Source organism: Streptomyces sp. NPDC005393 (assembly GCF_040606675.1).
Classification (GTDB): Bacteria; Actinomycetota; Actinomycetes; order Streptomycetales; family Streptomycetaceae; genus Streptomyces.
The window spans coordinates 57,006-106,488 of record NZ_JBEXFG010000025.1 but is presented as its reverse complement, the minus strand read 5'-3'; the positions used below and the strand labels follow the sequence as shown (position 1 = coordinate 106,488).

38 protein-coding genes and 3 pseudogenes are annotated in these 49,483 nt (G+C 70.8%); 17 read left to right on the top strand and 24 right to left on the bottom strand.

The window, feature by feature from the left end; genetic code table 11:
• Nucleotides 1-81: 81 nt before the first annotated feature.
• A pseudogene (locus ABZS71_RS21490) lies at nt 82-168 on the top strand (IS630 family transposase); the annotation flags it as partial.
• A 21-nt stretch (nt 169-189) separates the two neighbouring features.
• On the opposite strand, the pseudogene ABZS71_RS21485 reads toward ABZS71_RS21490, so the two are convergent.
• Nucleotides 190-1,008 (bottom strand): annotated as a pseudogene (locus ABZS71_RS21485) (IS4 family transposase); the annotation flags it as partial.
• A 323-nt stretch (nt 1,009-1,331) separates the two neighbouring features.
• On the opposite strand from ABZS71_RS21485, the gene ABZS71_RS21480 reads away from it, so the two are divergent.
• Together ABZS71_RS21480 and ABZS71_RS21475 are read left to right on the top strand one after the other, a co-directional pair.
• Nucleotides 1,332-2,060: a hypothetical protein gene (locus ABZS71_RS21480; protein WP_356212373.1), complete on the top strand. Its 729-nt coding sequence runs from the start codon at nt 1,332-1,334 to the stop codon at nt 2,058-2,060.
• Nucleotides 2,061-2,204: 144 nt separating this feature from the next.
• Nucleotides 2,205-3,626, top strand: coding sequence for a PE-PGRS family protein (locus ABZS71_RS21475; protein ID WP_356212370.1), 1,422 nt, complete (start codon nt 2,205-2,207; stop codon nt 3,624-3,626).
• A 685-nt stretch (nt 3,627-4,311) separates the two neighbouring features.
• Here ABZS71_RS21475 and ABZS71_RS21470 read toward each other — a convergent pair.
• Both ABZS71_RS21470 and ABZS71_RS21465 read right to left on the bottom strand, forming a co-directional pair.
• Nucleotides 4,312-5,139 (bottom strand): hypothetical protein, encoded by an 828-nt coding sequence (locus ABZS71_RS21470; protein ID WP_356212368.1) that lies wholly within the window; start codon nt 5,137-5,139, stop codon nt 4,312-4,314.
• 40 nt (nt 5,140-5,179) lie between these two features.
• Nucleotides 5,180-5,440 (bottom strand): hypothetical protein, encoded by a 261-nt coding sequence (locus ABZS71_RS21465; protein WP_356212365.1) that lies wholly within the window; start codon nt 5,438-5,440, stop codon nt 5,180-5,182.
• Between the two features lie 203 nt (nt 5,441-5,643).
• Between ABZS71_RS21465 and ABZS71_RS21460 the strand changes: the two genes are divergently transcribed.
• Entirely contained in the window at nt 5,644-5,916 is a 273-nt protein-coding gene (locus ABZS71_RS21460; protein WP_356212362.1) for a WXG100 family type VII secretion target, read from the top strand.
• 109 nt (nt 5,917-6,025) lie between these two features.
• Here ABZS71_RS21460 and ABZS71_RS21455 read toward each other — a convergent pair whose 3' ends face one another.
• Together ABZS71_RS21455 and ABZS71_RS21450 are read right to left on the bottom strand one after the other, a co-directional pair.
• Nucleotides 6,026-10,564, bottom strand: a complete 4,539-nt coding sequence (locus ABZS71_RS21455; RefSeq protein WP_356212359.1) for an FtsK/SpoIIIE domain-containing protein — start codon at nt 10,562-10,564, stop codon at nt 6,026-6,028.
• Nucleotides 10,565-10,715: 151 nt separating this feature from the next.
• Nucleotides 10,716-11,237 (bottom strand): DUF3093 family protein, encoded by a 522-nt coding sequence (locus tag ABZS71_RS21450; protein WP_356212356.1) that lies wholly within the window; start codon nt 11,235-11,237, stop codon nt 10,716-10,718.
• Between the two features lie 1,604 nt (nt 11,238-12,841).
• Here ABZS71_RS21450 and ABZS71_RS21445 point away from each other — a divergent pair.
• Together ABZS71_RS21445 and ABZS71_RS21440 are read left to right on the top strand one after the other, a co-directional pair.
• Complete coding sequence (locus ABZS71_RS21445; protein WP_356212353.1) at nt 12,842-13,504, top strand: hypothetical protein; 663 nt, start codon at nt 12,842-12,844, stop codon at nt 13,502-13,504.
• Nucleotides 13,505-13,587: 83 nt separating this feature from the next.
• On the top strand, nt 13,588-14,541 hold the full coding sequence (locus ABZS71_RS21440) for a hypothetical protein (RefSeq protein WP_356212350.1): 954 nt from the start codon (nt 13,588-13,590) through the stop codon (nt 14,539-14,541).
• A gap of 63 nt (nt 14,542-14,604) precedes the next feature.
• Here ABZS71_RS21440 and ABZS71_RS21435 read toward each other — a convergent pair whose 3' ends face one another.
• Both ABZS71_RS21435 and ABZS71_RS21430 read right to left on the bottom strand, forming a co-directional pair.
• Nucleotides 14,605-15,474 carry an alpha/beta hydrolase gene (locus ABZS71_RS21435; protein WP_356212347.1) on the bottom strand — a complete coding sequence of 290 codons (870 nt, stop codon included), beginning with the start codon at nt 15,472-15,474 and terminating at the stop codon, nt 14,605-14,607.
• Between the two features lie 697 nt (nt 15,475-16,171).
• The gene (locus tag ABZS71_RS21430) at nt 16,172-16,864 is read right to left on the bottom strand and encodes a metal-dependent transcriptional regulator (RefSeq protein ID WP_355857216.1); all 693 of its coding nucleotides are present in this window, start codon (nt 16,862-16,864) and stop codon (nt 16,172-16,174) included.
• A 152-nt stretch (nt 16,865-17,016) separates the two neighbouring features.
• Here ABZS71_RS21430 and ABZS71_RS21425 point away from each other — a divergent pair, with 152 nt between their 5' ends.
• Nucleotides 17,017-17,772 carry an SIS domain-containing protein gene (locus tag ABZS71_RS21425; protein ID WP_356212344.1) on the top strand — a complete coding sequence of 252 codons (756 nt, stop codon included), beginning with the start codon at nt 17,017-17,019 and terminating at the stop codon, nt 17,770-17,772.
• Nucleotides 17,773-17,917: 145 nt separating this feature from the next.
• The gene (locus tag ABZS71_RS21420) at nt 17,918-18,199 is read left to right on the top strand and encodes a hypothetical protein (RefSeq protein WP_356212341.1); all 282 of its coding nucleotides are present in this window, start codon (nt 17,918-17,920) and stop codon (nt 18,197-18,199) included.
• A gap of 463 nt (nt 18,200-18,662) precedes the next feature.
• Here the strand turns inward: ABZS71_RS21420 and ABZS71_RS21415 are convergent, their stop codons facing one another.
• Entirely contained in the window at nt 18,663-20,198 is a 1,536-nt protein-coding gene (locus ABZS71_RS21415) for a PAS domain-containing protein (RefSeq protein WP_356212338.1), read from the bottom strand.
• 500 nt (nt 20,199-20,698) lie between these two features.
• The gene (gene pdxH / locus ABZS71_RS21410) at nt 20,699-21,328 is read right to left on the bottom strand and encodes a pyridoxamine 5'-phosphate oxidase (protein WP_355857276.1); all 630 of its coding nucleotides are present in this window, start codon (nt 21,326-21,328) and stop codon (nt 20,699-20,701) included.
• A gap of 517 nt (nt 21,329-21,845) precedes the next feature.
• Here pdxH and ABZS71_RS21405 point away from each other — a divergent pair.
• Nucleotides 21,846-22,946 (top strand): citrate synthase 2, encoded by a 1,101-nt coding sequence (locus ABZS71_RS21405; protein ID WP_355857225.1) that lies wholly within the window; start codon nt 21,846-21,848, stop codon nt 22,944-22,946.
• Nucleotides 22,947-22,984: 38 nt separating this feature from the next.
• Here ABZS71_RS21405 and ABZS71_RS21400 read toward each other — a convergent pair whose 3' ends face one another.
• From ABZS71_RS21400 to ABZS71_RS21360, 9 genes are all read right to left on the bottom strand, one after another.
• Nucleotides 22,985-23,530 (bottom strand): TetR/AcrR family transcriptional regulator, encoded by a 546-nt coding sequence (locus ABZS71_RS21400; protein WP_356212386.1) that lies wholly within the window; start codon nt 23,528-23,530, stop codon nt 22,985-22,987.
• Nucleotides 23,531-23,643: 113 nt separating this feature from the next.
• Entirely contained in the window at nt 23,644-24,402 is a 759-nt protein-coding gene (locus ABZS71_RS21395) for an enoyl-CoA hydratase family protein (RefSeq protein WP_356212335.1), read from the bottom strand.
• Nucleotides 24,403-24,764: 362 nt separating this feature from the next.
• Nucleotides 24,765-26,348, bottom strand: coding sequence for a 4-coumarate--CoA ligase family protein (locus ABZS71_RS21390; protein WP_356212332.1), 1,584 nt, complete (start codon nt 26,346-26,348; stop codon nt 24,765-24,767).
• 77 nt (nt 26,349-26,425) lie between these two features.
• Nucleotides 26,426-27,568, bottom strand: a complete 1,143-nt coding sequence (locus ABZS71_RS21385) for an acyl-CoA dehydrogenase family protein (RefSeq protein ID WP_356212330.1) — start codon at nt 27,566-27,568, stop codon at nt 26,426-26,428.
• A 36-nt stretch (nt 27,569-27,604) separates the two neighbouring features.
• Nucleotides 27,605-29,524: a biotin carboxylase N-terminal domain-containing protein gene (locus ABZS71_RS21380; RefSeq protein WP_356212327.1), complete on the bottom strand. Its 1,920-nt coding sequence runs from the start codon at nt 29,522-29,524 to the stop codon at nt 27,605-27,607.
• A 7-nt stretch (nt 29,525-29,531) separates the two neighbouring features.
• Nucleotides 29,532-31,130 carry a carboxyl transferase domain-containing protein gene (locus ABZS71_RS21375; RefSeq protein WP_356212324.1) on the bottom strand — a complete coding sequence of 533 codons (1,599 nt, stop codon included), beginning with the start codon at nt 31,128-31,130 and terminating at the stop codon, nt 29,532-29,534.
• Nucleotides 31,127-32,977 carry an acyclic terpene utilization AtuA family protein gene (locus ABZS71_RS21370; RefSeq protein WP_356212322.1) on the bottom strand — a complete coding sequence of 617 codons (1,851 nt, stop codon included), beginning with the start codon at nt 32,975-32,977 and terminating at the stop codon, nt 31,127-31,129. Before ABZS71_RS21370 ends, ABZS71_RS21375 begins: the two co-directional genes overlap by 4 nt.
• A gap of 2 nt (nt 32,978-32,979) precedes the next feature.
• Nucleotides 32,980-33,774 carry a TIGR03084 family metal-binding protein gene (locus ABZS71_RS21365; RefSeq protein WP_356212321.1) on the bottom strand — a complete coding sequence of 265 codons (795 nt, stop codon included), beginning with the start codon at nt 33,772-33,774 and terminating at the stop codon, nt 32,980-32,982.
• 655 nt (nt 33,775-34,429) lie between these two features.
• A complete protein-coding gene (locus ABZS71_RS21360; protein ID WP_356212319.1) occupies nt 34,430-37,252 on the bottom strand; it encodes an FAD-binding and (Fe-S)-binding domain-containing protein in 2,823 nt (940 codons plus the stop codon).
• Between ABZS71_RS21360 and ABZS71_RS21355 the strand changes: the two genes are divergently transcribed.
• Complete coding sequence (locus ABZS71_RS21355) at nt 37,251-37,688, top strand: hypothetical protein (protein WP_356212317.1); 438 nt, start codon at nt 37,251-37,253, stop codon at nt 37,686-37,688. The two genes, ABZS71_RS21360 and ABZS71_RS21355, sit on opposite strands and share 2 nt — an antisense overlap.
• 10 nt (nt 37,689-37,698) lie before the next feature.
• On the top strand, nt 37,699-38,817 hold the full coding sequence (gene serC / locus ABZS71_RS21350) for a phosphoserine transaminase (RefSeq protein WP_356212315.1): 1,119 nt from the start codon (nt 37,699-37,701) through the stop codon (nt 38,815-38,817).
• 78 nt (nt 38,818-38,895) lie between these two features.
• On the opposite strand, the gene ABZS71_RS21345 is transcribed toward serC, so the two are convergent.
• The gene (locus ABZS71_RS21345) at nt 38,896-39,897 is read right to left on the bottom strand and encodes a hypothetical protein (protein ID WP_356212313.1); all 1,002 of its coding nucleotides are present in this window, start codon (nt 39,895-39,897) and stop codon (nt 38,896-38,898) included.
• 560 nt (nt 39,898-40,457) lie between these two features.
• Between ABZS71_RS21345 and ABZS71_RS21340 the strand changes: the two genes are divergently transcribed.
• Entirely contained in the window at nt 40,458-40,883 is a 426-nt protein-coding gene (locus ABZS71_RS21340; RefSeq protein ID WP_355857267.1) for a hypothetical protein, read from the top strand.
• Nucleotides 40,884-41,061: 178 nt separating this feature from the next.
• Nucleotides 41,062-42,057 (top strand): aldo/keto reductase, encoded by a 996-nt coding sequence (locus ABZS71_RS21335; RefSeq protein ID WP_356212311.1) that lies wholly within the window; start codon nt 41,062-41,064, stop codon nt 42,055-42,057.
• Nucleotides 42,058-42,196: 139 nt separating this feature from the next.
• Here ABZS71_RS21335 and thpR read toward each other — a convergent pair whose 3' ends face one another.
• From thpR to ABZS71_RS21320, 3 genes are all read right to left on the bottom strand, one after another.
• Nucleotides 42,197-42,760: an RNA 2',3'-cyclic phosphodiesterase gene (gene thpR, locus ABZS71_RS21330; RefSeq protein WP_356212308.1), complete on the bottom strand. Its 564-nt coding sequence runs from the start codon at nt 42,758-42,760 to the stop codon at nt 42,197-42,199.
• A gap of 56 nt (nt 42,761-42,816) precedes the next feature.
• Complete coding sequence (locus tag ABZS71_RS21325) at nt 42,817-44,148, bottom strand: MFS transporter (RefSeq protein ID WP_356212383.1); 1,332 nt, start codon at nt 44,146-44,148, stop codon at nt 42,817-42,819.
• Between the two features lie 207 nt (nt 44,149-44,355).
• Nucleotides 44,356-44,817 (bottom strand): MarR family transcriptional regulator, encoded by a 462-nt coding sequence (locus ABZS71_RS21320; protein ID WP_355858129.1) that lies wholly within the window; start codon nt 44,815-44,817, stop codon nt 44,356-44,358.
• Between the two features lie 129 nt (nt 44,818-44,946).
• Between ABZS71_RS21320 and ABZS71_RS21315 the strand changes: the two are divergent.
• Nucleotides 44,947-45,120: pseudogene (locus ABZS71_RS21315) on the top strand (ribbon-helix-helix protein, CopG family); the annotation flags it as partial.
• Between the two features lie 95 nt (nt 45,121-45,215).
• Here the strand turns inward: ABZS71_RS21315 and ABZS71_RS21310 are convergent.
• Nucleotides 45,216-46,682: an NCS2 family permease gene (locus ABZS71_RS21310; protein ID WP_355858126.1), complete on the bottom strand. Its 1,467-nt coding sequence runs from the start codon at nt 46,680-46,682 to the stop codon at nt 45,216-45,218.
• Between the two features lie 150 nt (nt 46,683-46,832).
• On the opposite strand from ABZS71_RS21310, the gene ABZS71_RS21305 reads away from it, so the two are divergent.
• Entirely contained in the window at nt 46,833-47,081 is a 249-nt protein-coding gene (locus ABZS71_RS21305) for a DUF2530 domain-containing protein (protein WP_355858123.1), read from the top strand.
• A 123-nt stretch (nt 47,082-47,204) separates the two neighbouring features.
• Nucleotides 47,205-47,345, top strand: a complete 141-nt coding sequence (locus tag ABZS71_RS21300; RefSeq protein ID WP_356212305.1) for a hypothetical protein — start codon at nt 47,205-47,207, stop codon at nt 47,343-47,345.
• Between the two features lie 68 nt (nt 47,346-47,413).
• On the opposite strand, the gene ABZS71_RS21295 is transcribed toward ABZS71_RS21300, so the two are convergent.
• Nucleotides 47,414-48,175, bottom strand: coding sequence for a calcium-binding protein (locus ABZS71_RS21295; RefSeq protein ID WP_356212303.1), 762 nt, complete (start codon nt 48,173-48,175; stop codon nt 47,414-47,416).
• A gap of 172 nt (nt 48,176-48,347) precedes the next feature.
• Between ABZS71_RS21295 and ABZS71_RS21290 the strand changes: the two genes are divergently transcribed.
• A complete protein-coding gene (locus ABZS71_RS21290; RefSeq protein ID WP_355858117.1) occupies nt 48,348-49,166 on the top strand; it encodes an SAM-dependent methyltransferase in 819 nt (272 codons plus the stop codon).
• Nucleotides 49,167-49,483: the final 317 nt, after the last annotated feature.

The window sequence follows — 49,483 nt, the reverse complement described above, 5'->3', positions numbered from 1 at the left end:
GGCGAGAGGTCCGGGGAAACGGACCGGGAGCAATCCCGGCACCGCGCCCCGGGCCTACTCAGCGACGAAGCCGGCTTCTCCATGACGCCGCCGCAGGCGAGGACCTGGTCACAGCGAGGCCGCACCCCAGTGGTGCGGGTGCGAGGCCGCTCCCGCAGACGGATATCGGGGACAGGTCCCGAGTACCTGACGGCGCGCGGTCTTGACCGACGGGTCGAAGAGCAGACCCAGGTAGGAACCGTCAGGCAGGGCGCGGACGACGGGCAGACTCACGCTGGCGCCGATCCTCCACATCAGGGCGGCGCCGGTGGCGGCGGCGTCGTGCCACAGCTGCCAGCTGTAGAACCCTGCATCGGCCAGCAGCAGCATGTCCGGCTCCAAAGCGTCCAGCAGGCCGGCCGCCAGCGTGCGCTCCCCGGTCCGGCAGCCGCCGACCTCCGCCGCGACCACGGCGTGAGTGCCGCACTCGGACAAGGTGACCAGGTGCACCTTGGGAAAAGCCGAGGCCTTCGGCCCGGTGCTCATCCGCCCGAACGCGGCCACGTTGGCTTCGGTGTCCGCCGCGTCCAAGCAGGTTCCGTCGACTGACATCAGCCGCAGACCGGCCAGCCACGCGCCCTTGGTGCCGTATCCGGCCGCCGGGACCGCCGCGCGCCGGAACAACTCCCGCAACGGCTCGGCCCCCAGCCGGGCCCGGGCCTGCGCGATCGCCGAAGTGCTGGGCACCTGCCAGTCATCACTCCACGAGCCCAGATGCCGCAGGGAACCTACCAGTTGGCGCATGACCTCCTCCGACCCGCTCCCGAAGAACAGACCCTGCGCGATCACGTAACGGGTCATCACATGCGTGGGAAGCCGCCGCACCCGCTTCTCCCGCCGCCCCGTGACATCCAGGACCTCTTCCAGCAGATCCCGGGGAAAGGTACGGGCGAGAACACCCAACTCGATGTGGTCCGTCAGCCGCCCGCCCGACGACTCATCCCCGCTGACCTGCCCCGCACGCACCATGGCCCGCACCATAGCGAGCCGACCCCACCCACCTCGCCAACAGGCGTACGTCAGGAGCAGTTAACTTAGCGGCATTGCGTCAAGAAGGCCCCCGGGAAGGCCGTAAAATGGGTCGGCGACAAGGCTAAGGAATACGGGTCCAGCGCGATCAACACAGCCAAGAACGCCGCCAAAAACCTCGACCCGAGAAGCTGGTGGTGACAGGCGGTACACCGATGGGGCGCCCAAGCCACCCTCCGGACAGCAGGGCAGCCCGCCACGCCGGTGGCCCAGAACGCTACGGTCAAGCTGTCGCGCTCGACCAGACCGGCAAGGAGATTGCAGTGGCGTTCGGCAAGGACAAGGCGAGGCAGGAGCCTCCGGTGGCCGCCGTTGATTGGGTGGGGGTACGGGAGTTCACCGTTGGAGGTGTGGAGCGCCCCGCCACGCCGAAGCGCAAGCGTGCCGTCCGCGGGGTTCGGGCCGTTCGTGTTCCGAAAGGGGGAGGCGGATCGCGGGTATATGCGCCGTGTGCGTACTGTGCACCCCCTTCCGTGCCGGCTCCTCCTGGTATTTCCGGTCCCCGCCTCTATGAGGACGAGGAAGCCCAGCGGCTGCTCTGCTACGTCGACACCGAGGGCGTCGAGGATGCGAAGGACGACGAGGGCGCTGGGCAAGACGCCGACAGAGACCGCCGTCACCATGTGCGGGACGGCAAGGGCGAAATCATCGGCACAATCCACCGCATTGCCCCATCGAAGCGGATGTTCAAGCACACCTGGCGCATCGATCAGCCAGGGCACCCGGAGATCGTGGGCCGCAATCAGTGGGCCAGCGGGGATGCCAAGGAGATCGCGGGGCGCGGGGCAGGCAAGTTCATCTCGGGGCTCATGGACTCCCTGGCCTCCTTGGATGCCGACAGCGGCGATCAGGCGGAGCGGAAGGCCCGGACACTCGAATGGAGAGCCGGCGGGGAGTTGGTTATGACTTCTCAGGGCAAGATGTGCACCATCACAGCAGATTGGCTGGACCGTCGTCTCGCCTTCGCCTTTGTCCTTCTCGGGGACCGCTGACCAGCCCCTGAAGGACGGCTGGATCCCGTCTTGCTACAGCTCAGCCACAGAAGATGGCTCGGGCGCGGATCCGCCCTATCATGACCCCGCTGACGACAGGTAACACGCACAGGGCGGTCACGGACGCCAGAAACGGGGGTCAGCGTGCGCAACGTCAACCCAGGCGATTTGGAGCAACTCGCCAAGCTCATCGACGGCAAGGGTGGAGTGGCGGACAAGCTCAGGGAGGCATTCACCCGGGCATCGTCCCTCGACGCGAGCGGAAAGCTGGCGACGCTCAAACCTTTGTCCTCGTGGGTGACCGATACGGCCCCAGACCTTCGGAAACGGGCCGCTATCGCCCGGCTTGAGGATGGCGACCCCGAAGCCGGTCTGAAGTGGGCCGGCTTCACCGCGGAAGACATCAAGAAATACAAGGGCGAAGGCCTCACACCCGACGCGCTGCTCCTTGCCAACTCCGTCGCCGCCAATGATTCCCCGCAGGCTGATGTCTTCCAGCGCAAGTCGAACGAGTCGCTGAGCGACTGGCTCGACCGTATGAAGGCCCACGCGATTGCCAAGATCCCCGGCCTCCAGCCCCATGAGCAGACCATCCAGACCATGATCGGGCTCTACGGCGACTGGACATCGGTGAATGGCACCAGCGCGACGGTCACCATTCAAGGCACCGTGCTGACCAAGGTGCTGCTCGGTAACTCGCTCAAGAACGGTGCGCTCAGGACCTGGAAGACCCGCCTGGGCGTGGCGCTGCGGGGTTCCCGCAGCGGCCTCATCCAGAAGGCCGGCAATGGCCTGATCAAGTGGACCCCCAAGCTCCGCTCGCTTGGCGCGCCCGGCAGCTGGTTCCCGTCGAAGCTGAGCCAGTGGGCCCAGGGCAGGGTCCCCGGCACCAGCGGCGTTGTCGGCGACTGGACGGGAACGGGCTTCAACGCCGCTCGCCGGCTCCCCTTCATGAACTCTCCCGTCTGGCGCGGCCTCACCGCCAACAAGGTCATCAACTTCGTCGTCGGTTCGGATACCCTCGCCGCGCGGTACGGAGGGCTCACACACTCGGGGCAAGCGGTGGCGCGCGCCGGCAACGCCAACCTGTTCAAGGTGGCGGGCAATATCTACACCCGTGGGCGAGCCGTCGGCTGGTCGCGAGGCGCGGCCCTGACCAAGGGACTGGCGGGGGCCGGCAAGGTATCGGGCGCTCTTCGCGGTCTCGGTGTTGCCGGCGGTGTCGCTTCCACGGCTTTCAGCGCAGCGAATGTGATCTCCCAGGGCAACCCGGTCGACGCGTTCAAGAGGAATGGCGCCGGGTATGTCGCGGATGTCGCCGAGGTGGGCTTCAACGCCTCCATGACCGCCGCGATGGTGGCCCCCAATCCCTTCACCATCGGCGCCGCCGTCGTCTTCGGCGGGGTCTACGTCGGCGCCAAGGTCGTCGAGCATTGGGACGACGTCAAGGCGGGAACGAAGAAGGCCGTCGAGTGGACCGGGGATGCCGCCAAGAAGGTCGGATCAGGCATAGCGAGCGGCGCCAAGGCCGTAGCCAAGGCGGCTAATCCCATGAATTGGTTTTGACCCTGGTCATCTCATCCGCTCACCCGAGCGACGCGGGGTCCTCGACAAGGAGCTGATGCCCATCTGGCAGAAGGTCCGTTACGCTCTGCCAGTCTCGCGGGCCGCGCCAGAGCGCACGAGCGAGCGTCAAACAGGAGGTGTCGACCTGCTTGAGCACGAGGGCGATCGCGAGGTCCGCTGCGTCCCCGTCTCCTTCGGCTCTGCCTACGCGCTCGATACCGGGCTTGCGTACAACGGGGCCGATCGTGACGGCTGCCCCGTCTCTGCGAAGTTCAGCGTCCTTGGATTCGCCGGTGGACGTATAGGTGAACCGTCGGTGCCGCGATGGTCGATGTCCAGCCGACGGGATCCCTTACATAGCCCCGTGACCCGGAAGTCGGTTCGCATGACGACATCGTCGATTCTGAGAAACCCACCGTCCAGGGACGGTACGCCACCGTATCCACCACCGCTGAAGATGGTCTCAGGAAATGCTTCACGCGGAGGACGGTCTCGTTGTGCGGGTTGTTCCCATCAGCCATCACGGAGCGAACCTCTACGTCGCCGAGCGAACCGATACGGCCTCGGTAGCCCTGCTGGGACCCGTCGGACACCGGGGCCAGGTCGAACTCGAATCCGGCGTCAAGATACTCTCAATCTGTCGGTAATGCCCGCCTCAGGGGCGAGTGCGCCCGCGATCCGCGCGTCACGCCTCGTCGATCAGGTCTTCCTTGTCCGGGAGGAGATCGGTGATCTTCTCCCAGATTTCGCGGGACGGGGTCCGTACCAGCACCAGCTCGCTGTCCGGGCCGACCTGGCCCTCCATGATGGGCTCTTCCGGCTTCTCCCGGACCCAGCAGCCGCGCGGGCCGCAGTCCCAGACCGCGAGGGCCCTGACCATCGCGGCCCGCTCGTCCTCGTGCTTGCCGTCCCAGGCCGTGGTGATGCGCCACATGGCGTTCATGGCAAGGACGAGTTCGCTGAGCTCGCTGAGCTGAGGTTCCTTGAGGCCGCCTACCTCGGCCAACGCCTTGCGGGTCAGTTCGGAGGCCGCGGTTTCGTCGCCGGCGGCCTCGTCGAGGGCCGCGAAGGCGGCGTCGAGGGCGCCCATGGTGGTCTCGATGCGGGAGACCTCGGACTCCGGGGGCTCGATGCTGTGGAGGTGGACCATGCGGGCCAGTTCCCACACGAGCATGTGCGGCTCGATGGGGACGTACTCGGACTCCTCCTCGCCGGGCCACCCGTCGTGGGCGATGACCGCCTCCTGGCCGACGATGATCCCGTGGTTCACGGTGCCGTGCTCGCCCGTGATCTCCACCGTGACCAGGACCATGGGGTTCGCCAGCGCGCCTAGCAGATCGCGGAGAAGAGGGGCGAGTTCGCCCTCTTCTCCGACCAGACCGATCCGCTGAAGCTCCACCAGGGAGTCCCAGAGCTGCTCCGGCGGCGTCTCGCCGTCCAGCAGATGGGCGAAGACGGCGATATGACGGTCGGCCAGGCGGAAACGGGACCGGGAGCTGTCGTACGAAGGCATGTCTCTCATTCTCTCCCGTAAGACCGGCGGTGAGCCGGGCTCACTTCTTCGAGCTTTTCGCGTCCTCGACGCTCTTGTCGCACCGACGTGCTTCTTCTCGCAAGGCTTTCGCCACTGATGCGCATTTTGTGGCCCATGACCTCAGATCGCCGCGCACCTTGTCGGCGTTCGGTCCCGCCCACTTTTTCATCGCGTTCGCGCTGTGGTTCTTGGGCTTATCAACGAGTGAATCAATGTCATCAGCAAGCGATCGCAACTGCGAGGCGCGCTTGGTGAGCTTGTCGATTTCCGGATCGGCCATGCCGTTGCACCCCCTTATCACACGGCTGCTTCAGCATAGCCCCAAGTGACGGGCGCGGTCCCGGGGATACGTCAGGCGCGTGCGATATGCATCAGGTCCGTTACAAGGCACCGTGCGAGTTACGGGATCGACGGCCGCTGCGGTAGCGTCCAAGGGTGCAGGCGGGACGTCCGTTTGCCTCTGACGACACGGGGAGGAGCGCCATGGCAGGCGACATGGATCGCGGCGCAAGCCTGGAGAAGCTGAAGAGCCTGTCCGACGACTTCGACAGGAAGGCCGGGGATCTCGCGGCTCTCGTTAAGCACCTGAACACCAAGACGACCACGAGCGACAGCTACTGGAAGGGCCCGAAGGCCAACAGCTTCCGGGACGAGTGGGCCAATGTGAAGCCCACGTTCGACAAGTTCGTGGAGACGCTGCACCAGGCCAGCAAGTCGGCCAAGCAGAGCCACGACAACATCGAGCGCGCGACCTGACGGAGTTACCGGAGCGCGTCGCTCGCGGCGTGGTCGCCGCGGAGGCCGAGGCGCACCCCTGAGGGGTGACGCCCCGGCCTCTTTCGTTTACCGTTTCGCTGATTTCGGACTATTCGTCCAATACTCCCTGGATCGGCATCATCTCGCCGCCGCGCACCAAGACGCCGCTACCCGGAGAACCGCTGCCGCTGTTCGCGGGCAGTCGAATGTTGAACAGTTCTCCGTCCGATGAACTCTGCGGCATCAGCAATACACCATTGCGCGTCTTACGGGCTTCCGTGACAAAGCCCCGGTACTGGGAGGACAAGGTGTCCGTCGTACCCGCGGCGATCACCGCGTGGTCCCCGTCCATTCCGCTGCGGAGCACGCCCTCCAGCGGATCGTCCAGCGCCTCGTCATAGAGCAGTTCCGCATCGTCGACCACGACCGCGTACGGCCCGTCGGCCTGCCGCAGCAGCGCCTCCAGATCGTCCTCTCCGCTGTCCGAGCCGAGCACGCCCAGCACCCCCGGCTCGCCAGCCAGGTCGCGCAGCGGCGAACGACGGGGGGTGATCAGCACCAGCGACGTACCGCAGCGCAGCAGGGAGCGGGCCGCGCCGACGAGCACGGTCGAACGTCCCGACTTCGGGGGGCCCGCGATCACCAGACCCGGACCCATCTCCTGCAAGTCCACGCCGACCCGTTGGAGTTCGTCGCCGCCCACGCCCAGCAGCGTCCACAGCGGTGAGGACGGTGCGAAGTCGGGGTCCAGGGCCATCGCCTCCGCGGCCGTGATGCGGCCGGGCAGCGCGTCCACGCGCATTGGGCGCAGGGGCTTCGGCAGGCGCGGGCTCCGCTGCTCCGCCTCGTGGCCGATCCGGCGCAACGCCTTGACCTGCGCCTGGCCGGACGGGTCGGCGGCCAGCAGCCCCAGTTGGGTCTCCTCCACACCGTGGTCGGCCAGCCGCAGCGCCCGGCCCGGAGGCATGTCCTTGGGGACGTCCCTGACCTGGAAGCCCGCGGTCGAGTAGTCGCTGGGGTCGGCGAGCCGCAGCACCAGCCGTTCGCCGAACACGGAGGACACCTGCCCGCTCAGACCGCTGCGGTCGGCGGTCATGACGACCCTCATGCCAACGGAGGCGCCTTCGCGGAAGAGCCGCTGCATGGACTCGATGAGCTGTCCGTAGTTGTAGCTCTCGAACGTGGAGGTGAAGCCCTCCCAGCCGTCCAGCAGGACCACCATCCACGGTAGCTGCTCCTCCGGCGGGGCCGACGCGCGCTGTTCGGCGGCGCTGGAGGCCCCCATCATGGCGAGCATCTGCTGGCGTCGTGAGACCTCTGCCAGCAGCCGGTCGATCAGCCGGCGCACGCGGTCCGGCTGGTCACGGGTGACGACCGCGCCGACGTGCGGAAGCCCTACGAGCGGCAGAAGGGCGTTGGAGGCGCAGTCGATGGCGTAGAGGTGCACATCGCCCGGCGAGGACCGCTGAGCGAGGGACCCCGCCAGCGTGCGCAGGGCGGTGGACCGGCCGGATCGAGGGCCACCGACCAGCATGGTGTGCTCGCCGCCGACCAGATCCAGCGCGAACGCCTTACGGTTCTGCTCGGCCGGCAGGTCGGTGAGTCCGAAGGGCGCCGGGTGTACATCCGCGGCGGCCGCCGGGGCGACCTCCGGCTCCGGCAGTTCGTCGAGGGCCACCTGTGTGGGCAGCGGCGGCAGCCAGGGGCTCCGGGGCGTCCCGAAGCCCATCTTCGCGGCCCCGTCGCGTACGGCGTCGACGAGAACGGCCAGGTCGGTGACCATCGTTCCGTCGTCCTCCGCCTCGGCCACGCGTGGCAGCGGGCGGCCGTACGCGGACCAGGGCAGCGCCGCCAAGGTCACCTTGGGGCCGGCCTGGCCGTCACTCGGGCGCCGGCCACCGATCCGCGCCGACTGCACACCGACCAGCGACTGGGCTCCGGAGCGTACGTAGGCTCGGCCCGGCGTCGACTTGGAGATGGCGCCCGCGTCCGGTGCGTCGATGACGTCGGACGACTCGGAGGCGTCCGTCACGCGCAGCGCGATCCGCAGGTTGGTGTTGGCCCGGATGTCGGCACTCACCACACCGGCGGGACGCTGGGTGGCCAGCACCAGGTGTACGCCCAGGGAGCGGCCGCGTCGGGCGATGTCGACGAGACCCGCGATGAAGTCCGGGAGCTCGGCGACGAGGGAGGCGAACTCGTCGATGACCAGGACGAGCCGGGGCATGGCCTCCAGCTCGGGACGGAGCTTGCGGGTGTCGTTGTAGTCCTCGATGTCCTTGGCGCCCGCCTCGAAGAGGATCTCCTCGCGGCGCTTGAGCTCGGCCGCGAGCGAGGCCAGCGCCCGTTCGGTCAGATGGGCATCGAGGTCGCTCACCATGCCGACGGTGTGCGGCAGCCGTGCGCAGTCCTGGAACGCGCTGCCGCCCTTGTAGTCGATGAGCACGTAATTCAGGGCGTCGGGGCGGTTCACCACGGCAAGCGAGGCGATGATCGTCTGCAGCAGCTCGGATTTACCCGCACCCGTGGTGCCGGCCACCAGCGCATGCGGTCCGTCGCGCCGGATGTCCAGGACGAAGGGGCCATCGGCCGCGATGCCGATCGGTGCCGCGGTCGTCGAGCCCCCGGCCCGCCATATCCGCTCGATGTCCACGCCGGTGGGGTCCGGCATCTCGAGCATCGACAGCAGCCGGGCGGCCGTGGGCAGGGCGCTGTCCGCGTCGTCGCGGCTGACGTCGCGTACGGGGGCGAGGGAGCGCGCCACCAGTTCACACCAGTCCAAGGCCACCTGGTCGACCAGCACTTCGCCGACCGACTCCAGACCGGAACCGCGCAGATGGACCCGGGTCGGGGACTGGGGGGACCAGCAGATCGCGGCGCGGCACTCCTCGGGGAGCAGTCGCTCGTCCTCGTCGATGCACAGCGCGAAGATGCCGTGGCGCGGGCCCTCTTGGAGGAGTTGGGGCACCCCGGGCATACGACGCAGAAGCCGTGCGCCGTCCAAGACGAGGAGAATGTACGGGTCGGGGCGCAGGGATCCGTACGCGCTCTGGTGCTCACTCGCCGCCTTACGCCGCCCCAGCTCGTTGAGCAGCTCATTGACTCGCTTGGCGATCACCTCGGAGTCCGCGCCGAGCAGCGCCACGCAGTCCTGCCCCTGCTGGGGCGCGGTGTGCGGAAGCCAGTGCGTCCAGCTCCACGCCGCGCCCGACTCGGGCGTCGAGCTGAGCACCACCAGGGACAGATCGCGCGGGCTGTGCAGCGCGGCGGCCTGTACGGCGAGCCAGCGGGCGGTGCCGAGAACGCGGTCGCGGTCACCGGCCACACCGACCACACCCAGCTCCACGTAGGCCAGGGAGGCGGGGACATCGGGCAGCACCGGAGGCTCCGGCGCCTCGTCGCCGTACTGGGCGTTGCGGGCCATCACCAACTCGACGTCCGAGGGCAGATCCGCCACTCCGAGCCGCAACTGCATGGCGTCGGGATCGGTGATCCTGCGCTCCCACAGCCGACGGCGCGGCCCCGTGGCGAACAGCAGGATTTCCGCGGGGTCCGGATGCGCGACGCGGCGGTCCCGCTGTTCCTGCTTGCCGAGACTCAACAGCTCCGCCTGGTGCTCGACGACCTCCTGCCGGTACTGCTTGATCGACTTGCGGTGCTGCTTGCGCCCGTACCGCGCGTCGCTCAGCCACTGGCCCAGCATCATCACGGGGCTCATCAGACAGAACAGCAGCATGTAGATCTGCTTGGTCATGAAGTACATGAGCAGGCCGAAGGCCAGGGGGATGAGGGAGGCGAGGATCTGGAAGCGAGCGTTCTCGCCCTTGGTGGGCATGCCCGGCACGGTGACGCGGGCACGGGGGCGCAACGGGGACAGACGCGGGGGACGGTTGTACGCGAGTCCGCCCTCACCGGTGGCGGACAGATGAGCGTCGGGCTCGGCCGACTCGTCGAGCACGAACAGCGAGTCGCCGACCCTCAGCATCCCGCCCAGCGGCCACTGCTGCTCTCCCCCACCCTCGATCGGCTCGTCGTCCAGCAGCACCTGCGCGTCAGGGGAGGGGACGAACGCGACCCGGCCGTCGATGTGCACCGTCACCCGCACCGCGACCGGCGGCAGAAAGGCGTCCGCCACCGGCAGCGTGCAGGTGCGGTCGGTCCCGATGGTCGCCACGCCCGCCGCCAGCCGGACCACCCGCCCGGCGCCGGGCCCCCCGGCGACGCGCAGTTCGTAACGGCCGGTGGGCTCACCGGCGCGCATAAAGGGGCCGAGGGCGTCGTCCACCGAGACCCGCATACCGTCGCGCAGGACGGTCGCGGCCGGTTCCCGCGGGTCGCAACGGCGACCGTCGGCCCACAGGTTCGGCATCGGCGCCGGGTCAGCCGCGCCTCCCCCGTACGCGAAACGCGGGTCCAGGACGGTGCCGGGCAGGGGAACGACAACGGTGAGCGGCGCGCCCTGTTCCCGCGGGGACGGCACGGCCTGGCTCTGCTGGGTCGCCACGCCGTGACCGCGCTGCGGAACCGGACCACCTAGCGACGCCGACAGGGCCTCCGCGACATCGGCGGCGGTCGCAGCGTCATCCGCGGTGACCATGACGTCCTGCGGATCCGCCCCCTCCCGCACAGCCGTCACCAGGACTCGCATGGCTGTCTTCCTCCCCGTCGGCCGTCACCGGCCCCGTCACACTTCACCGGCCACGGACTCATTCACCGGCTCACCGAGGCTATCTGCTCGCCAAATCCCGCGATACGCCCGTCTCCGATAGCCCGCCGCACGCTCAGCGGCGAAGGCGCCCTCAGTGCCGAGCGCCGGTAGCCAGGGCCAACGCGCCCAGGAACGCCTGGGGGTCCCGGGTGGCAATACGCAGTCCTTCACCGCTTCTTGTCCTGATCACCACACTGTCCATACCGAGCGGCACTCCCCAGCCGCCGCCCACGATGCGCGGCTCACCCCGATCGGCCGCCCGCAGCCCCGGAACGGGCGCGTCGACCGCCGCCGCGGACGTCGCGAATCGCTGGCCGCGTGACGACGTGGCCGCCTGGAGGCTTGCCGCGACGGAGGCCGGATCCAACTCGGCGAGCGGGGTGCGCTCCCGGCCGACGCGCAGGGTGTGCTGGTCGATTTCCACCCTGTTGTAGATAAATTTGGATATGGGGACGCCCATGAAGGCGACAAGCAGAAGCAGGAAGAGCGCCGACACGGCAAGCCAGGCCCCGAGATCCTCACTGCCGGCGTCAATGCCCATCCAGGCAACGCCCACCACGTAGACGGTCAGACAGATGACGGACCACGTCTTCGAGAGCTTTTCCTTGTACATGGTGGCGATGATTGCGAAGGCATCCCCGTACGGCAAGCGGCGGCGGCATCGGGCGGGGCCATCGCAACCTGCGGTTCACCTTGGTCGAGTGACTGCGAGGCCGGTCAACCGCTCTTGGCCTTCTTGCCCTCCTCCTCTATCTTCTTCCGTATGCGCTTCATCTCTTGCTTCGCGTGGTGGAGTGCTCGACGTATCTCCTTCTCGCGTCCGCCCCATGACTCCCGGAAACGCTCTCCAGCCGGCCCCGCCAACTCTTGTCCGGCGCAAACTCCTTGACGTTGTCCAACGTGCGTTCAAGCTCGTCGGCGCACCGCTTCAGATCGCGGATGTCTTTGTCGCAGTCAGACAACTTGCTCATGTATCCCCCTCGGCCGGCAGGTGACGGCTACTCGGGTATCCGCAGCAGACCGACGATCTTCCGGCCCAACGATTTCGCCCCGACGGCCTGAGCGACGATTCCAGTGGGCGCATGGGGTTCCTCCACCGTGACGGTCCAGAGCTCACGTTCAGCGGCGTACGTGATCACCAGGGCCCCAGGCGAGTCCGACAGCACCATCAGTCGCCCCACCACCAGAGCCCCGTCGATTACCTGCTGCAGTGGAGATATTACGTTTGCGCTGTCGAGGGCGTGCGGGTCGAGCTGCCGCGATCGGCCATCCTTGTCCGCGGCACCGAACGGATCGACCAGATCCTGGATAATGTCGGCTGCGGATTCAATGGATTTCGTGAGCGTGAAGAGATGAAGCCACCCGTGGTCACCCGCTCGATCAGAAAGAGATGCGAGTGGATGTAGACGAACACACTCGGAGCTCCTCTGCTGCTGGTCGTGTTCCTATGCGGCTTAATTGACTACTATGGCGATCTCCTCGTATCGAGGAAGGCGCGCGCAGAATTTCGGGAGCGGAAGGAGACTGACCGTCGCCGTAAGGATCTTCTACACGAGTATGGTCTCGACCAAACTTTCGACGGCGACTGGCATCGAGGGGCAGGACAGCTCCTGTTGCATTGGTACAGTCAATCAAAGCACCCTTCCCGTCTTGTACTTCTGGATCCCGGTCGCATTGTCTTGGCTGCACCGCCCAAGCGCGTAACCGTGGGGCGGGACAAGAAAATGCAGATGGTGGCGGAGATCCCAGGGGATCAGGCGGTCATCGAGGACCCGCTGCTGGGACAGATGGAGTCGGACAAGCTACGCATACGCTTCACTGACGGTTCATGGTTGGTGCTCAGCGTCGGCGAGAGGCCGAACGACATCCACAAGTATCTGGAAACCGTTCGCGATTCCCGGCGGCGGTGGCGGAACCCGAAACCTCCCCACCCACGTTGGCTGATGATCCAGCCTCGGGCTCACGGCGCAGGCGCGTTGGGCGAGGGCTGGAGGCGTGAAGACCCCCCGATCCGGATCGACCTGCGAAGGCCGCTGCCGACAGCGTGCAACGCTGTGAGCTCCACTCCTCCCCATGTGTGGTGCCTCAGTTGACGGTGGGGCGGGTGGCGGGACCGGGCCCGGGAAGCCGAATGCGGCTTAGGTCATGGCGAAACCGTGGAGGGCGGCGCTAGCGTCCTGCCTCATAACACAGCAGTCATCACACAGGGAGTACACCGTGCGCCGTCGAGCCACGTCCGCCTTCGCCGCCTCGGTCGCGGCCGCGCTTCTGCTCGCTGGGTGCGGCGGTGGCGATGGCAAGAAGGGTGACGACAAGATCGCGGGGGCTCAGAAGGGCGACGCGTCGTCCTCAGCGGCCCCGTCCAAGGCGGCTTCGGGGGATGAAAATGGCCCCGAGATGACGTTCCCGAAGGACTTCAAGATGGTCCTTGACTGGGAACGGCCGACGGACGCCAAGCAGGCTGCCGCTCTCGACGGTGCCACGAACTTTGTGCGTGGCATCAGGTACGGGACCGTGAAGCAGGACTCCGAAAGCGCCGCCTACAAGTACTACTCGTCGCCATCGGGCAGTGCCCAGATGTATGCGAAGGATCAGATCGAACAGAACGTAAAGGGCGGCTGGACACTCTACGGCACGGATCGCTACACCCAGCCCAAGGTCCGGGTCTCGGACGACGGTAGGCGGTCCTCCGTCACGTTCTGCCAGGACCAGTCGAAGATGTACAGCAAGGAATTGAAGTCTGGAAAGGTTCTGCGGACGAAGACCAGCGACAGGGACTACTCCTTGTACGAAATCGTGATGGAGTTGGTCCCCAAGAGCGAGCTGTGGGTAGCGACATCGATCGAAGTCCAGGGGGAAGCCAAGCAATGCAAGCTCTGAAGTCGGCGATGCTGACAGCATGTGGACTTTTGACCATATCTATGATCATGGCGACAGCGGCTCCCGCGGCTGCGGGTGGCAAGGTGAACGTTGGCACCTCGTCAGACGGAGGGCTCAAGAAGAACACCCTCTACGCCCAGGCCTCGAAGGTCACCTATGACACATCGAAGAACGGGTTGGGATCGTCGACCGGGCCTCTGACCGTCAGCAGCGGCAACTGGTCGCCGCCTCCCTGCTGGTATGCGCCTCTGTGGGACCCCAAGCAGTTCGAGAGGGAGAACGAGGAGGGCTACAAGGAGGTCGTCGACGACGCCAGGCAGCCCAGCTACGCCAAGCAGTCCGTGGCGCAGGTCCGGGAGATGTACAAGAACGGCGAGTACAAGGACTACAACAAGGCCAAGCAAGGCAAGGGCATGTGGTGGGGCGCCGTGGAGAACCCCAATGAGCCGGATATCCTGAAGAGGCTGGCCTGCAACAACAAGATGCCGTTCTGGGTGGACAACGGCAAGACGCCGCCGGTTGAGAACGCCATCGACCCCAAGGTGCTCGCCGGTCTCGCCTATCAGCAGCTCAAGGTCCCGGACACGGCGATCGACCTCAGCCCGAAGGGCCGGCAGACCGTCAATCTGGCGACGTGGGCGTGGCTGGACAAGGCGACGTTTCGGCCGGTGTCGGTGACCGCGTCCGTCGGGGCGCCGCTCGATATCTCGGCGACGACGACCGCGACTCCGGTCTCGCTCAAGCTGGAGCCGGGGACGAAGGATGCCGAGCTGCATCCGGCTTCGGGCGAGTGCCCGATCGACGGGGACGGGAGCATCGGCACCCCGTACACCAAGGGGTCGGGTGACAGGACGCCGCCGTGCGGGCTGACGTATCTGCGGTCCACGCCGGGCGGCGGCGCGTACAAGCTGAAGGCGACCATCACCTGGAAGGTGAAGTGGACCGGCACCGGTCGTGCCGGGGACAGGTTGCCCGATGGGATCTTCGGAACCACGCAGAATGTGACCGTCCGCGAGGTGCAGGCCATCAACCGCTGATCGTTGTGGGTGTGCTGCCGGCCTCCGTCCTTGGGATGGGGGCCGGTGTGGTGGGGCGGCCGACTACGCCGGCAGCACCGAGGTCAGGAAGGGCTCCACGGCGCGGCGCCAGCCGTCCGGCTGGTCGTAGTGGACGAGATGGCCCGCGTCCACCACTTCCGCGTACTGGCCGCGCGGGAGCACCCGGACCATTTCCTGGGCCTCCGCGCGCCCCAGCTCGCCGTCCAGACCGCGGACGACGAGAGTGGGGCATTCGACCAGCGCGAGCTCTTCCCAATGGGCGTCGTGGACCCAGGTCTCACGGACCTTCAGCATCTGGCGGCGGGAGAAGACCGGCCGCCAGCCGTCCGAGCGCTCCGCCATGACCTCGGCGAAGAAGTCGCCCCGGGACGCGCTCGGCCGCTCCAGCGACGGGTCGTCCTCGCCGAACCACTTCCGTACGTCCGCGAGGGTCGCGAACGGCACCGGCCAGGACCGGAACCACTCGGTCCACTCCCGCTGTGAGGCGGCGCCGAGCGCGGAGGCGCGCATATCGCAGATGACCAGGGCCCGGACGAGATCGGGGCGGCGGGCGGCGAGCTGCCAGGCGGTGAGGGCGCCCATGGAGTGGCCGATGAGGGTGACGGGGGCGAGGCAGAGCTGCTCGACGGCCGCCTCAGCGTCGTCCACATAGGTGCCGCGGTCGAACGGCCCGTCGGCCGGCTTCTCACTGCGGCCGTGGCAACGCTGGTCGAGGGCGACGGCCCGGTGGCGAGTGGCGAGCCAGCGGGCCGTCTCAGCCCAGTGGGCGGCGCGGCCCATCAGGCCGTGGAGCAGCAGCACTCCGGCGCCGCGCGCTCCCGCGCGGCCGCCGTCGGCCTTGGGCGGGTCGGTGAACTCCCAGGCGGCGAGCCGCACGCCGCCGACCCCGGTCACATCGATGCGTCGCACCATGCGTTGTGGCACCTCCAACCCTCTCTCGATCTCACAGTATCGAACCCGCATTCGAATGTACTGCTGCTGCCAGGCAACACCCCTCGTTCGAGTGACCACGCTCAAGGATTGTTCGGCTGCGCCGAGGGGAGAGTGCTAGCGGGAGGCGGACTACTCGGGGAAGGGAGTCCGCGGGGGCCGACCCTGGGAGCTCGGGGCTCCGGGTCATCAGGGCCCCGGGTCGCACCGGCCGCGTTCGCGCGGTCCGTACGGCCCGGGGCCGAGCGGGGGGACATGGGGAAGCGGGGCCCCGGCGCCTTACAGCGCCGGGGCCCTCGGTCAACACCCGCTCGGCAGCACCGCCCGTCGGGCCCATAAGGAGCCCCCTCCCCTGCCCCGGGCCGGGGACCCACCCGAGGAGACCTCGAGTGCCCCGGCCCCAGACCTCTGCACACCTCGGCGCGCGAGCACGCTTACGCCTATGCGTTCAGCGACAGCGTTGCACGGGTCGGCGCGGCCCGCTCGGTTTCCCTCAACTCCGGTTTCGGGAAAATCCGTCGCCCCAGGTCGCGACGGCCGAATCGGCTGAACCGGGTGTATCGGTCAGCGTGTCGGGGCGGGGTGGGGAGGGGTGCGTGGGTGTTGGTGGGAGTGCGTGGGTGTTCGGTGGAGGTGGGTGTTCGGGGTGGGTGTTCGGTGGGGTGGGTGTTCGGTGGGGTCAGCGCTTGGCCACGAAGACATGCGAGGCGATCTCCGCCTCCAGCTCGGCCGCCTCGCCGCTGCTGCCGACCAGCACCCCGCCCGGCGACTCCGTGACGCTCACCACCGAGCCCGGCTGCACCCCTGCCCGGCGCAGGGTGTACATCAGCTGCGCGTCCGTCTGGATCGGCTCACCGATACGGCGGACGACCACCGTCTTGCCCTCGGTGCCGGGCTCCAGCTCCCGCAGGCTCACCATGCTGTCGTCCAGGAACGGATCGGCCTCCGCCTTCTCGCCCAGCTCCTCGAGGCCCGGGATCGGATTGCCGTACGGCGACTCGGTCGGATGGCGCAGCAGCTCCAGCACGCGCCGCTCCACCGCCTCGCTCATCACATGCTCCCAGCGGCACGCCTCGGCGTGGACCTGCTCCCACTCCAGCCCGATCACGTCGACCAGCAGACACTCCGCGAGCCGGTGCTTGCGCATCACCCGCGTCGCCAGCCGACGGCCCTCCTCCGTGAGCTCCAGATGCCGGTCGCCCGCGACCGTCACCAGACCGTCGCGCTCCATGCGCGCCACCGTCTGGCTGACCGTGGGGCCGCTCTGATCGAGCCGCTCGGCGATCCGGGCGCGCATGGGGACCACGCCCTCCTCCTCGAGCTCGAGGATGGTGCGGAGATACATCTCCGTGGTGTCGATCAGTCCGGACATGCGTGCCCCTCGAATAAGTCGTGCGGTGGCCCTGACCCAATTCTGACGCATCCCGCCGACAACGGGGCCAGGTCGGCCCCTTCCGCCGCGAGGGCGGGGGCTGCTATTGACAGCGTCATGATCCGAACAGCGACAGAAAGGGCCATCCGGTGATGAGCGAGACCCAGCCGGCCGGGGACTTTTTCGACGCGGCCATCGACCTGCTGCGGCGAGCGCGGGACGAGGAGGCCAAGCGTATCGCCTCGGCGGGGCGTCTGATCGCCGACACCGTCGGTGTGGGTGGCCGCCTCTTCGCCTTCGGCGCCGGGCACTCCTCGCTGCCCGCGCAGGACGTCGTCTACCGCGCGGGCGGCCTCGCCCTGATGAATCTGCTTCCAGTGCCGGGGGTGGTCGGCGTCGATGTCATGCCCGCCACGCTCGGCAGCGCGCTCGAACGCGTCGACGGGCTCGCCACGGCCGTCATCGAGAGCAGCCCGCTCCGGGCGGGCGATCTGCTGATCATCATCTCCCTGTCCGGGCGCAACGCGCTGCCCGTGGAGATGGCGATGAGCGCGCGGGACCGCGGCGTCACGGTGATCGGGGTGACCTCGGTCGGTTACGCGACATGCACCACCTCGCGCCACGTGTCCGGCGGCTTCCTCAAGGACCACTGCGATCTGGTGATCGACAACAAGATCGCGGTCGGCGACGCGGAGCTGACGGCAAAGGGCGTCGGCGCGCCCTTCGCCCCCGCGTCGACGGTGGTGACCAGCGCGCTGATGCAGGCCGTGGTGGCGGCGGGCGTGACGGAGCTGGCCGGGCGGGGGGTGGAGCCGCCGATGCTGAGGTCGGGCAACGTGGACGGCGGACATGAGTGGAACGCGCGGGTGATGAGCGAGTACGGCGACCGGATCTTCTACCGGCGGTAGCCGTTGCCTATGCCTTACGGCTGGGCGCGGTGAGCGGGTATGTCCGGGGCGCGGTGAGCGATATGGCTGCGGCGCGGTGAGCGATATGGCTGGGGCCCGGTGTGCGGTACGGCCAGGCCGCGGCCGGCGATGCGGCTGGGGCGCGGTGAGCGGTACGGCCAGGGCGCGGCTGGCGATGCGGCTGGGGCGCGGTGAGCGGTACGGCCAGGGCGCGGCCGGCGATGCGGTGGGGCGCGGTGAGCGGTACGGCCGGGCGCGGCCGGCGATGCGGCTGGGGCGCGGTGAGCGGTACGGCCAGGGCGCGGTGAGCGGCACGGCCGGGCGCGGCCAGCGGCACGGCCGGGCGCGGTCAGAGCGGGCCGGCGATGCGCTGCAGCCAGGACGTGGCAGTACGTCCCGGGCACGTCAGCCGTACGGCTGGGCCTGAGCAGCGGTACAGCGATATGCCCTGGGCGGGGGCAGCGGGCCGGCGATGCGCTGCGGCCGGGGGCCGGAGCCGGCGATGCGGCTGGGCGCGGTGAGCGGCACGGCCGGGCGCGGTCAGCGGCACGGCCGGGCGCGGTCAGCGGCACGGCCGGGCGCGGTCAGAGCGGGCCGGCGATGCGTCGCGGCCAGGACGTGGCAGTACGTCCCGGGCACGTCAGCCGTACGGCTGGGCCTGAGCAGCGGTACAGCGGTACGGCCGGGGCGCGGCGGTATGGCCGGGGCGGGGCAGGTCGGCCAGGGCGCGGTCGGCCGTCGGCGAGCCACCCCTACGGCCGGGCGCGGCCGGCGATACGGCTGGGGCGCGGTCGGCCGTACGGCCAGGCACGGTGAGCGGTATGGCCCCGGGCGCGACCGCGCCGTCGGCCCACGGCGGGGTCGGCCGTGGGCCCACGGCGGGGGTCGGCTCAGTGGGGGCGGTGGGTCAGGTCCAGTGATGCCGCTACGCGCGCCGCCACGTCCTCCGCGTACGTCGCGTCCGTGCGGTCGAAGGCGCGGCGGCTGGAGGTGCGGAGGAAGGTGACCACGCCGAGGGTGCGGCCGCGGCTGCGGAGGACCGTGCACAGGCCGTGGGCCGTCCCCTCGGGCCATTTGCGGGCCGCCGCCCACTGGGTGGCGGCCGGTTCGTCCGTACGGGTCGCGCTTGCTCGTACCGAGCCGCAGCGCTCGGCCGCCTGGAGGGCCGGGTGGCTGTCCAGGTAGGCCACCGGGATGCCGCCCGAAGCGATCGGCGGGCACGGGCCGGGCGTGCCGCAGGGGGTCGCCGCCGCCCGTACGAGCCGGATCCGGGGCGGCGGGGCGGGCGTCGGCGGGTCCAGGACGAGGTCGATCAGGGCGTGGTCGGCGAAGCCCGCCAGCGCGAAGTCCAACTGGATCGCGGCCGCCTCCATCGGGTCCTCGCATTCGGCCGCCGCCCGCGCCGCCCGGTGCAGCTGGTTGCCGCGGAAGCGCAGCCGCGCGCTCTCCTGCTCGTGGGTCTTGAGCTCCGTCACGTCCTGGAAGATCCAGGCCACGCCGAGCGGCACCGGCTCCTCGGTGAGCGGGGAGGCCAGCCGCAGGAAGCCGCTGCGCCAGCAGCGGCGCGCCGACGCGTCGCGCTCGCGCCGGTCGCCGCCCTCGGCCCGGTGCTCGTCGTCGTCCTCCAGCGCCTCGTACCGGCTGCCCTCGTCTTCGTCCTCGTCCTCGTCCTCGTCCTCGTCCCGCAGCGTCACCCACAGTTCGGTGGGCGCCTGGGGCGCGCCCTCCGCCAGGACATGCTGAAGGGCGTTCTCCACCTCCTCGACGCCCTGGTCGAGGAATTCGCCCAGCGGGCGGCCGAGCGCGGCGGTACGCCCCGTCCGCAGCGCGCCCGCCGCGCTGCCGTTGACGACGGCCACCCGCAGATCCGCGTCGACCAGGACCACGTTCCACGACGCGTCCTCCAGCAGCGCCTCGCTCAGCGCGATCGACCGCTCCAGGTCGAGCTGGGCGTGCACCTCGCTGAAGGCGCAGTACACCCCGGCCGGCCGGCCGTCCGCGCCCGGCACCGCCGACGCCTGGGTACGGACCAGGACCCGGCCGCCGTCCTTGGTCAGCAGCGCGAACTCGTGTACCTGGCGGCCCGGCGCGTCCATCGCCTCCATCAGCCGCTTCTCGACCTCGTGCGCGTCCGCCGCACGGGCCGCCCAGCCCGCCAGCCCCTTGCGGCCGACCGCCTCCGCCGCCGTCCAGCCGAGGATGCGCTCGGCCTCGCGGTTCCAGTGGGTGACGGTGCCGTCGGCGTCGAACGCGCACAATGCGGCGTCCATGCCGTCGAGCAGCGCGGCGAGCAGATCGGAGTCGTCCCGGTCGGGCCCGTCGGACGGGGCGGACGCCGCCGACTGCGCCGGGACGGACCCCGCGGGCCCCGCGGACCGCGTGGGACGAGCGGGACGTGCGGGTTCGGAACGCTGTGGAGCGGTCACCGGATACCCCCTGCTGGACGTGGCTGCGTGTGGTGCTGCCTGTGGTGGGGCACGTCGGGACATTGAACTCGAACGTGACACGCGCCACACCGGATTCCACCAAATCGTTGCCATGCGGAAATTCGCTTGTCTGCGCCGCGAGGGGGTTCTTAGGGTGTGAGTACACGAGAAGGGAGGTGGTTCGGCAGATGTATGAAATCCGGACGCGTGAGGTGACTGCGGGCTAGCAGTCCGCCGTCGCGCTCAGCGCATTCGCCGGACTGGCGCACGAAGGATGTGCGCGGCCGGCCAATCCCACGCAGTCACCCGACCCGCGGTGTCGCCGGTACGTCCGACCGGCCCCCTCACGCTTCACGGCGGCAGGGGAAAGACCCGCGGGTCGTCTGTGTTTCCCGATGTGCTTCCGGATGTGTTTCCGGATGTCTTTCCGGACGCCCCGGCTGTGTGCCGAACACCGCTCGAGGGTCTCTTTCGGGTCAGGCCGGATCAGCGCGCCGCCCCTACGGGCACAGCCGTTCCACCCGCCAGCCGTCCTCGCCCGAGATCCGGACGTACCGCAGCCGGTCGTGCAGCCGGTTCTCCCGGCCCTGCCAGAACTCCACCGTCTCCGGCACCACCCGGAACCCGCCCCACTCCGGCGGCACCGGCACCTGCTCCCCCGGCGGGTAGCGGTCCGCCAGCTCCGCGTACGACCGGTCCAGCTCCGCCCGCGAGCCGACCACCGAGGACTGCGCGCTCGCCCACGCGCCCAGCTGTGAGCCGTGCGGCCGGGTCCGGAAGTACGCCGCCGTCTCGTCCCGCCCGGTGCGCCGCGCCGTGCCCAGGACGACGACCTGCCGGGCGATCGGATGCCAGGGGAAGAGCAGCGAGACATGCGGGTTCTCGGCGAGCTCACGGCCCTTGCGCGACCCGTAGTTGGTGTAGAAGACGAAGCCGCGCTCGTCGAAGCTCTTCATCAGGACCGTACGGGAGCTGGGGCGGCCGGCGGCGTCTGCCGTCGAGACGACCATCGCGTTCGGCTCGAAGAGCCCGCTGCCCACCGCCTGCTCGAACCAGCGGGTGAACTGCTGGTACGGGTTGCCCGCGAGCTCGGCCTCGTCGATGCCCTCCGCGCGGTAGTGCTCGCGCATGGCGGCCGGGTCGTACGTCCGCGCGGAGGTGTGCGCGGAAGAGGCCGATACGGAAGCCGGGGGGGAAGCCGGGGGCTCCGGGTCAACGTGAGGCACGCGCTTATCTTGCAACATCATCGGTCCGCCGCAAGGGGTGACCCGAAAGAGCGGTCCCCTCCCCCACCTCGGGCGCGCGTAACCCTCCTGGTGGGCGGGGGCGGTGTGCCGCTTCTCACGCTTCCCCATGGGTAGCGCACCCATCAGACTGTGGCTGTCCATGCGCCTGTCGGCGCTTGGTACCCGCACCGCTTCCACCGCGGCTGGGTGACCACCACTCGCATGGGGCACATCACCGGTGTAGCCGGTACGGACCGCGAGCCGCGCCACGCAGCCGTGTAATCGTCCCGGCACCGGCAGAACCCGATGGTCCCGATGGCACCTTGGTCTCACACCGCACCGGTCGTACCAGCCGTACCAGCCGCACCAGCAGTTCATCCACCGTCCGCCCACCGTCGCCCACATCATGAGGAGCCGCCTGATGTCCGACTTCGTACCCGGACTCGAAGGAGTCGTCGCGTTCGAGACGGAGATCGCCGAACCCGACAAGGAGGGCGGTGCGCTCCGCTACCGCGGCGTCGACATCGAGGACCTCGTGGGGCACGTCTCCTTCGGCAACGTCTGGGGGCTGCTGGTCGACGGCGCCTTCAATCCGGGGCTGCCCGCAGCCGAGCCGTTCCCCATCCCCGTCCACTCCGGGGACATCCGGGTCGACGTCCAGTCCGCGCTGGCCATGCTCGCGCCCGTCTGGGGCCTCAAACCGCTGCTCGACATCGACGAGGAGCAGGCCCGCGAGGATCTCGCGCGCGCCGCGGTGATGGCCCTGTCGTACGTCGCCCAGTCGGCCCGCGGCCAGGGGCGGCCGATGGTGCCGCAGCGGGAGATCGACAAGGCGGGGACCATCGTCGAGCGCTTCATGCGCCGCTGGCGCGGTGAGCCCGACCCCAAGCATGTCGCCGCCGTCGACGCGTACTGGACCTCGGCGGCCGAGCACGGGATGAACGCCTCCACCTTCACCGCCCGCGTCATCGCCTCCACCGGCGCCGATGTCGCCGCCGCGCTCTCCGGTGCGGTCGGCGCGATGTCGGGCCCGCTGCACGGCGGCGCGCCCTCCCGGGTGCTCGGCATGATCGAGGACATCGAGCGCACCGGGGACGCCACCGCGTACGTCAAGCAGGCTCTCGACCGGGGCGAGCGGCTCATGGGCTTCGGGCACCGGGTCTACCGCGCCGAGGACCCGCGGGCGCGGGTGCTGCGGCGTACGGCCAAGGAGCTGGGCGCGCCGCGGTTCGAGGTCGCCGAGGCGCTGGAGCGGGCCGCCCTGGAGGAGCTGCACAACCGGCGGCCGGACCGGGTGCTCGCCACGAACGTCGAGTTCTGGGCGGCCATCGTGCTGGACTTCGCGGAGGTCCCGGCGCACATGTTCACGTCGATGTTCACCTGTGCCCGTACGGCGGGGTGGAGCGCGCACATCCTGGAGCAGAAGCGGACGGGGCGCCTCGTACGCCCCTCGGCGCGCTACATCGGACCGGGGCCGCGCAGCCCCCACGACATCGAGGGCTACGGGGACATCACGCGGTAGTCAGGGGCGTCGTCGGGGGGCATTGTCAGGGGGCGCCGTCAGGGAGCGGAACCCAGGACGTCGTCCAGGATGCGTGCCCACTGGGCCACCACCCGCTCCCGGCGGGGGGCGTCGTCCGTCAGCAGGTTGGCGAGGCCGAGGCCGCGGGCCATGTCTAGGAGGCCCTGGACGGCCTCCCGGACGCCCGGGACCGTCTCGTCGGCGCCCAGCAGCTCCACCGCCATCCGGTGCGTCTCGCGGCCGATCCTGCCCTCCAGGGCGGTCACCCGTGCGCACAGCTGCTCCTCGTACGAGGCGGCCACCCACAGTTGGAGGGCGGCCCGGAAGAGCGGGCCCGTGTAGAGGGCGACGAGCTCCCCGACCACCGCGTGGGTGCGGCCCTCCCCCCGCGGGGCGGGGAGGGCGCGCAGCTCGGCCGAGCGCTCCTCGGCGACATGTTCGACCGCGGCCGTGAAGAGGTCCTCGCGGGTCGGGAAGTGGTGCTGCACCGCGCCGCGTGAGACCCCGGCCCGCTCGGCGACCACCGACACCGTGGATCCTGCCCAGCCGTGTTCGGCGAGGCAGGCGACGGCGGCCTCCAGCAGCCGCTGCCGGGTCGCGCGGCTGCGGTCCTGCTTGGGGCTTCGGTCCTGCTTGGGGTCGCGGCCCTGCTTGGGATCGCGGTCCTGCTTGGAGTCGGGCAGCGCCGTACGGGGGCTCACGCGCGCGTCCCCGCGTCCGGCACCCACGCCGGCTCCCGCCGCTCCAGGAACGCCGTCATGCCCTCCCGCGCCTCCGCCGAGGCGAAGAGCCGCGCCGAGAGCGCGGCCAGCGGCTCGCCGTCCCGGTCGAAGGCGCGCAGCACCTCGGCCGTCGCCAGCCGCTTGGACTCCGCGAGACCCTGCGGGGAGCCGCGCCGCAGCCCGTCGAGGACGGGGGCGAGCACCCCGTCCACGTCTCCCTCCGGGTCCACCAGGGTCACCAGGCCGATCCGGGCCGCCTCGGCGGCGTCGAACCGCTCCCCGGTGAGGTAGTAGCGGGCCGCCGCGCGGGGGTCCAGCCGGGGCAGCAGCGGTATCGATATGACGGCCGGGGCCAGGCCGAGCCGCGCCTCGGTGAAGGCGAAGCTCGCGCCCCGGCCCGCCGCCGAGATGTCGCACGCGCCGAGCAGCCCGAGCCCGCCGGCCCGCACATGTCCGGTGACCCGGCCCACCACGGGCTTGGGCAGCTCCACGATCGACCGCAGCAGCGCCACCAGAGCGAGCGCGCCGGACTCCGAAGGCGGCTCGCTGAGGTCCGCGCCCGCGCAGAAGGTGGTGCCGGTGTGGGTGAGCAGCACCGCCCGGGTGGCGTCGTCCCGCCCGGCCGCCGCCAGCGCGGCGCGCAACTCGGTGACCAGGCGCGCCGAGAGGGCGTTGCGGTTGTGCGGCGAGTCGAGGGTGAGGGTGGTGATGCCGTGTGCGGACGTACACCGCACAAGCGGCTCGGGCGCGTCGGCCCCCGAAGGGGCTTCGGGCCGCGTAGGGGCTTCGGGCCGCGTAGGGGCTTCAGGCCGCGTAGGGGCTTCAGGCCGCGTAAGCGCGTCGGCCCGCGAAGAGGCTTCAGGCCGCGTAGGCGCGTCGGCCCGCGAAGAGGCTTCAGGCCGCGTAGGCGCGTCGGCCCGCGTAGGCGCGTCGGCCCGCGAAGGGGCTTCGGCCCGCGAAGGGGCTTCGGCCCGCGAAGGGGCTTCGGCCCCCGAAGGGGCTTCAGGCCGCGTAGGCCCGTCGGCCCGCGAAGGGGCTTCGGCCCCCGTAGGCGCGTCGGCCCGCGGCGGGTTGTCGGCCGGCGAAGGCGCGTCGGTCATGGGGCGGTCGAACTCCTTTCCCTGGCGCGCAGTTCGCGCCGCAGGATCTTGCCGGTGGCCGAGCGCGGCACGGTCTCCGTGAACTCCACGCGGCGCACCTTCTTGTACGGGGCCACCTGCCCCGCAACGTACGCGATCAGCTCCTCCTCCGAGATCCGGGCTCCGGGACCGCGCACCACATACGCCTTGGGGATCTCATTGCCCGCCCCGTCCGTCACCCCGATGACGGCGGCGTCGGCGACGGCCTCATGGGTGAGCAGGACGGCCTCCAGATCGGCCGGGGCGACCTGATACCCCTTGTACTTGATCAGCTCCTTCACCCGGTCCACCACGAACAGCCAGCCGTCCGCGTCCACATGCCCGACGTCGCCGGTGTGCAGCCAGCCCTCCGCGTCGATCATCGCGTCCGTGTCCTCGGGGCGGCCCAGATAGCCCTTCATCACCTGGGGCCCGCGTATGAGGATCTCGCCGTCCTCCCCCGTCGCGACGTCCCGGCCGGTGTCCGTTGCGACGATGCGCATCTGCGTGCTCGGGAGCAGCTTTCCGACGGTCCCCGGCGGTACGTTCTCGGCGAAGCGGGGCACCAGATGGCAGCCCGGCGACAGCTCCGTCATCCCGAACGCCTGCAGCAGCGGCGGGACGCCCAGCCTCGTCGCGCACGCCTCCGCGAGCCGCGCGTCCAGCGGCGCCGCCGCGCTCAGCACGTACCGCACCGACGACAGATCGCGGCGGCCGACCGCCGGGTGCTTGGCGAGCGCGAGCACGATCGGCGGGGCCACGTACAGCGCCTGCGCCCGGTGGGTCTCGATCGTCATGAGGAACTGTTCGAGCTCGAAGCGTGGCAGCACGATCACCGTGCTGCCGCTGCGCAGCGGCGCGTTCATCAGCGCGGTGAGGCCGTAACTGTGGAAGAACGGCAGCACGGCCAGCACCCGCTCGCCCGGCAGGGTCGGCACCAGCGCCTCCACCTGGACCAGGTTGGTCGCCACACTGCGGTGTGTGAGCATCACGCCCTTGGGGGTGCCGGTCGTCCCCGACGAGTAGGGCAGCACCGCGATGTCCCGCACGGGGTCGATCTCCACCACCGGTTCGGGTGCCGTGCATGTCAGCATGGAGCGCAGTGAGCGATGGCCGCTCGCCTCGTCGCATACGAAGATCTCGCGCACCCCGCCCGCGCGCTCCGCCGCCTGCCGTGCCACGCCCAGCAGCGCGGAGACGGTGACGATCCAGGACGCCGCCGCGTCGTGCAGCTGCTTGGCGAACTCCTCCGCCGTCGCCAGCGGATGCACCGTTGTGACCGCCGCCCCGGTGCGTGTCACACCGTAGAACGCCGCCGGATACATCACCGAGTTCGGGCTGTGCAGCGCCACTACGTGGCCCTTGCCCACCCCCGCCTCGGCCAGCGCCGCGCCGATCCGGCGGGAGGCGTGGTCCAGCTCCGCGTAGCTGAGGCCGGCCCCCGTCACGCCGTCGACCAGCGCGATCCGGTCGCCGAACTCCTCGGCCGCGCGGGCCAGTACGGCCTCGTGGATGGGCAGATCGACGGGCGGGACATCGGGATACTCGCTGTGCAGCACCATGGCCGTTCCCCTCAGGTCCGGTTGCCTACCCGTCGAATCTGCCCATCTCGTCCGGCTTCTCCCTCCCGTGGCTCCGTTCAGTACGACTTGGGCAGGCCCAGCGTCTGATGCGAGACGAAGTTGAGGATCATCTCGCGGCTGACCGGTGCGATCCGGGCCACCCGCGCGGCCGTGATCAGCGACGCCAGACCGTATTCGGCGGTCAGGCCGTTGCCGCCCAGGGTGTGCACCGCCTGGTCCACGGCCTTCACCGCCGCCTCCCCGGCCGCGTACTTCGCCATGTTGGCCGCCTCGCCCGCGCCCGCGTCGTCGCCCGCGTCGTGGAGGTACGCCGCCTTCGCCATCATCAGCCGGGCCAGCTCCACCTCGATATGGGCCTGGGCGAGCGGGTGGGCGATCGCCTGGTGGGCGCCGATCGGCTCCTTCCACACCTGGCGGGTACGGGCGTAGTCCACCGCCTTCGCGAGAGCGTAGCGGCCCATCCCCAGCGCGAACGCCGCCGTCATGATCCGCTCCGGATTGAGCCCCGCGAACAGCTGGAGCAGCCCCGCGTCCTCGTCGCCGACGAGCGCGTCGGCGGACAGCCGCACGTCGTCGAGGACGACCTCGAACTGCTTCTCCGCCGCCGCCAGCTCCATGGGGATGTGGCGGTACGAGAAGCCGGGGGATTCCCGGGGGACGATGAACAGGCAGGGCTTCAGCTTCCCCGTGCGCGCGTCCTCGGTGCGGCCGACGATCAGCGTCGCGTCGGCGATGTCCACCCCCGAGATGAACACCTTGCGGCCGGTGAGCACCCAGCCGCCCTCCCCGTCCCGGCGGGCTGTCGTGGTGATCCGGTGCGAGTTGGAGCCGGCGTCGGGCTCGGTGATCCCGAACGCCATGGTCACGCTGCCGTCGGCGAGACCGGGCAGCCAGCGGCTCTTCTGCTCCTCGGTGCCGAAGCGGGCGATGACGGTGCCGCAGATGGCGGGCGAGACCACGAGCATGAGCAGCGGGCAGCCGGCGGCGCCGAGCTCTTCGAGGACGATGGACAGCTCGGCTATGCCGCCGCCTCCGCCGCCGTACTCCTCGGGGAGGTTGATCCCCAGGTAGCCGAGCTTGCCTGCCTCGGCCCAGAGGGTCGGTGTGCCGCCCCGGCCGTGGCCCTTGGCGAGGGACGCCACGGCGGCGCGGAGCGTGGCCCTTTCCGGGGTGTCGGTGGGGGTGTGCGTACGGGTCATGTGCGGCTCCGTCCGGTGTGTGGTTACGGTGCGCGGTTACGTGCGGGTCTCCTCCGCCGCCACGACGGCGAGCAGGGCCCCGACCTCGACCTGACGGCCGGTGGCCGCATGCAGGGCGGTGAGGACTCCGGCGGCGGGTGCGGTGATGCGGTGCTCCATCTTCATGGCCTCCAGCCAGAGCAGCGGCTGTCCGGCCTCGACCCGGTCCCCGACGGCCACCTCGGCGACCCGGACCACCGTGCCCGGCATCGGCGCCAGCAGCGAGCCGGGCTCGGTGCGGGCCGTGGGGTCCGGAAAGCGGGGCAGGACCGTGAAGGTGTGCGATCCCACCGGTGAGTCGACGTAGGTCCGGTCTCCGTAGGTCGAGACCGCGAACTTCCGCCTTATGCCGTCCACTTCCAGGACGACATGGTGGGGATCGGCCCGCAGCAGGCGTGTGTTCGGGAAGTCCTCCGCGATGAGGCCGTCGCGGGTGAGCCGGTAGCGGACCTCGTGCTCGGTGCCGCCCGGCTCCGCCCGATACGTCTTGAGCTGCGGCTGGGAGGGCACATTGCGCCACCCGCCCAGCCGGCCCGCCACGGTCTCGGGCCGCCGCGCCGCGTCGGCCAGGGCGGCGGCAAGGGCGGCGAGCGGGGCCGCGCCGTCGGCGGGGGCCGTGAGCAGGGGGAGATGGCGTTCCAGGAAGCCGGTGTCCATGCGGCCCGCCTCGAACTCCGAGTGCCGAAGCGCCCGTACGAGCAGCTCCCGGTTGGTCACCGGCCCGTGGATCCGCGCCCGCTCCAGACCGTGGGCCAGCCGCCGCAGGGCCTCCGCCCGGCTCGGGGCCCAGGCGATGACCTTGGCCAGCATGGGGTCGTAGTGGACGCCGATCTCGTCCCCGTCGACCACCCCGGAGTCGACCCGCAGCCCGGAGGCGTCCAGCCGGTGCATGACCCCCGTCTGCGGCTGCCAGCCGTGCGCCGGGTCCTCCGCGTACAGCCGGGCCTCGACGGCATGGCCGCGCGGCGCAGGCGGGTCGGCGTCCAGGGGGTCGCCCTCGGCGATGCGCAGTTGCAGCGCCACCAGGTCCAGGCCGTAGATCTCCTCCGTCACCGGGTGCTCGACCTGGAGGCGGGTGTTCATCTCCAGGAAGTACGCCCGGTCGCCCGAGACCAGGAACTCCACCGTGCCCGCGCCCGTATAGCCGATCGCACGAGCCGCACTCGCCGCCGACTCGGCCAGGGTGCGCCGCAGTGCGTCGCTCAGCCCCGGGGCCGGGGCCTCCTCGATGACCTTCTGGTGGCGGCGCTGGAGGGAGCAGTCGCGGGTGCCGAGGGTCCAGACGGTGCCGTGGGTGTCGGCGAGCACCTGGACCTCGATATGGCGTGCGCCCTCCATATAGGGCTCGAGAAAGACCTCGCCGTCACCGAAGGCGGATGCCGCCTCCGCGCGGGCGGAGGTGAGTTCGGCGGGGAGCGCGTCGAGGTCACGGACCACGCGCATACCGCGCCCGCCGCCGCCCGCCGCCGCCTTGACGAGGAGGGGGAGATCGTCGGCGGTGGCGTGAGCCGCGTCGACGGGTTCGAGGAGGGGGACGTGCGCGTCGCGCATGAGCTGCTTGGCGCGGGTCTTGGACGCCATGGCCTCCATCGCCTCGGGCGGCGGCCCGACCCAGACCAGCCCGGCGTCCCGCACGGCGCGCGCGAAGCCGGCGTGTTCGGAGAGGAAGCCGTAGCCGGGGTGGACGGCGTCCGCGCCGGCGGCAAGGGCGGCTTTGACGATGAGGTCGCCGCGCAGATACGTCTCGGCGGGGGCGTCCCCCGGCAGCCGTACGGCGGTGTCGGCCTCGTGGACATGGGGTGCGTCGGCGTCCGCGTCGGAGTGGACGGCGACGGTCGCGATGCCGAGCTCACGACAGGTGCGGACGATACGGCGGGCTACTTCGGCGCGGTTGGCGACGAGGAGGGAGCGGATCATGGGTTCCTCACATCCGGAAGACGCCGAAGCCACCGCGCGCGCCCTCGACCGGCGCGGTGTGGAGGGCGGACAGACACAGGCCGAGCACGGTGCGGGTGTCGCGCGGGTCGATGACGCCGTCGTCGTACAGCCGCCCGGAGAGGAACAGCGGCAGCGACTCGGACTCGATCTGCCGCTCGACCATCGCGCGCAGCGCGGCGTCGCCGTCCTCGTCGTACGGCTGTCCCTTGGCGGCGGCCGACTGGCGGGCGACGATCGACAGCACTCCGGCCAGCTGCTGCGGGCCCATCACGGCCGATTTGGCGCTGGGCCAGGCGAAGAGGAAGCGGGGGTCGTACGCGCGGCCGCACATCCCGTAGTGGCCGGCGCCGTAGGAGGCCCCGATGAGGACGGACAGATGCGGGACGCGGGAGTTGGAGACGGCGTTGATCATCATGGCGCCGTGTTTGATGATCCCGCCCTGCTCGTACGCGCGGCCGACCATATAGCCGGTGGTGTTGTGCAGGAACAGGAGCGGGATGTCGCGCTGGTTGGCGAGCTGGATGAACTGCGCGGCCTTCTGCGACTCCGCGCTGAACAGCACCCCTTGGGCGTTGGCGAGGATCCCGACCGGATAGCCGTGCAGGGCGGCCCACCCGGTGGCCAGGCTCGGGCCGTACAGCGGCTTGAACTCGTCGAAGTCGGAGCCGTCCACGACCCGGGCGATGACCTCGCGCGGATCGAAGGGGACTTTGAGGTCTCCGGGGACGATGCCGAGAAGCTCATCGGCGCTGTATTTCGGGGGCTCGGCCGGGCCCGGGTCGGGGTGCGCCTTGCGCCAGTTGAGCCGGGCGACGACGCGGCGGGCCTGGTGCAGGGCGTCGGGCTCATCGGTGGCGAAGTAGTCGGCGAGTCCCGAGGTACGGGCGTGCATCTCGGCACCGCCGAGGGATTCGTCGTCGCTCTCCTCGCCGGTGGCCATCTTGACCAGCGGCGGACCGCCGAGAAAGACCTTGGAACGCTCCTTGACCATGATCACGTGGTCGGACATCCCCGGGATGTACGCGCCCCCGGCCGTGGAGTTGCCGAACACGACGGCGACCGTGGGGATCCCGGCCGCGGAGAGGCGGGTGAGGTCGCGGAAGAGGGCGCCCCCGGGAATGAAGATCTCCTTCTGGGAGGGAAGATCGGCGCCGCCCGACTCGACGAGGCTGACGACGGGAAGGCGGTTGACATGGGCGATCTCATGGGCCCGCAGCGACTTCCCGAGGGTCCAGGGGTTGCTGGCCCCGCCCCGTACGGTGGGGTCGTTGGCGCTGATCACGCACTCCACACCGGAGATCACGCCGATGCCGGTGACGAGCGAGGCGCCGACCGGGTAGTCGCTGCCCCAGCCGGCGAGCGGGGACAGCTCCAGAAAGGGTGTGTCGGGGTCCAGGAGCAGCTCGATCCGCTCGCGGACAAGGAGCTTGCCGCGTTTGCGGTGGCGCTGAACGTATTTCTCCCCACCCCCGCCGAGCGCCTTGGCGTGCTCGGCCTCCACCTCGGAGAGCTTGGCGAGCATCGCCGCACGACGGGCCGTGTAGTCGGCGCCTGCGGGGTCGAGCGCCGACCCGAGCACGGTCACAGCAGTACCTCCGGTATGTCCAGATGGCGCGAGCGCAGCCATTCGCCGACGGCCTTGGCCTGCGGATCGAAACGGGCCTGTGCGGCGACCCCCTCGCCGAGCAGCCCGTCCACGACGAAGTTCAGGGCGCCCAGATTCGGCAGTAGATGGCGGGTGACGGCGAGCCCGGCCGTCTCCGGCAGCAGTGCGTGCAGCCGGTCGGGGCCGAGGGTGTGGGCCAGCCAGCGCCAGGCGTCGTCGGTGCGGGCCCAGACGCCGATGTTGGCGCTGCCGCCCTTGTCGCCGCTGCGCGCCCCCGCGATCGCGCCGAGCGGCGCGCGGCGGGTCGGCCCCGGCGGAAGCGGTGGCGGCAGCGGCGGTTCGGCCACGGTCGCGAGAGGCTGGGTGTCGGGGGCCGGGGGGATGGCCACCCGCGAGCCGTCCGGCAGTACGGCGGTGTGCGGCACGGCGTCCGCCGGTGTGTCCACCGCCTCGAAGACGCCATACGGCGAGCCCTTCCCGGGCGGGGCCGTCACATGGAAGCCCGGGTAGCTCGCGAGGGCCAGTTCGACCGCCGCGCCGCTGATCGCCCGCCCCACCGTGTCGGGGTCCCGGTCGCGTACGACGAGCCGCAGCAGAGCGCTTGCCTCCTCCTGCGCCGGCGCGTCCCTATGGTCGGTACGGGACAGGGTCCAGCGCACCTCGGCAGGGCGGCGGCGCCCCGCGAACGCCCCCTCCATCTGCTCCCGTACGAGGGCCGCCTTGGCCTCGATGTCGAGCCCCGTGAGCACGAACACGACCTCGTTGCGGTAGCCCCCGAGCCGGGTCAGCCCCGTCTTGAGCGTCGGCGGCGGCGGCTCGCCCCGTACGTCGGTGATCCGCACCCGGTCCCGGCCGTCCGGTGTGAGCCGCGCCGAGTCCAGACGTGCGGTCACATCCGGGCCCGGGTAGCGGGCGCCCGCCGTCTCGTAGAGGAGTTGGGCGGTGACGGTCCCGACCGTCACGGCGCCGCCCGTGTGGGGGTGCTTGGTGATCACGCACGAGCCGTCGGCCTCGATCTCGGCCAGCGGGAAGCCGGGGCGGCGGATGTCGTGCTCCGTGAAGAACGCGTAGTTGCCGCCCGTCGCCTGGCTGCCGCACTCCAGGATGTGCCCGGCGACGACGGCTCCCGCGAGCGCGTCCCAGTCGTCGGCGGCCCATCCGAAGTGCGCGGCGGCGGGGCCGGTCACGAGTGCGGCGTCCGTCACCCGGCCCGTCACCACCACGTCCGCGCCGGCGCGCAGGCACTGCGCGATGCCGGCGCCGCCGAGGTAGGCGTTGGCGGTGACTATGTCCGGTCCCCAGTCGCGCGTCGTGTCGCGCGTCGTGAGGAGGTCGTCGCCCTCGACGTGCGCGACGCGGACGTCGATACCCAGCTTGTCCGCCAACGCGCGGATCCCGTCCGCCAGTCCGGCCGGGTTGAGCCCGCCCGCGTTGGTCACCAGCCGTACGCCACGCTCGACGGCCAGCCCCAGGGTGTTCTCCAGCTGCCGCAGAAAGGTGGTCGCGTAGCCACGGGTGGGGTCCTTGGCGCGATCCCGGCCGAGGATGAGCATGGTGAGCTCGGCGAGGTAGTCGCCGGTCAGTACGTCCAGGGGGCCGCCGGTGAGCATCTCGTGCGGGGCGTCGAAGCGGTCGCCGTAGAAGCCGGAGGCGTTGCCGATGCGGAGGGGGCGGGGTGCGGTGTGGGGTGACGGCGCGGTGTGGGGTGTGGTGTGGGGTGACGGCGCGGTGTGCGGTGACGGCGCGGTGTGCGGTGTCGTGGCGGTGTGGGGCGGGGTGGTGTGGGGCGGGGTGGTGTTCGCCGGCGTCGGGTGAGGTCGCTGCATGGTCATGCGGCACCCCCGGCGGGCGGGCGGCCCTTGCCGGGCGGACCCGCGAAGGCCTGCGCGATGTCCAGCCAGCGGTCCGCCTCCGGGCCTTCGGCCCGTACAGCCAGGTCGTCGCGGTGCGCCCGCTGCGTCACCAGCAGACAGAAGTCGAGCGCGGGCCCGGTCACGCGCTGGGCCGCGCCCTCGGGGCCGTACGTCCAGATGTCGCCGTCCGGCGCCGTGAGTTCGACCCGGAACTCCTCGGTCGGCGGCTCCAGCCCGCGCACCGCGTACGCGTAGCCGCGTGCCCGTACGCCGATCCGGGCCACGTGCCGGAGCCGGGCGGTCGGGGTGCGGCGTACGCCCAGCGCGTCGGCCACGTCCTGGCCGTGCGCCCACGTCTCCATCAGCCGCCCCGTCGCCATCGACATCACGCTCATCGGCGGCCCGTACCAGAGCAGTCGGGCGCCGGGCGGCTGCACGGCGAGTGTGCGCCGGAGCCGCTCCCGGCCCGCGCGCCAGCGGCCCAACAGCACGTCGGGCGGGTCGGCAGCCCCGTGTTCGGCCCCCTCGTCCACGAACGCCTCAGGCGCGGCCCGCGCCTTGCGCACCTCCGCGGCGAACCCCTCGGGGTCTTCGGCCGCCTGCGCGGCCCGTGCGTCCGTCCAGGCCAGATGGGCGATCTGATGCGCGATGGTCCACCCGGGCGCGGGCGTCGCGATGCCCCACTCCCCCGTCGTGAGCCCGGCCACCAGGCCGTCCAACTCGTCGCCCTCCGCGCGCAGATCGTCGAGCAGGGCTTCCGTATCGGACACGCGTCGCTCCCGTCGTCGGGTCTGTGGTGCGAGCGTGGCAGCGCGGCGAGAAACAATCAAGCGTGCTTGCATGATTCAGCCGCCTCGGGGGCGGGGCACGCCGGGGGCCGTGCGGGGTTGCTTGGCTTGGCTGGGTGCGGGGTCGTCTCGCGTGAGGTGCTTGGAGCAGCGGGCGGGGCGGGAGCCGGGCCCGCGCCATCCCCGGGCGCCGGGCCCGGCGGGCTCCCGTGGGGGTCTGCGGGGGTACTCGGGTCGGCTGGGTGCGGGGTCGTCTCGCGTGAGGTGCTTGGAGCAGCGGGCGGGGCGGGAGCCGGGCCCGCGCCGTCCCCGGGCGCCGGGCCCGTGGGGCTCGCCGCCGCCGGGCCGGGTACCCCCCTTAAAAACGCTTGATGTAGCGCAAGCATCTCGTCAAGCGTCTTCGCAGGGGTACTCCACCGGCCCGGCGCCCGGCAACCCGGGGTCCCTCACCGCGCCGCAGGCGAGACGGCAGCGCACGCCCAACACCCCAGCACCGCCCGCCACCAGCACACCCGGCCGACGGCGGCGCGCCCCGGGCCCGCACCCCCCGACCCATGCTCCAAAGCACCTCAGGCGAGACGAAAGCCGCACCCGACGGACGGAGCCGAGCCACCCCCGCGTCCCCACCGGGCACCCCCTACGGCAGGTGGTCCGCCAGGGTCTCGGCCAGGTGGCGGGCCGGGCGGCCCGCCAGTTGGTCCAGTTGTGTGCGGCAGGAGAAGCCGTCCGCGATGATCTCGGCCGTGTCATCCGCCACCCGGACGGACGGCAGGAGTTGTTCCTCCGCGCAGGCCACCGAGACGTCGTAGTGGCCGGCTTCGAAGCCGAAGTTGCCCGCGAGGCCGCAGCAGCCGCCGCTCAGTTCGCCGGTGAGGCCCGTGCGTTCGCGTAGGCGGCGCTCGGCGGCGTCGCCGAGGACGGCGTGCTGGTGGCAGTGGGTCTGGCCGACGACCGGGCGGTCGATCCTGGGGGGTTGCCAGTCGGGGGCGTGGTCCTCGAGGGCCTGGGCGAAGGTGGTGACGGAGTCGGCGAGGCGCGCGGCGCGTGGGTCGGGGCCGAGGAGTTCGGGGAGGTCCGTGCGGAGGGCGGCGGTGCAGCTGGGTTCGAGGCCGACCACGGGGAGGCCGGCGTCCAGGGCGGGGGCCATGACGTCCAGCGTGCGCCGCATGACCGCGCGGGCGCGGTCGAGCTGTCCGGTGGAGACCCAGGTCAGCCCACAGCACACGGGCTTGGGCGGGACGACGACGCGCAGCCCGGCGGCCTCCAGCACCGCGACGGCCGACCGGCCGACCGAGGGGGAGAGGTGGTTGGTGAAGGTGTCGGGCCAGAGGACCACCGTGCGGGCGGTGTTCGGCCCGCGGGCCGCAGAGCGCGCGTGCCCCCGCCACCAGCGGGTGAACGGCTCGCGGGCCAGCTCGGGGATGTCGCGTTCGGGAGCGATACCACCCGCCCGCTTGGCGAGGGCGGCCAAGGGCCGTACGGCAGTGGCGGCGTTGGCGGGGCGAGCCATCCGCAGCGCGGAGACCGCGCGCAGCCACACCGGCAGCCAGCCCATGGAGTAGTGGGCGGCGGGCCGTACCCGCCCCTCGTAGTGGTGGTGGAGGAACTCCGCCTTGTACGTGGCCATGTCGACCCCGACCGGGCAGTCGCTGCGGCAGCCCTTGCAGGACAGGCAGAGGTCGAGTGCGTCGTGGACCTCGGGGGAGCGCCAGCCGTCGCGGACGACCTCGCCCGCGAGCATCTCGTGCAGCAGCCGGGCGCGGCCGCGGGTGGAGTGCCGCTCCTCCCCCGTCACGCGGTAGGAGGGGCACATCACGCTCGCGCCGGAGACCGACTCGTTTCGGCACTTGGCGACGCCGACGCAGCGCCGCACGGCGGCCGAGAAGTCCCCGTTGTCGTGCGGATAGCCGAACTCGACGTCGACCGGCCGCCGGGGCAGTACGTCGAAGCGCAGGTCCTGGTCGAGCCGGCGGGGGCGGGCGAGGACGCCGGGGTTGAGGCCGCCCGCCGGGTCCCAGAGGTCCTTGAAGCGGGAGAAGAGGCCGACCATCGCGTCCCCGTACATGCGCGGCAGCAGCTCGGCGCGGGCCAGCCCGTCGCCGTGCTCGCCGGAGAGCGAACCGCCATGGGTGACGACGAGGTCGGCGAGGTCGGTGGAGAAGTCGCGGAAGACGCGCACGCCGGGCTCGGTCATCAGATCGAAGTCGATACGGACGTGGATGCAGCCGTCGCCGAAGTGCCCGTAGGGCGTGCCGCGCAGCCCGTGCCGGCCCATCAGGGCGCGGAAGTCACGCAGATAGGCGCCGAGCCGAGGGGGCGGCACCGCGCAGTCCTCCCAGCCGGGCCATGCCTCGCTGCCGTCGCGCATGCGGGTGGCGGTGCCGGAGGCGTCCTCGCGGACCCGCCACAGGGCGCGCTGCCCGGCCGGGTCGGCGACCACGGTGTGGTCGGTGGTGGCCTCGGCGGCGGCGCGGGCGATCTCCTCGGCGCGGGCGTACGCCTCCTCGCGGGTGGCGCCGCCCACCTCGACGAACAGCCAGGCCCCGCCCTTGGGCAGTCCGGACGCGCCGGCGACCAGATCGGCGGCCATGCCCTCGACGGTCAGCGGACCGTAGGGCAGCAGAGTGTGGGCGGCCTCGGCCGCCGCGCTCTCGTCGGGGTAGCCGAGGACGGCGAGGGCGCGGGCGCGGGGTGCCTCCACGAGCCGTACGGTCGCCTCGGTCAGCACGCCGAGGGTGCCCTCGCTGCCGGTGAGGGCGCGGGCGATGTCGGCGTTCTTCTCGGGCAGCAGCTCGTCGAGGGCGTAGCCGGAGATCCGGCGGGGCAGTTCGGGGAAGCCGGTGCGCAGCAGCGCCAGATGGTCGCCCGCCAGGGACCGTATGCCGTCGCGCAGCCGGGCGGGGAGGCCGTCGAGCCCCTGGGCCGCGCGGATCCGCTCGCCGCCGTAGGTGAGGACGTCCAGCTCATGGATGTTGTCGGCGGTGGTCCCCCAGGCCACGGAGTGGGAGCCGCAGGAGTTGTTGCCGATCATGCCGCCGAGGGTGCAGCGGCTGTGGGTGGAGGGGTCGGGGCCGAAGGTCAGCCCATGGGCGCCCGCCGCCGTACGGAGGTCGTCGAGGATCACACCGGGCTGGACGACGGCGGTCCGGCGCTCCGGGTCCAGCGAGAGGATGCGCCGCATATGGCGGGTGAAGTCGAGGACGACCCCGAGCCCGGTCGCCTGTCCGGCGATCGAGGTGCCGGCGCCGCGCGCCACCACCGGCACCCCGCGCTCCCGGCAGACGGCGAGCGCCGCCGCCACATCGTCCGTGTCGTGGGGGGCGACGACTCCGGCGGGGACCCGCCGGTAGTTCGACGCGTCCATGGTCATCAGTCCCCGGCTCGTCGTATCGAAGGAGACGTCCCCGCGGACGGCTCGCCGCAGCGCCTGTTCCAGTTCGCCTGCCTCATGATCAGCCATGCCCTCCATGGTCCATGGCGAGGGCGCCGATGAGAATGTCCAATTCCGTTTCAAGGACCTGATCGTGGGTGACGGGGCGCAGTCGGGGGGTCAGCGCGGCGAGCCGCGGCGTGTCGTCCGCCCGCCGCCCGCTCACCAGACCGGTGTGGCGACCGGCGTCAACCAGACCGGTGTGGCGACCGGCGTCAACACGATCGCGCGCACCGTCGGGGGTGCGGTGGGCGCCCAGATCGCCGTCGCCCTCCTCGACGCGGCCGGCCCCGCCGGCCCCGGGCAGCTCGCCGGATTCCCCGCCCAATCCGGCTACACCAGCGCCTTCATCGCCTTCGCGGTCGTCGCGGCCGGTGCGGCGGCCGCCGTCGCGACCATCCCTGTGCGCGGACGGACCGTCTCAGCGGCTGGACGCCCGACCAGGCCGCGGGTGCCGACGGATTAGGCTTCGGTTCGTGGCTGAGATCCGGATTCCCGATGACATCAAGCCCGCCGACGGTCGCTTCGGCTCGGGCCCCTCCAAGGTGCGCACCGAGGCGCTCAGTGCCCTGGCCGCCACCGGAAGCTCCCTGCTGGGCACGTCCCACCGCCAGGCCCCGGTGAAGAACCTGGTCGGCAAGGTCCGCGACGGCGTGCGCGAGCTCTTCCAGCTCCCCGAGGGCTACGAGGTCATCCTCGGCAACGGCGGCTCCACCGCCTTCTGGGACGTGGCGACGCACGGCCTGATCGACTCCAAGTCGCAGCATCTGTCCTTCGGCGAGTTCTCGTCGAAGTTCGCGAAGGCGGCGAAGCTCGCGCCGTGGCTGGAGGAGCCCACCGTGATCTCCTCCGACCCCGGTACGCATCCGGAGCCGGCGGCCGAGAGCGGCGTGGACGTCTACGCCTTCACGCACAACGAGACCTCGACCGGTGTCGCCATGCCGATCCAGCGGGTGGCCGGCGCCGACGAGGGGTCGCTGGTGCTCGTCGACGCGACCTCCGGCGCGGGCGGTCTGCCCGTCGACATCGCCGAGACGGACGTCTACTACTTCGCGCCGCAGAAGTCCTTCGCGGCGGACGGCGGTCTGTGGATCGGTGTCTTCTCGCCCGCCGCGCTGGAGCGCGCCGCCCGGATCCACGCGTCCGGCCGCCATGTGCCGGAGTTCTTCTCGCTGCCGACCGCGATCGACAACTCGCTGAAGAACCAGACGTACAACACCCCGGCGCTCGCGACGCTGTTCCTGCTGAACGACCAGCTGGAGTGGATCAACGGCCAGGGCGGTCTGGACTGGGCCGTGCGGCGCACCGCGGAATCCTCGCGCACGCTGTACGGCTGGGCCGAGGAATCCAAGTTCGCCACCCCGTTCGTGACCGACCCGGCCAAGCGGTCGCAGGTCGTCGGCACGATCGACTTCAACGAGGAGATCGACGCCGCCGCCGTCGCCAAGGCGCTGCGCGCCAACGGCATCGTGGACACCGAGCCGTACCGCAAGCTGGGCCGCAACCAGCTGCGCGTGGCGATGTTCCCGGCCGTCGACCCGGCCGACGTCCAGGCGCTGACCGCCTGCGTGGACTACGTCATCGAGCAGCTCTGACGGCTCCCGCCCGTAACGACGCGAGGGGCCCGCGGCCGATCGGCCGCGGGCCCCACGCGTGTGTCAGCGGCTCATGTGTCAGCGGCGGCGGAAGAGCCTGCGCAGGCCGAGGAAGAGGGCGGTCGCGGCGGCGAAGGTCAGGGCGGCCTTGAGCAGATTGCCGTTCTGCCCGTGCTCGGAGCGCTTGTCGTCGCGGGCCGCCGGGCCCCCGCCGTGCTTCGCCTGCTCCTTCGCGGTCGCGTCCGGCAGCAGCTCCCCGCCGAGATCGACCGCGGTCACCTTCGAGCGCGCGCCCTCCGTGCCGTACATGAGGGTGCCGCCATCGGGGGTGAAGGTGACCGACTCGCCCTGACGCTGGATCGGCAGCCCCGGCTCCTCCCCCAGCCGCTGCGGCTTTCCGCCCCGCCAGCGGTATTCCGCGGCCGCGAAATAGCCGCGGAGCACCAGTCTGCTGCCGTCCGGGGAGAACGCCCCGTCTGTGACCTCCATGTCGATGTCGGAGACCCGCCGGAAGACGTTCACCCCGGTGGGGGACAGCGTGGCCGGTCCGGCGTACAGCCCGCCGTTCTCGTCGCTCTTGCTGGCGATATAGACGCGGCCGGTCTTCGGGTGGACCATCAGCGCCTCGGCGTTGCGCGGCCCGCCCTGGTACTGGACGGTGAACTGGGTCGCGGTGACCGTGGTGTCCTGCAGCCGCTTCGGCTCGGGAAAGCGGTAGATCCACACATGGGGCCACTGGCCGCCCAGGTTGTCGCCGATGTCTCCGACGTAGACATTGCCGTCCGGCCCTACCGAGATCGCCTCGACATCGCGCGGGCTGCCTATGCCGCGCAGGGTGACCCGCGCGACCGTCTTCCCGGTCCGGCCGTCGACGGCGTAGACATACGGACCGTCCGAGCTGTCGTTGTGCGTCCAGTAGACGCCGGGGTGGGCGCGGCTCGCGGCGAGACCGCTGGACTCGGTGATCCGGGAGTCCTCGAACGTGAAGGAGGACGGCGACGAGTCGTCGGCGGCGGCGGGAGCCGCTGCGGGCAGGGCCAGCAGCGCGGCGGCACCGAGGACGAACGGAAGCGGACGCATGGCCCAAGCCTGCCATCCCGCCGAAGCCCCGAGGCACCGCAGCCACGCCGACGCAGGGCCCAAGCCTGCCATCCCCCCGGGACCCCGAGGCACCGCAGCCACGCCGACGCAGGGGCCCAAGCCTGCCACCCCGCCGACGCCCCGAGGTACCGCAGCCACGCCGACGCAGCCCAAGCCTGCCATCCCCCGGGACCCCGGGGCACCGCAGCCAACCGACGCAGGGGCCCAAGCCTGCCACCCCGCCGCCATCCCGGCCGCATAACATCATCGAATTACGGGCAGATAACGTCTGTCAATTATTCGTGAGGGCCGGACCACCCAAATAACCCGCAGATTATTTGAGCTCATCCGGGGATTATTTCGGGCAGAAATTTATCGGGCATTGACGGCATAGCGGGCGGCGGCATTGCTTTCAAGAATGACCCCGCTTACGGTCTCTTCCCATGAGCGAATTCAGTCAACCCTCTTATGCGCAAACGGCACCGCCGGCGCATTCCGTTGGCGCACCACAGGGCGGTGCGGCGCCGGCAGCGCCTTCCAAGAAGCCCGCGATCCTCGGGGTGGTCGGGGCCCTGGTGGCCCTCGTCGGCTCGGTCACCATCTGGACGGTCGTGGATGCCGGCGCCATGGGCGAGGACCGCTACCCGGGCCGGGACGGGGACGGCGTCATCGCGCTGATCACCGCCCTGGTCGCGGCGGGCCTCTACGTGGGCGCGATGGTGACCAGGAAGGCCGTGCTCCATGCGGTCGGCGGGGTCTTCTCGCTGATCACTCTGGTGGTCGCGGTGCTGAACCTGGCCGACCCCGAGCGGCTGGCCAAGCAGGTCGCGAAGGACGAGAGCGGCGCCTCGGACAAGATGATCGAACAGGCCCTCAAGACGGTCGACGTCTCCTCGGGTCCCGGTATCTACATCACCCTGGCCGGCGCCCTGATGGCCCTGGTCTTCGGCGTCATCGGCTTTATGAAGGCGCGCGCCGCCCGGTAATTCCGCGGTCGCACCCTATTCGGGGGTATTCACCGGCCCGCATTTTGACCGCACGGGGGGTCAAAACGCGGGCCTGTGGGTTTTCGCAGTGCATTCCGGCTCCGGGGCGCCCGCGGCCGACGCCGGCCGGCGCGCGTGCCTCTTGATTAGAGCGCACTCCAAGGGCTTGGCTGATCCCATGAAGTACACGCAGCTCGGACGCACGGGTCTCAAGGTCAGCCGACTGGTCCTCGGCACCATGAACTTCGGCCCGCAGACCGATGAGGCCGACAGCCACTCGATCATGGACGCCGCGCTCGACGCGGGCATCAACTTCTTCGACACCGCCAATGTGTACGGCTGGGGCGAGAACAAGGGCCGTACCGAGGAGATCATCGGAACCTGGTTCGCACAGGGCGGCGGGCGGCGCGAGAAGACCGTCCTGGCGACCAAGATGTACGGGAACATGGGCACCGACGGCGAGCCCTGGCCCAACGCCGACAAGCTCTCGGCCCTCAACATCCGCCGGGCCGTGGACGCCAGCCTCAAGCGGCTCGGCACCGACTACATCGACCTGTACCAGTTCCACCACGTGGACCGCTCGACCCCATGGGACGAGATCTGGCAGGCCATGGACGTCCTCGTCCAGCAGGGCAAGATCGTCTACGTCGGCTCCTCCAACCACGCGGGCTGGCATATCGCCAAGGCCAATGAGACGGCCCACCGCCGTGGCTCCTACGGGCTGGTCAGCGAGCAGTGTCTGTACAACCTGGCCGAGCGCCGCGCCGAGATGGAGGTCATCCCGGCGGCCCAGGACTACGGCCTCGGCGTCATCCCCTGGTCGCCGCTGCACGGCGGGCTTCTCGGCGGCGCGATCCGCAAGGAGGGCGAGGGCGGCGGAGCCCGTAGCGCGTCCGGGCGTAGCGCCGACGCGCTGAAGAACACCGCCGTGCGCGAGCGGATCCAGGCCTATGAGGATCTGCTGGACAAGCACGGCCTGGAGCCCGGCGAGGTGGCCCTGGCGTGGCTGCTCACCCGGCCCGGGGTGACCGGCCCGATCGTCGGCCCGCGCACGGCCGAGCAGCTGGCGTCGGCGGTACGCGCGTCCGAGCTCACGCTGAGCGAGGAGCTGCTGACCTCGCTGGACGAGATCTTCCCGGGCCCGGGCCCGTCCCCCGAGGCGTTCGCCTGGTAGACGCTGCCCGGCCGCGCTCGGCGGGGCTCACCCGCCGAGCGCGGCCGCCACGGCGACGACGACGAGGATCAGCACCAGCGCGCCGCTCATGATCATGTTTCTGGTCTTCGGGTCCACACCCCGAGATTAGCCGGGCGGCTCAGCGGCCCAGCGGCCAGGCCGCCACCACCTCGTACCGCGGCTGCCGCCCGGCGACGCCCGGCGCCGGCGGATGGCTGCGGACCAGGCTGAGCTCGCGCACCGTCCACGTCCGCCCCTGGAAGTCGGTGAGCCCCTCTACGTACGGCGCCAGGCTGGTGGTGGACCGGTTGCGCGCGATGGTCAGATGCGGGTGGTACGGGCGGTGCTGGTCCATCGGGACCCCGGCCCGGCGGGCCCCGGCCGCGGCGGAGTCGGCCAGCCCGCGCAGGGTCGCGCTGTCACCGTCCACCCCGACCCACACCACCCGGTCGGAGAACCGGCCGCCGCCCGCGAACCGCAGCTCATGGGGGTCATGCCGATGGGCCGCGCGGGCCAGCCGGGTGTGCAGCCCGGGCAGCAGCTCCTCGGCCACCTCGCCGTAGAAGGCGAGGGTGAAGTGCCAGCCCGCGCGCTCGGTCCAGCGCAGCGCGTTCGCGCCCGGCAGCGCGCGCAGCGCCTCGACCCGGGCGGCGAGCTCGGCGATGGCCGCGTCGGGGGGCAGCACAGCGGCAAAGAGTCTCATCGGGAGAGTCTTACCCCGTCAGCGCGCACTGCCCCGTCACGCCGCCGCGGCCACGGTCACGCCGCCGCGGCCAGCTGCTCCTCCCGCACCCGCGGGACGAAGACCACGTGGGGGCGTCCGGGCCGCAGATCCAGCTTCAGCCGCAGCCCGCCGACCCGGACCAGGACCAGACCGACCGCGACCGCGGCGGCGGCCGAGACCAGACCGCCCGCGGCGAAGCCGAGCCGCGCCCCGTAGGTGTCGGTCAGCCAGCCCACCAGCGGACCGCCGATCGGCGTACCGCCGACGAAGACCATCATGAACAGGCTCATCACCCGGCCGCGCATCGCGGGATCGGTCGCGAGCTGCACGCTGGAGTTCGCGGTCACGTTGAAGGTCAGGCTGAAGATGCCGATCGGCACCATGAGCGCCGCGAAGAGCCAGAAGAACGGGGTCACCGCCGCGGCCATCTCCAGCAGGCCGAACATCAGCGCCGCCACGACCAGCAGCCGCCGCCGCGCGACCACCCGCCGGGCGGCGAGCAGGGCACCGGTCACCGAGCCGATCGCGATCAGGGTGTTGAGCAGGCCGTAGGTGCCCGGGCCGGAGTGGAAGACATCGTTCGCGAAGGCGCTCAGCCAGATCGGGAAGTTGAAGCCGAAGGTGCCGATGAAGCCGACGAGCACGATCGGCCAGACCAGATCGGGGTTCCCGGCGACATAGCGCAGCCCCTCCCGCAGCTGTCCCTTGCCGCGCGGCGCGCGCTCGACCTTGTGCAGCTCGCTGGTGCGCATCATCAGCAGGCCGATGAGCGGGGCGCCGAACGAGAGGCCGTTGATGAGGAAGGCCCATCCGCTGCCGACGGCGGTGATCAGCACACCGGCGACCGCCGGGCCGACCAGCCGGGCGGACTGGAAGTTCGCGGAGTTGAGGCTGACTGCGTTCCGCAGGTCCTTCGGGCCGACCATCTCGTTGACGAAGACCTGGCGGGTCGGATTGTCGACGACGGTGACCATGCCGAGCAGGAAGGCGATCAGATAGACATGCCAGACCTGGACATGTCCGCTGAGGGTGAGGGCGGCGAGGGCGAGCCCGCACAGCCCGAGCGCGGCCTGGGTGATCAGCAGCAGCCGGCGCCGGGGACACCGGTCGGCGATGACGCCGCCGTACAGACCGAAGAGCAGCATGGGGAGGAACTGCAGCGCGGTGGTGATGCCGACCGCGGTAGAGGAGCCGGTGAGGCTGAGGACCAGCCAGTCCTGGGCGATCCGCGACATCCAGGTGCCGGTGTTGGAGATCATGGCACCGGTCGCGAAGAGCCGGTAGTTGCGGATCTTCAGGGAACGGAAGGTCCCGCCCTTGGTACGCGCCGTGGGGGCGCCGCCGACGGGGGCACCACCGGTGGGGATGCCGCCAGTGGGGATGCCGCCAGTGGGGACCGCATCGCGATGGGCGCTCGGTGCGGGTGCGGAGTCTAGGTGGGTGTTCGGTGCGGGCGCGGAGTCCAGGCGGGCGCTCGGTGCGGGTGCGGAGTCTAGGTGGATGTTCGGTGCGGGTGCGGAGTCTGCTCCGGGTCCCGTACTCAAGTGCGTTCGCCTCCTGGCTGCTCGGTGTTGCTACAAATGCGCGAGCTTCTCCAGCACGGGCGCGGCGGCGCGCAGCGCGTCCCGCTCGTCCTCGGTCAGCTCCCCGACCAGCTCCGCCAGCCAGGCATTGCGCTTACGTCGGCTCTCTTCGAGCATGGCTTCTGCCCGCTCGGTCTGCGAGACGACCTTCTGCCGCCGGTCCTCCTGATGCGGCTCCAGCTTGACCAGTCCCTTGGCCTCCAGCAGGGCCACGATGCGGGTCATCGACGGCGGCTGCACATGCTCCTTACGGGCCAGCTCACCGGGGGTCGCCGAGCCGCACTGGGCCAGCGTGCCCAGCACCGACATCTCGGTCGGGCTGAGCGACTCGTCGACCCGCTGGTGCTTGAGCCTCCGCGACAGGCGCATCACGGCGCCCCGCAGAGCGTTCACGACGTCCGCGTCGTCGCGGGGTGCCTCCGCCGATGGCTGGGGGCGGGACAGATCCGGCATATCTTTAGGATAACTCATTACCTCGCCTAATGAAACCCTGGTTGCGCCCATATTTCTATGTCACCCGATCGGGTGAGTCGACTCCGGAAAGTGACGCGCGACGGCACACCGGACGGCGACGCTGACCATATGGGATCAAAGGTGCTCAGCCTGCGGATGGACGGGGAGCTGCTGGACCGGATCCGGCAGCACGCCGCGAAACGCGGAATGAGCGTCCAGGACTATGTCATCCGGACGCTCATTCGCGAGGACTTCGACGAGCGCTTCAAGACGTCCGTCGATGAGACGGAGCGCTTCTACGGCCAGGTCGGGATGGCCGGCCGGGAGGCCACCGGCCAGGAGGCCGGATGGGAGACCGAGTCACTGCCTGGCGCGGCGCCCCGCCGGGAGCCTGAGGGTCAGCCGACTCCGAGCGCCTGCTCGATCGGGTTGAGCAGGAAGTAGACCAGGAAGCACAGCCCGACGACGCCCAGCAGCCACGGGATCTCCCGGGTCCGCCGAGTGGCGACCCGCAGCAGCAGGAACGACAGCACGCCGAGCCCGATCCCATTGGTGATGCTGTAGGTGAACGGCATCGAGATCATGGTCAGGAAGGCCGGGATCGCGATCGTGAAGTCGCTCCAGTCGATCTCCTTGACGTTCGCCGCCATGATCAGGAAGCCGACGACGACCAGCGCGGGGGTCGCGGCCTGCGACGGGACCACCTTGGCCAGCGGGGTGAAGACCAGCGCGAGCAGGAAGAGACCGCCGGTGACGATGTTGGCGAGACCGGTGCGCGCCCCCTCGCCGACGCCCGCCGTGGACTCCACGAAGCAGGTGTTGGCGGAGGCCGAGCCGAAGCCGCCGCCCGCGACCGCGACACCGTCCACCATCAGGATCCGGCCCATACCCGGCAGCTGACCGCGCTCATCGGTCAGCCCGGCCTCCTCGCCGACGCCGATGATGGTGCCCATCGCGTCGAAGAAGCCGGACAGCAGCACGGTGAAGACGAAGAGACAGCCGGTGAGCACGCCGACCTCATGGAAGCCGCCGAAGAGGCTGATCTGGCCGATGAGGCCGAAGTCCGGGGTGTCCACGATCTTGTCCGGCACATTGGGGACGGTCAGGCCCCAGCTGGCGTCCGGGATGTTGCCGATGGCGTTGATCACGATCGCGGCCACGGTCATGGTCACGATGCCGATGAGGATCGCGCCGCGCGTCTTGCGGACGATCAGGATGAAGGTGAGCGCGAGGCCGACCACGAAGACCAGCACCGGCCAGCCCTGGAGCCGTCCGGCGACGCCGAGGCCCAGCGGCACGGTGGTGTGCGCGGCGTCCGGGTTACGGGTGACGAAGCCGGAGTCGACCAGGCCGATCAGGGCGATGAACAGCCCGATGCCGATCGCGATCGCGCGCCGCAGCCCGCCCGGGATCGCGTCCATCACCCGCTGCCGCAGGCCGGAGGCGACCAGGATCATCAGGACCAGACCGGCGAGGGCCACCATGCCCATCGCGTCCGGCCAGCTCATCTTGGGCGCGAGCTGGAGCGAGACGACGGCGTTGATGCCGAGGCCCGCGGCGAGGGCGATGGGGACATTGCCGATGATCCCCATGAGCAGGGTGGTCAGGCCCGCCATCAGTGCGGTCGCGGTGACGAGCTGGCCGTTGTCGAGCTGATGGCCGAACTTGTCCGTACCGGCCCCGAGGATGATCGGGTTCAGCACGACGATGTAGGCCATCGCAAAGAACGTGGCCAGTCCGCCGCGGATCTCCCGGGAGACCGAGGAGCCGCGTTCGCTGATCTTGAAGAACTTGTCGAGGCCGTTCTTGGGCGGCATGGGGGCCTGCTGCTTGGCGTCGACCGGCGCGGTGGCCGAGAGGGGCATGAAGGACCTCAGTGGTGCGTGAGCGGTGACGGGGGGTCCTCTTGGATGTTCGAACAAGATATTCCACTCAGACCCGGACCGTTTCAGTATGAATCTATAAGCGGCAAATCGCCAAACCGGCCTAACCAGCCACCCCCGTAAGCTGTGCCCATGACGAAGTGGACCCCCAGACATGAGGCGCCGCCGCCCTTGGAGGGCAATGTCGTGGCCACGATCACCGGCGGCACGATCGTGTGGTTCGTCCTCTTCCTCGTCCAGCTCCCCTTCTACGGCTGGTTCCGGGACCACGGGCATCTGTGGTGGCTGGGAACCTGCCTGGCCGGCGCCGGACTCGGGCTGATCGGCATCTGGTACGTACAGGCCCGGGAGGCGGCGATCCGCCGCACGGGAAGCAGCTGACGCACGCACCGTCGAAGGCATGCCGGACCGGCGCCGTCGCGGACAAGCCGGGGCTGCCGGGCGCCGGGCATCGGGCGTCGGGCACCGGCGGGCGCCTCGTGGACAGCGGTCGGGAACGCCGCCGTGGCGGGGGTGGTGCTTGGGGTGGTGCCGGGGGTGGTGCCGGGGTGGTGCCGGGGGTGGTCCCGGGAGGTGGTGCTGCGGGTGGTGCCGGGAGTGGTCCGGCGCCGGATCGCCACGGACGGCGACGATCCGGCGGCCTGACCGCCCGGGTGGCGGGTGCGTTCCCCTCCTCGCAACGCACCCGCTCACCTGCCTATGGCCGCCGGCCGCTAGCGCACGTCCACGTAGTCGCCGGGCGCCTTGACCGGCGGGGTGGTGCTCGTGCCCGCGAAGTTCCAGCGGAAGTAGCCGTCCTGGGTGGCGGTGACGGTCGTCTTGAGCGCGCCGCCGCTGCCGGACGTCACCGTCTTGACGGTGGTGTAGGTGTCGCTGCCCTTCTTGCGGAACTCCAGCTTCACGGGCTGGACGGTGTACCCCGCGTAGCGGCCGGTCTCCCAGTTGGCGCGGGTCAGGGCGCCCGTGACCGTGATGGTCCTGCCCTTCGCGACCGGCTCGGGCGAGGCGTTGACGGTCAGCCGGGAATACCGCTGCATCGCGAAGGACCCGGCCTTGTCGGCGCTGACGTAGTCGTCGTCGTTGGCGTCGATCCACGCGTTGACGTACCACGCGCCCGCGGGGCTGTTGTCGATGAAGTCGACCCGCGGATCCACGGTGAAGGTGCCCGTGCAGGTGGAGGTGGTGGCGTCGGCACCCGACGCGACGCACTTCACCGCGCCGGTCGGCTGCAGATAGCCGTACGACGGACCGTCGAGGTACATCTCGGCGTTCTTGATGCCGGAGTCGTCCGACGCGGTGACCGAGACCTGGAAGGTCTTGGCCTGCGTGGTGCCGACCGCGACGTTCCCCCCGCTCACGGCCACCTTGGTGATCACCGTGTCGCCCCAGCCGTCCGCCTGTGCCGCGGGCGCGGCGAGACCGCCGAGGGCGGCGGTGGCGACGGCGAGCACGGCGTAGCTCATGCGCTTGCGCATGTGTCCCCCACAACATGATGAGGGCTCCGCCGCAGGGACGCGGACGGAGCCGGATCTGGAACAACTGTACGATCTTCACGAGCCGTTCACAATGTTGCGGACGCCTCACAGTGCGACGCGTATTGGGAAACTGACGGCTAATGACCGCCAACTCACCAGTAATGTGGGGGATATGACCGGTCCCCGCTTTCGCGCCGACGAGATCGACACCAGCAGGCCGCACTCGGCCCGTATGTACGACTACTTCCTGGGCGGGAAGACGCACTACGCGGTCGACACCCAGGCCGCCGAGCAGGTCGAGGCAGTCTGGCCCGACGTCAAACCGTGGACCCGGGCCAACCGGTCATTCATGCACCGGGCCACCCGCTGGCTCGCGACCGAGGCGGGCATCCGGCAGTTCCTGGACGTCGGCACCGGCATCCCGACCGAGCCCAATCTGCACCAGGTCGCCCAGGAGGCCGCCCCGGACGCCCGGGTCGTCTACGCCGACAACGACCCCATAGTGCTGGCCTACGCCCAGGCCCTGCTGCTCTCCACCCCCGAGGGCCGCACCGCCTATATCCACGTCGACATCACCGAGCCCGAGGCGATCATGGCCTCCGAGGAGCTCCACGAGACCCTCGACATGTCCCAGCCGATCGCGCTGTCGCTCAATGCGGTCATGCACTTCATCGCCAATGAGCAGAAGCCGCATGACATCGTCCGGCGGCTGGTCGAACCCCTCGCACCGGGCAGCTATCTCGTGCTCTCGCACGGCGGCATCGACGCCCGCCCCGGAGTCTCGGACGCGGTCACCAACCTCTACCGCAGCAGCGGCATCCATGTGCAGGGACGCACCCGCGAGGAGATCCTTCCGTTCTTCGACGGGCTGGAGTTGGTCGAACCGGGCGTGGTGATGCCGCACCGCTGGAAGCCGGAGAGCGAGCAGGCCAGGGCCGAGGCGGAGGCGCTGGACCTGTGGATCTTCGCGGGTGTGGCCCGCAAGCCGTAACCGTCCCGGGGGCCCGCCGCACCGCCCGAGGCGCGCACCGCCCGCACCGCCCGGGGCGGCCGGGGCGGCAAGGGCGCCCGCACCGCCCGCACCGCCCGGGGCGGCCAGGCCGGCCAGGGCGGCCAGGGCGGCCAGGGCGGCCAGGGCGGCCAGGGCGGACAACAGGGCTGATGCCGGACGGTCAGTGGCGCTGAACCTGTGGATCTTCGCGGGCGTAGCCCGCAAGCCGTAACCGTCCCGGGGCCCCGCCGCACCGCCGCACCGCCCGGGCCGACCAGGGCGGCCAGGCTGGCCAGGGCGGACAGGGCGGACAGGCC

Coding starts and splice junctions, on each gene's coding strand:
- ABZS71_RS21425 (WP_356212344.1), top strand. CDS start 17,017: ATGAGCGAGACCCAGCCGGCCGGGGACTTTTTCGACGCGGCCATCGAC.
- ABZS71_RS21450 (WP_356212356.1), bottom strand. CDS start 11,237: ATGTACAAGGAAAAGCTCTCGAAGACGTGGTCCGTCATCTGTCTGACC.
- ABZS71_RS21320 (WP_355858129.1), bottom strand. CDS start 44,817: ATGCCGGATCTGTCCCGCCCCCAGCCATCGGCGGAGGCACCCCGCGAC.
- ABZS71_RS21360 (WP_356212319.1), bottom strand. CDS start 37,252: ATGGCTGATCATGAGGCAGGCGAACTGGAACAGGCGCTGCGGCGAGCC.
- ABZS71_RS21290 (WP_355858117.1), top strand. CDS start 48,348: ATGACCGGTCCCCGCTTTCGCGCCGACGAGATCGACACCAGCAGGCCG.
- ABZS71_RS21305 (WP_355858123.1), top strand. CDS start 46,833: ATGACGAAGTGGACCCCCAGACATGAGGCGCCGCCGCCCTTGGAGGGC.
- ABZS71_RS21335 (WP_356212311.1), top strand. CDS start 41,062: ATGAAGTACACGCAGCTCGGACGCACGGGTCTCAAGGTCAGCCGACTG.
- ABZS71_RS21380 (WP_356212327.1), bottom strand. CDS start 29,524: ATGATCCGCTCCCTCCTCGTCGCCAACCGCGCCGAAGTAGCCCGCCGT.
- ABZS71_RS21430 (WP_355857216.1), bottom strand. CDS start 16,864: ATGTCCGGACTGATCGACACCACGGAGATGTATCTCCGCACCATCCTC.
- ABZS71_RS21310 (WP_355858126.1), bottom strand. CDS start 46,682: ATGCCCCTCTCGGCCACCGCGCCGGTCGACGCCAAGCAGCAGGCCCCC.
- ABZS71_RS21455 (WP_356212359.1), bottom strand. CDS start 10,564: ATGCGAGTCCTGGTGACGGCTGTGCGGGAGGGGGCGGATCCGCAGGAC.
- pdxH (WP_355857276.1), bottom strand. CDS start 21,328: ATGCGCGAGCACTACCGCGCGGAGGGCATCGACGAGGCCGAGCTCGCG.
- ABZS71_RS21345 (WP_356212313.1), bottom strand. CDS start 39,897: ATGCGTCCGCTTCCGTTCGTCCTCGGTGCCGCCGCGCTGCTGGCCCTG.
- ABZS71_RS21465 (WP_356212365.1), bottom strand. CDS start 5,440: ATGGCCGATCCGGAAATCGACAAGCTCACCAAGCGCGCCTCGCAGTTG.
- ABZS71_RS21460 (WP_356212362.1), top strand. CDS start 5,644: ATGGCAGGCGACATGGATCGCGGCGCAAGCCTGGAGAAGCTGAAGAGC.
- ABZS71_RS21385 (WP_356212330.1), bottom strand. CDS start 27,568: ATGACCCGTACGCACACCCCCACCGACACCCCGGAAAGGGCCACGCTC.
- ABZS71_RS21295 (WP_356212303.1), bottom strand. CDS start 48,175: ATGCGCAAGCGCATGAGCTACGCCGTGCTCGCCGTCGCCACCGCCGCC.
- ABZS71_RS21405 (WP_355857225.1), top strand. CDS start 21,846: ATGTCCGACTTCGTACCCGGACTCGAAGGAGTCGTCGCGTTCGAGACG.
- ABZS71_RS21390 (WP_356212332.1), bottom strand. CDS start 26,348: ATGGTGCTGCACAGCGAGTATCCCGATGTCCCGCCCGTCGATCTGCCC.
- ABZS71_RS21370 (WP_356212322.1), bottom strand. CDS start 32,977: ATGCAGCGACCTCACCCGACGCCGGCGAACACCACCCCGCCCCACACC.
- thpR (WP_356212308.1), bottom strand. CDS start 42,760: ATGAGACTCTTTGCCGCTGTGCTGCCCCCCGACGCGGCCATCGCCGAG.
- ABZS71_RS21470 (WP_356212368.1), bottom strand. CDS start 5,139: ATGCCTTCGTACGACAGCTCCCGGTCCCGTTTCCGCCTGGCCGACCGT.
- ABZS71_RS21355 (WP_356212317.1), top strand. CDS start 37,251: ATGCCCTCCATGGTCCATGGCGAGGGCGCCGATGAGAATGTCCAATTC.
- ABZS71_RS21435 (WP_356212347.1), bottom strand. CDS start 15,474: ATGGTGCGACGCATCGATGTGACCGGGGTCGGCGGCGTGCGGCTCGCC.